Origin of the sequence: Halochromatium salexigens, assembly GCF_016653295.1 — a bacterium.
Lineage (GTDB): Bacteria > Pseudomonadota > Gammaproteobacteria > Chromatiales > Chromatiaceae > Lamprobacter > Lamprobacter salexigens.
On sequence record NZ_NHSF01000054.1, the window covers coordinates 1 to 55,743 of the forward strand.

A 55,743-nucleotide genomic window follows, 5' to 3' on the forward strand; every position below is an offset into this window, starting at 1 on the left:
CTCTATAATCATCACATTCCTCAGCGCAACCTCGGCCACATCAGCCCGGTGCAGGCGCTGATCAACTGGCATAAAACCCATCCGGAGTTGTTCGTGGTTGATCCTAACAATCTCCCGGGACTTGACATTGCGGGCTATCCATCACGCGATCCTGAGGACTTCCTCGAGTTCGTGATCGTCGGCCGTGAAGCGGAAGCGCTTGGCCAAGGCATCCCGATCCTTGGCCTGCCGACGCTGGAGCCACAAGCGAGCATGGCACGCAATCCAGCGGGCGAATGCGCGATGCAGTTGACCGCCAGCTACGACAACGTCCCCGTACCGAGTCTCTTCACCGGACTGGGCGGTGGCGCGGAGAGCTTCAATCCATTCTTCGAAGACAGCGGTGCTTGGGAGGTGGTCGAACCGGACGGCAGCGAGACCCTGGAGCTGGGTGAGGAGCCGATGCAAGCCTGGCTCAGCGCCGCCGAGGATCAAACTTATACCTTGCGCTTTGGCGGCCACAGCAAGCTCGGCAGCTTCGTGCGCCAGTATGAGGAGATCGAGGTCACCTTTGACCAGGATGACGAGGCATGCAGCTGCGAAGAGGAGCTGATCGCCGGGCGCTATCAGCAGATCGGCGAGGATTGCGGGATCATCCGTGATCTCGTCAATGGGCTGGATTGGCAACGCTGTGCGGTGGGTCAGACCTGGGATGCAGAGGATCAGCAATGTGAGGGAGAGGCAGAAAGGTTTTTCTGGGCGGAGGCGTCAACACTTACCGCCCCGGATGGTTTCCGGACGCCGTCGATCTGGGAGCTGCGAACGTTAGTCTACTGTTCTAACAAATGGCCTCCCTTCCAAGACCCTGCATGGTCTGATCCGCGGCCGATAGGACCCACGTGTGGATACGCTGACGTCCCGTTTGACAGGCCAGCGATCATTAGTGTTGCCTTTCCGAACCTGCCGAACACCTACCGGAACGACTTCAGCACACAGCATAATTTCTGGTCCTCCACGGCAGATCCCCAAGTGGCTCCAGTGAATATGACGGGCCATGCGTTTACCGTCAATTTCCATCTTGGCTGGGCGAGTCCCTACATTAAGCATGCGGCAGATTTGCCCGTTCGCCTCGTGCGCCCGGCACAGTAATTTCTCCCTTGCGCCAACCGATTGCGCAACATCGAGGAAGTTGGCGATAAAGCACCAGGACTAAGTCCCGCTCACTCGTATGGCGATAGCAGTAAGCTGTCGCCATCGAGATTCATCCTCCGTTTATGTGTCTGCAGGCGCAGATCTAAAATCCGGATGCTCGCCTCCCTGCACGGAAGCACTTGCAGAGCACTCTTCGTGTAGCAAGAGTGTTTGATCAGTCAACACCGCGCCGTCAAAAGCGCGGTGTCTCTTTGCTCGCAGTCTCCTTTGCAACGGTACGCGATCGATAGCTTTATGGTCTTCGGGCAGAGTCGAGAGCGGTAGGGACCACACTCACGCCACCATCCGCTTGATCTGCTGCTCGACATAAACACGACTGTTGGGTCTACCCCATGTTGAAGATCATGCATGCGCTCGGGCTTGAGGTTCAGCTGGCACCAGCTAGCAGTGGGCGTCAGAATAATCTGGATGTGGGCCTCGGTTGATCAGACCTTGTTCTGTTCTAGCTTGAGGGAGACCGACATCGCGACTCAAGATCAGCTTCGAGCCAATGAGTAATGGAGCGATACCTGTCGCCTAGCCCAAGCCTTTGTCCAACTTGGTACACGTATCCTGATCAGACCCGCGCTTAAGCAGATCACACGGGGATTTCTCGCCCTGTCTCGAGGAAAGATCAGCGCCATACGGGCACTCGCATCGAGTCGAAGTGGTGGTCATAGGTCCACACCGGCAGGCTTAAGCGTGACGCCAAGATGGCGAGGGTGGCGTCGAACAGGGTGATGGACTGATCGGGATAGCGAGCGACCAGCAGCGTGGCGTCGCGGTAGTCCTGTGGGCTTGGATTCACCCAGGCGCTGCCAGCGCGCATATCGTCGATCCAGTTGGACGCGCTAGCAAAACCCAGTCGATACAGGATGAGGGAGTAGGCCTCCGAGAGGATCGGATAGGCGATCACGACTGACATCCCCTGGTTCGCTAAGTCGTTCAGCTGCTCCTGCGAGCGCTTGTGGTGCTGGTCGTCCGGATCGACCGCAGCATAGAGCGGTCCCGTATCGGCGAGAACGCTTCGGCTCACCTTGATGTCAGGTACTGGTCGTGAGAGACGCTGACATCGTCCTTGCCGCTTCCACGCTCAGCGGGGCGGATGCGTAAAACGGCTGGACTGGGCAGATAGCCGCGCTCGCCGAGGTATTCGCGCACGGCTGATTGGACAACCGCCGTCAGTTGCACCGGCACCGCCTGCTCGGCCACGAAGTGCTCAAGTGCTTGCTCGAGGTCATCCGGAAGGGTGATGGTTGCGCGCTTCATCTTGCGATGATAGCACCAGTTGGTGCTCCTGGTGCACGGTGCGCTCAGTTTGACGTTCGGGTCCAAACCTCAGGGGTCTGACTCTGTCCAGGTCCGGGGGCCGAGCCGATTGCGCACAAGGCCCACTCAGTCAACTTCCAGATAGGCGCCACATCCGGTCACAGTGGGCCTGTTGTGAGATCGAGCGGGGTCGGATCGGTGCGGCCCCTGTCTTGAATCGATACCTCAGCGGTGGACAGAAAGGTCAGGGCGAAGGGCGTACAGATCGGTAAAGCGATGCTGACGATGCTCGCAGTGGTCGCGGAGCTGGACCGGGAGAACATGCGCGCTCGGCAAATGGCAGGTATCGAGCGCGCCAAGGCCGAGGGTAAGTCGCTTGGGCGTCCATCCAAGATCAATCCGGCTCTGGTGAAGGCGTGGCGGATCGAGCATCGCCGAAACCGCGAGCCACTTCGGCATCAACACCACCTCGGTGAAGCGGGCTTGCGCCTCTTGAAGCCGTTCCTCTCGAGCGTGGGAGCGATGCGTCAAATCCGGCAACAGACAGTCCTTGTGAGATCAGCGAAATGCTGGTCTATTGCTGGTCTCGAAGTAGTCGTTCAGACACCCACCATTGGAGCCGGCAACGCCGGAGCCGACCGGCCGGCGCGTCGCTCCGTGATGACAGCACTCAGATAGGGCTAAGGCGGATGCCCGCGTTGGCGGCAGGTTTCGATCACGCTGGCAAGCAAGGTGAAGGTGCGTGACCCGGCCTCGTTGCGCGTTCCCATCATGATGCGCCGGGCAATGACCCAGTGGCGCAGGGCCTGCTCGGCGGCATTGTTGGTGATCGGCCACTGAGGATGCTCCAAGACCCGGAAGATCGCCTCCCAGTCGTTCAACAGTTCCACCGCCAAGGCGTTGGTCTTGGCATGGCGGTGCCCAAGCCGACGCCGACAGGCGCTGCGCAGTTGGTCAAGCAACGGGGCATAGCGGGTTGGCAACTCGCCCGGCGGGCCGTCTCGAGCGGCCTGGATCGCCTCCGTCAGGGTGTTGAAGGTGTCTTGCACCTCTCGTCCAAAGGCCTGGGCCTCATGATCGAGGCTGTCTATCAACCCTTGCGCCTTGCGCGTGAGGTGCGCCCAGCAGCGCAGCCGCTGGGGAAGGTGGCGGTAGGCAAAGGGCTTGAAGTCGTTGGTCTTGGTCTGATCGGCCAGGATGTTGCGGTCGACCAGGAACAGGATGCGTTGCTTGGCGCCGGATCGCCACAGCCGCCAGATGATCTGAAAGGCGGTGTAGGTCTTGCCTGTCCCGGTGGCCATGACCAGCAGGATGCGGTTCAGGCCGCAGGCAACGGCCTCGACGGTGCGGTTGATGGCGATGCGCTGGTAATAGCGGGGCACCCTGCCGGAACCGTCGTCAAAGTAGTCCTGAACCGCGACCGCTTGCACCTCTGCCGCCAACCCCTTGGCCTTGCAGTAGCGTGCCCAGAGTTCGGCTGGGCTGGGGAATTGGTCGAGCGGGATCTCGCGGATCACGGCCCCGGCGGTCAGCGTGGCTCCGCTGGTCAGCGTGCGGTCGTGCTCCAGAAAGGCGTCGCCGTTGGTGCTGTAGACGAAGGGGATATCCAGCATTTCCGCGCAATCCAGCGCTTGCTGCATGCCGTCACCGACGGTGTGGTTGTTGTCCTTTGCCTCGATGAGCGCAAGCGGGATATTGGGCTTGTAGAAGAGGATGTAGTCGGCGCGTCGGGCAACGCCGCGCTTCACCGTCTTGCCGCGCACGATGACCCGCCCCTTGATGAAGTAGACCTCCTCGTGAATCTGCGTGAGGAGATCCCACTTGTCGCCGTTCACGCCGACCAGCGCGGGCGTGATGAACTTGGAGCGAATGTCTGCTTCGGTCAGCGCCTTCTTGTTCATGCCTGGATGAGCTTCCTTGGTCGATCGGTTCGCTCAGCCCGGCGGGATGCGAGTCGGCAATCGCTTGGTTGATCTAGAACTCGGCGACGACCTTGTCGTAGAAGGCGAGGAAGTCGTCCGGGGTCGGCCCCTCGCGCCACTCGATCGCCGCGCGTGGATGCTGATTGAGCTGACCGGTGAGGTTGTAGGGGATCATCGGCCCCCATTCGATCTCGCGGCGCAGCGGCAGGATGTGCTCTTGGATCACCTCGAGGATCGGGCGCACCTCGAACTTCGGATTGCGCAAAAAACCGAGCAGCATTTCGGTGTGGCAGTTCCCGGCGCCGCGCCCGAAGCCGAAGATGGTGGCATCGACGCGATTGCAGCCGAGGATGATCGCCTCGATGGTGTTGGCGAACGCGAGCTGCAGATTATTGTGCGCGTGGATGCCGATCTCCTTGCCGGTCCCGGCGAGCGCATCGGCGTACTTGTGATAGAGCCGGTCGATCTGCTCACGGTAGAGGTGGCCGAAGCTGTCGACGATGACCATAGTGCTGGCTGGCGTTGGCGCGATGGCCTCGAGGACGGTGTCGATCTCCTCCTCGGTGATGTTGGAGACCGCCATCAGGTTGGCGGTGGTCTCGTAGCCCAGCTCGGCGGCGTGGCGGATCATGTCCACCGCCTCCGAGACCTGGTGTGCGTAGAAGGCGACCCGGATCATGCTCAGCGGACTGTCGGCGGCGGGCACGAGCTGAGTCTCCCAGTCGCTCTTGCCGGCATCGGCCATGGCGGCCAGTTTCAGCCCAGTGGCCTCGGGGTCGTGGTCGCCGACCACGCGCTGTAGGTCGCCCTCGTCGCAATGGCGCCAGGGGCCGAACTGTTCGCGTGGAAAGGTCCGCGGGGAGTTCTTGTAGCCGATCTCCATGTAGTCGACACCGGCCGCGATACAGGCCCGGTAACAGGCACTGACGAAGGCGTCATCGAAGCGGTGGCCATTGACCAGGCCGCCATCGCGGACCGTGCAGTCCAAGACCTTGAGTGCTGGCCTGTAGGTGATCCACGGGGCCTTGTCTGTCATGGGTGTGTCTCCGGGCTGATCTCAGCCTTGGATGCCGCTGGCGTCCGGCGCGCGGCGATAGAGGGTGTCGACAATCAACGATCACCCGCATGCGAGGGGCAATCGGGTTCAGGGGGCTCAGCGCGCATCACCCTGCCCGAGCTGGGCCTTGAGCAGTTCGCCCAGGGTGCCGACGCCGGCATCCTCGTCCTTGGTCTTGTCGCGCGCGCGCTGGCGTCGTTCATCCGAAGGCGCTGACGCATCGGACTGTCCCGTGCTGGCTTCGGCCTCTTGCAGTCGCTCGGGCGCCAGCGAGAGACCGATGCGGCGGCGCTCGCTATCGACCTGCACGACCACGGCATCGACCTGCTGGTCGACCTGCACCACGTCCTTGGGATGCTCGACCCGTCTGCCCGCGCCGAGTTCGCTGACATGCACCAGGCCGGTGAGACCAGGCTCGAGTTCGACGAAGGCGCCGAAGGGCTCGAGGCGCTCGATGCGCCCGCGCACCTGGGTGCCGGGTCGGTAGCGCTGCGCGGCATCGGACCAGGGGCTCTTGGCCAGGGCGCGCATCGAGAGCGCGATCCGCTCCGGGCGCTTGGGGTTGTTGGTCTGCTCGATGCGCAGCACCGCGACCTCGATCTCCTGGCCGATGCTCAGCACCTCTTCGGGATGGCGCACGCGGCCGAGCGCCAGCTCGCTGATGTGGATCATGCCCTCGACGCCACCCAGATCGACGAAGGCGCCAAACTCTTGCAGGCCGACCACGGTGCCGGCGAGCACGGCGCCGGGCTCGAGCTTGGCGCGGACTTCGGCGGCGCGCTCGGCCTGCGCCTCTTCGAGGATGGCACGTCGCGAGACCACTAGGTTCAGCCGTCGCCCGCCCTCGAATTTGGTGATGCGAAACGACGCGCGCTCGCCGACCAGGGTGGAGAGATCCTCGATGAAACGCAGATCGGCCTGCGAGGCCGGGCAGAAGGCGCGCTGGCCGGCGATCTGCACCTCGAGCCCACCCTTGGTGGTGCCGGTGATCTGGCCCTCGACCGGGGTGCCGGCCTGGAACGCGGCCTGGAGCTGATCGGCACCATGGGCATGGCGCGCGTGGCGAGAGCCGAGCACCAGGGTGCCGGTGTCGGGATCGATGCCGGTGACCGCCGCCTCGATGGGGTCGCCGACGGCTTTGTTCAGCTGACCCTCGGCGTCGCGCAAGTTGCTGAGTTCCAGGGTGGCCTCGGCCTTGCTCCCGATATCGACGAACGCATGCTCCTCGCCGATCTCGATGATGGTGCCTTGAACCCGGTCACCCACCTTGGGGCGTGCGGCCAGCGCCTGCTCGGTCTTTTCCAGCTCCTTGAGCAGGGCCTCGAAATCGTTGTCGTCGGTCATCGATGGGGGGCCTGTCTTCGGGCCGGTCGAAAATGGTGGGGCGATAAACGGTTGCAGGCTGTGAGCCACTGGGCGCGGACAACACACTCGTTGGGGATTCTACTCGGCTGGCAACGTCGGGGGCCAGCGTGTGGCGACTTTTCTCCTGATCTGACGCATTTTTCGGGCGCACAACCCGACCTGGCGCAAGGGCCGGGCCAATGACTGGGCCCAATGGCTGGGCTCGATGGCCGTGGGCGCGTTAAGCTAATCGCCTCGGATGCAACAAGCGACGATGAATGATTCAGGAGACCGCCACCGATGACCCGCTACGATGTCTTCAACGGCGATGCCGACGGCCTCTGTGCGCTCCAGCAGCTCCATTTGAGCGAGCCGGACGCCGAGGGAGCGGTCTTGATCACCGGTGCCAAGCGCGACATCGCCCTCGTGCAGCAGGTGCCAGCGGTCGAAGGCGATCGGGTGACGGTGCTCGATGTCTCGCTGGACAAGAATCGCGATCACCTGCTCGCGCTGCTGGAGCGCGGGGTCCGTGTGCGCTACGTCGATCATCATTATCCCGGCGAGATCCCCTCGCATCCCAACCTGACCACCCACATCGATACCACCGCAGATCAGGGCACCAGCCTCCTGGTCGATGAATTGCTCGCCGGTCGGCAGCGCGCCTGGGCCGTGGTCGGTACCTTCGGTGACAATTTCGATGCATCCGCGCGGCACGCGGCGCAACCGCTCGGCCTGGCGCAGGAGGAACTCGAGCTGCTGCGCGAACTCGGCATCCTGCTCAACTACAACGGCTACGGGACCACGCTGGCCGATCTGCATTTCCCGCCCGCGACCCTGTTCGCGCGCTTGCGCCCTTACGCCGATCCGCTCGAGTTCGCGCGCCGTGACGAGGCCTTTGCCGCTCTGCGCGCCGGCTACACCGACGATATGGCGCGCGCCCGCGCGCTGACCCCGGAGCATCGCAGCGCGACCCATCTGCTGCTGTTACTGCCGGCGGCGGCCTGGGCGCGTCGGGTCAGCGGCGTCTATGCCAATGCCTTGGCGCAGCAGGCCCCGGAGAGAGCACATGCGTTGCTGACGCGGCGCGAGCAGGGTGGTTTCCTGGTCAGCGTGCGCGCGCCGATCGCCCATCCGCAAGGCGCCGATGCGCTCTGCCGTCAGTTCGAGACCGGCGGCGGGCGTCAGGCGGCGGCGGGTATCAACCAGTTGCCGGATAGCGACTACCCGCGCTTCGTCGAGGCCTTTCTCGCGGCCTTTCGCGCGCCCTGAGTGCGTTGGAGGCTGGCGTCGGTCGAGCATTGGTATGCGGCATCTGGTCTTCGTCTATGGCACCTTGTTACGCGGCGAGGTCAATCACGGACTGCTCGAGCACGCCGACTTCGTCGGCGAGCATCGCACCGAGCCACGCTTCACGCTGGTGCGCCTCGGCGCTTATCCGGGATTGATCAGCGGTGGGCGCACAGCGGTTTCGGGCGAGCTGTACCGGGTCGATCATGCCGGGCTCAAGGCGCTCGATCGGCTCGAGGACTATCCGCGACTCTACGATCGGCGCCTGCTCGCGACCCGTTTCGGCCCGGCGTGGGCCTACCTGTATCGCGGCTCGGTGCGTGATCGGCGCCCGATCCCAAGTGGCGATTGGCGCTCGCTCTCGCAGGCCGCCACCCCGCTGCGCGCGGCTGCGGTGCGCGGCCAGCGCGATTCGAAGAACCCGGGCCGTCGACAGCAAATACGGTCCCGACTCATGGCGACGGAGACACCGATGACTACCGACACCCGTACTTCGCAGGCGAGCGAAGAAGGCCGCTTTACCCTCCAGCTCGAGCAACGCGAGGGGTATGCGATCAATGTCGCGTTCGATTGGCAACGCGCCGCCGATCTGCTGATGGACGAACCGCCGCCACTGGGCGAGACCAATGGCCCCAATGCCTCGCGTCTGCTCGCCGCCGCAGTGGGTAACTGCCTCTCGGCCAGCCTGCTCTACTGCATCGGCAAGGAGGAGCCGCCGGAGCGGAGCCTGCGCACCGAGGTGACCTGCGTGATGGTGCGCAACGAGAAGAAACGCTTGCGCATCGGGCGCATGGAGGTGCGGATGATCCTCGCGCCAATCCTGATCGAATCCAAGCGTTTCGAGCGCTGCAAGACGCTGTTCGAGGACTTCTGCGTGGTCTCGGCGAGCGTCCGCCAGGGGATTCCGATGGTGGTGTCGGTGCTCGACGAGGCGGGTCAGCTGCTGTATCGAAGCGACTGACCGCGTCGCCATCCAGCAGCATGATCGGGTTGCGCCGGCGGCGTCGGGTGCTGTTACTTGGCCAAGGGGTGCTTGCCGAGGCCTGTGAGCGGGCGTTGCAAGCGGGGCCGGAGCGGCTGCTGCGACTGGAGCCGAAGGCGGTCGATGCCCGGCAACTTCGCCAGGCCGATGTGCTGATCCTCGCCGACGCGGCTGATCCGCATGCACTCCTGGCTGGGGTGTCGCCGCGCCTCGCGCAGATCGACCGCCGGCATCCCTTGCGGGTGCTGCTGCTCGAGGATGAGGCGCGTTTGGATACCCAAGCCCTGGCCGAGGCGGCGGCCCAGCAACCGCCCTGGGTTCGACTCGAGCGAGTGCCCATCCCGCAGCAGGCGGCGCGCCGCCTGCTCGCGCGCTGGCCGTTGCACTGGGGTGCCGATGCGCGTTTTGGTCAGCGCGTTCATCTGCTGATTCAGGGCGAGAGTCGGTTCTCCGACGCGCTGCTGGTGCATGCGTTACGGGTCAGCGGTTATGGCGATCCGCGCACCCGCCTGACACTGCTCAGCGACAGGCCAGCAGCCTGGCAACAGCGGTTCGCTCGGGCCTATCCGCAGGCGCACCAGATTGCCGAGCTGCATTTCCAGTCGCTGCAAGCACCTGATCTGACGGCAGCGCCAGCGGTCACCATGGCGGTGGTCTGCGGTGCGCCGCCGGCACAGACCCTGAGCCAAGTACGCGCGCTGATCCTGCACCTGGCCGAGGCGCAACAATGCTCGCCGCCGGTCCTGGTCGAGATCGGCGATCTGCCCACCGATGGCGCGCTGGAGGACTGGGATGGTCAGTTGATCCCGCTCGAGCTGCGGCAACTGGCATTGGATCGCGCCGTGCTCCTCGAGGGGCGCGGTGATGAGCTGGCGCGGGTGATCCATGATCACTACCGCGATACCACCGAGGCGCAAGGGCGCGATCCCTCGCTCGAGCCAGCGGGCCAGCCGTGGCCACTGCTGGCCGCTTCCTATCGGGATGCGAATCGCCATCAAGCCGACCATCTCTGGGCCAAGCTGGCGGTCACCGATTGCCGCGCCGTGCCCGAGGAGCAGGTGGAGTCGTTCGCGTTCGCGCCGATGGAGGTCGAGCGACTCGCGGTCATCGAACATGCGCGTTGGGCCGCCGACCGTTGGCTCGATGGCTGGTCTTATGCGCCGACGCGCGATAATGCGCGCAAGCAGCATCCGCAACTGATCCCTTATCCGCAGCTTTCAGGGCCGATGAAGGATCTGGATCGTTTTGCCGTGCGCCTGGTGCCGACCTTGCTGGCGCGCTCCGGGCTCGGGGTGCTGAGGATGTTGGTGATCGGGCTGGTGTCGTCGCCGGTGGGGCGGTCGCGGACGCGCCGAATGGAGCGTCCGTCTCCAGGCTGGGATCGCTTGTTCCGCCAGGCGCTGAGGCGACTGGCTGCGCGCTATCCGGATCGCGCGCTGGTGGTCGGCGCCACCCTCGATGATCCAGCCGCGCGGCGATTTACCGAGCTTGCGACCGATGAGTTCGGCGCGCGCGTCTTCATCTTGCTGCGGCAACCCTTGCCGGTGCTGCTGGGCGATCTTGAGGCGCGGGCACGCCGACAGGCGCTGGCCTTGCTGACCAAGGCCGAGCGGCGCATCACCCTCTCAGCGCCGAACGCCCTCGAACACTGGCTGGAAGCGCGCGCCGAGATCCTGGTCGACCTCGGTGCCGAAGCCGACGCGCGACCGAGCGAGGCGGCGCTGCCGGAGCGAAAATGGCTACGGATCGACCCGGCGCATGGGCTGCGCTGGACTTTCGAGTATTAGCGTTTGCCGCCAGCGTGGCAGCCGGCTAGGGACTGGTAAGCAGCTCGCGTCGTCCGTCAGCGGCGGTCAGGCTGGCGCTGGCGGGAAAACCGTGCCCCTCGCGCAGGCAGTAGCCGAGCCACTTGGAGACGAACAGATTGACGCGCCACTTGGCCGCCAGCGCGGGACGCTCGTAGTGGCTCAGGACCGGCAGCACGGTTTGCCGCAGGCTCAGCACCTCGACCTGCTCGGCGTCGTGATAGGCGCGCAAGAGTGCATCCGGCTCCGAGGGCTGCTGCCCAGTGGCACCATCGGCGTGGAGCAGGTGGGTCAGGCGCAGCGTGCTGGTGTAGCGCGACTGATCGACCACCGCCAGCAACAGCTCGGCATGCCCATGCGGCTTCGAGCGCAGAGGGCCGCGCAGCCGGGGCAGCGCCGGCGCGAGCCGCAGCAGGGCGGCATAGTTTTCCTCGCACAGCGCCATCAGGCCACCGACGTTGGGCGCTGCCGCCAGCAGATCGAGGCGAGAGAAGACCAACGAGGGAGCCTGCATCGCGTGTGGGTTCTTGAGGTGGACCTAGGCCTTGCGCCGCGGCGTCCGGTGGATCGCCGCGCCTGGACGGAACGCGCCTGGTGTTAGGCGGCGCCGCCTTGTTGCTTGGCGATATCGGCGCGCACCTGGTCCATGTCCAGTTCCTTGGCCTTGGTGATCAGCTCGCGGAACGACCCCTCGGGCAGTGCGCCGGGCTGCGAGAAGATGATCACCTGATCGCGGAAGATCATCAGCGTCGGGATCGAGCGGATCTGGAAATGGGCCGCGATGCCCTGCGCCTCCTCGGTGTTGACCTTGGCGAAGACGATGTCTTCGTGGTCGTTGGACACCTTCTCGTACACCGGGGCGAACGAGCGGCAGGGACCGCACCAGGTCGCCCAGAAGTCGACGATGACGAAGGGGTTGTCGGTGATGGTTTGCTCGAAGGTCTGCTCGTTGAGTTCGACGACGGCCATGAGCGGCTCCTTTTTCGCTGGATAAATGTGGCAGGCAGTCTAACAGAATCCTTCCGCCGACCGCCGGTTCCCATCCTCGGTGCCTGGACTTTCGTGGCGTGGGTGCGTCATGGCGACGCTGAAATCCCCCGACAGATAGCCGTCGACGATGCGCAGGCCCAGGTTCCTCTCGGCGGCCCAGGCCTCGATGGTCTCGGGCATCAGATAGTTGAAGGTCATCGAATCATGATGGCCCTTGAGCAGGTTGAAGACTAGGCCCGAGCGGGCGGCGCCGAGACAGCGCTCGATGAACGCGCCGGTCTCCTCGTGCGTGAGCAGGGCCATGGCGCCGCTCGCCAGGTACCAGTCGGCGGCGGGCAGCGGGTCGCTGAGCACATCGCAGTGCAGGATCGCGCAACCGGTGCGGGCGCGGGCGCGCTCGACCATCACCTGCACCGCATCGAGGCCGATGTACTGGCGCGGCAGATCGTCGCGCTCGGCCAGGAAGGCGTGCAGATCGCCGAGCCCGCAGCCGACGTCCACCAGCGAGAGCCGGGAGAGATCGGGCGGCAGCAGATCGCGCAGCACGGCAAAGCGGATCTGCTGGCTCTCGGTGGAGCGCCAATGCACGCCTTCGGCGTTCTCGCCGTAGCGCGCCAAGGCGTGACGATAGAAGCTCTCGGTATCAACGCGGGGCATCTGAGCGTTCTCGGGTGGGTCGGGGCGCCGAGGATAAAAAATTGTTCGACGATTTTCCTTGACAATCGACCTCCCAAAAACCAAGTAAGGAGCTGGGAATTGGCCGCGATAACCTAAGGCATCAACACCATGAGACTCTCCACCAAAGGCCGCTATGCTGTCACTGCCATGCTCGATCTTGCCCTGAACTCGGGCAGGGGACCGGTGACGCTGGCCGACATCTCGGTTAACCAGGGCATTTCGTTATCCTATCTCGAGCAGTTGTTCGCCGCCCTGCGCGCCAAGCAGTTGGTGCGCGGGATCCGGGGTCCGGGCGGCGGCTACTACCTCGGCAAAGGGAGCGACGAGATCTCGATCGCCGACATCATCTGCGCGGTCGACGAATGGGTCGAATTCACCCGCTGCGGCGGGCGCGAGAACTGTCGCGGCGGCGAGCGCTGCCTCACGCACAGCCTCTGGGATCAGCTCAGCGACGAGATCTTCACCTTCCTCAGTGAGATCTCGCTCGCCGATCTGGTCGAGCGCGGGCAACGCACGACGCCGCGCCAGGACGAGCGTGTCGCGCCTCGTCGTCCCCTGCCGGAGGAGGGGAAACAGCGCGCGGCCTAGCGCTCTCGTGCCTTGGTGATGCTATCCTGTGCGATTCGGTCCACTTTGCGTCAAGTGGCCCAAGGCATCAGCGAGAGCCCCTGTCGCCATGCAGGTCGAAACCGACGAGCTTCTGACGATTCAAGACTTGATCCGCTGGGGCGCCTGTCGCTTCATCGAGGCGGGGCTGCACTTCGGCCATGGCACCGATAATGCCTTCGACGAGGCGGCCTGGCTGGTGGCGCATGCGCTCGGGATGCCACCGGCACTGACCGCCGACTACCACCAGTGCCGGGTCACGCGGGCCGAGCGCGCGGCGGTCGCCGCTTTGCTCGCGCGGCGCATCGATGAGCGCCGGCCCGCCGCTTATCTCACCGGCCGCACCTGGTTCGCCGGGCTCGAGATGAGCGTCTCCGACCAGGTCATGATTCCCCGCTCGCCGCTGGCCGAGCTGATCAGCGAGGGCTTCGCGCCCTGGACCGAGCCCGCCCAGGTCAGCCGGGTGCTCGATCTGTGTACCGGCAGCGGCTGTATCGGCATCGCGGCGGCCATGCACCTGCCCGATGCCGATGTCGATCTCGCCGACATCTCGCCGGCCGCGCTGCGCGTGGCGATGCGCAATCGCTCGCGGCATGGGCTGGAGGAGCGGGTTCGCATCATCGAATCGGACCTGTTCGCGGCGATCGACGACGAGGCGGTCTACGATGTCATCGTGTCCAACCCGCCCTATGTCGCCGCCGCCGAGCTGGAATCCCTGCCCGCTGAATACCGCCACGAGCCACAGCTCGCCTTCGCCGCTGGCGAATCGGGGCTCGATCTGGTCTTGCGTATCCTGCGCGATGCGCCAGACTTCCTCAGTGATGAGGGCCTGTTGATCGTCGAGGTTGGCAGCGCCGCCGAAACCCTGCAGGATCGCTTCCCGGAGCTGCACTGGACCTGGCTCGAGTTCGAGCACGGCGGTGATGGCGTGTTCTTGATGCACCGCCAAGAACTCGTCGATGCGCACCCGGCCTTCGCCAAGTCCGTGGCCGGCACCTGAGCGCCACGCAGGGCCGCGACAGCGCGCGGATGAGGGCAACCAGGGCGCGCAGGCCAGGCAAAGACCGAGACCACCTGATCACACAACGCAACGAGGCCCGCCGCCGGCGCCTCGAGGTAGACGATAACGATGCTTGACAAGACCCGTACCACCCCCTCCGAGGCCGGAGCCCAGGACGAAGACACCGCGCGCCCGCTGGCCAGCGAAGGCGCCGCCGATCAGCGCACGGTGTTCGATCTGGAGCTGATCCAGCGCTACGACCAGAGCGGCCCGCGCTACACCTCCTATCCGACCGCGGTCGAGTTCGACCCGGCCTTCGATGAGACGCGCTACAAGCAGGTCTGCCAAGAGACCAATGCCAGCGGCCGACCGCTCTCGCTCTACTTCCACATCCCGTTCTGCGACACGGTCTGCTTCTACTGCGCCTGCAACAAGATCGCGACCAAGGACCGCACACTAGTGCAGCCCTATCTGGAGCGCGTCTACAAAGAGCTGGCGATGCAATCGGCGCTGTTCGATGACGAGCGCGTGGTCGAGCAACTGCACTGGGGTGGCGGCACGCCGACCTTCATCAGCGGGGCGCAGATGCGCGAGCTGATGGCCGAGACGCGCAGGCATTTCAAGCTCGCCGATGATGAGGTCGGCGAATACTCGATCGAGATCGATCCGCGCGAGGCCAAGGGCGATACCATCGCGCTGCTGCGCGAGATCGGCTTCAACCGCATGAGTCTCGGCGTGCAGGATTTCGACCCGCGCGTGCAACAGGCGGTGAACCGGGTGCAGAGTCAGGACGAAACCTTCGCCGTGCTCGAGGCCGCGCGCCGCGAGGGCTTCCGCTCGATCAGCATCGATCTGATCTATGGTCTGCCGCATCAGACCGCCGAGAGCTTCCTGGATACCCTCGACAAGATCATCGCCGTCGGCCCCGAGCGCCTGTCGGTGTTCAACTATGCGCATCTGCCGCGCCGCTTCATGCCGCAGCGGCGCATCGACGAGGCCGAACTGCCACCGCCGCAGGTCAAGCTCGAGATCCTGCAGGCGACCATCGAGCGTCTGACCGACGCCGGCTGGCTCTACATCGGCATGGACCACTTCGCCCGCCCCGACGACGAGCTGGCGCTGGCGCAGCGCAACGGCACCCTGTACCGCAATTTCCAGGGCTATTCGACCCATGCCGACTGCGATCTGCTCGGCATCGGCGTGACCTCGATCGGCAAGGTTGGCGCGACCTATAGCCAGAATCGGCGCGAACTGGATGAGTACTACGCCGATATCGACGCCGGCCGGCTACCGGTGTTCCGCGGCATCGAGCTGACCCGCGATGACGAGATCCGGCGCGACGTGATCACCCGCCTGATCTGTCTCTTCAAGCTCGATTTCAGCGAGGTCGAGCGCACCTGGGATCTCAACTTCCAAGACTACTTCGGCCGTGATCTGGCCAAGCTCCAGGGCATGCAGGCCGACGGGCTGCTCGAAATCGACAGCAGCGGTATCCGCGTGCTGCCCAAGGGCCGGCTGCTGATCCGCAACATCTGCATGGCCTTCGATGCCTATATGGAAGCCAAGCAGGGGCAGGGTGGGTTCTCGAAGGTGATCTGAGTCGCGATCCCTTGAGTAGCGAGGGCTCGCCGCGCGTGTGGTGAGCCCTTCGGTGTGACCACTGCTCGGTGCACATACGGAGCCTGGAATGCTCGATTTCTCCGTCTACCTGATCACGGATGCCGCGCTCTGCGCGCGCCTCGGGCTCGTCGAGACCGTTGCGGCGGCCTTGCGCGGTGGTGTGACCGCCGTGCAGTTGCGCGATAAGCAGGCCACCGATGCCGAACTCATCGAGCAGGGCAGGGCGCTGAAAGGCCTGTTGACCGGAACCAGCGTCCCGCTGATCGTCAATGACCGGCTGGAGGTGGCGGCGGCGATCGACGCCGACGGGCTGCATCTCGGGCAATCGGATACAAGCGTCGCCGAAGCGCGTGACTGCCTTGGCGCCGATGCGATCTTGGGGCTCTCGCTGCAGACCCGCGAGCAGCTGGAGGCGCCGGAGCTGAGCTTGGTCGACTACCTTGGCGTTGGGCCGGTGTTTGCGACGGTGACCAAGCCTGATCATTCAGCGCCGCTCGGTTTTGATGGGCTGGCGGCGATCTGCGCGATGAGCCCATTGCCGGTGGTCGCCATTGGCGGCCTGAGCGCGGAGCATGCGGCGCCGGTCTGGTCCGCTGGCTCGGTCGGGATGGCCGTGGTCTCGGCGATTTGCGCCGCATCGGACCCCGAACAAGCAACCCGCGAGATTGCCGAGGCTTTTACGATCGCGCGTCTCGGCAGCGCCGATGCTGATGCTAACTCACTTTAACGGCTGCGAAGCTCAAACGGCGGGCTGAGTCTCGTTGGTCTTTGTGGCGGAAGTCCAGAGAGAACCGCAGCTAGCAGCGAAAATACGGCTGATAAAGCGTTCGTCTTGCAGTACGCACCTAAAAGCGTACGCTTGGTGCAAGGTTGAACACGCGAGAGGTGCTTATGACCGGAATGACAGCAATCGAAGCGAGCAGCAACCTTTATCGGTTGATCGACGAAACCGCCGAGTCCCACCAGCCAATTGTCATCATGGGCAAGCGGAACAAAGCGGTCTTGGTATCCGAAGAAGACTGGTCGGCCATTCAGGAAACACTTTACCTGCTCTCTGTGCCAGGTATGCGGGAGTCTATTCGAGGGGGGATGGAGACCCCCGTGGATGAATGCGATGAGGAGCTGGACTGGTGACATGGACGTTGGTTTACACCAAGCAAGCACAGAAAGACGCAAAGAAACTGGCCTCAAGCGGCCTCAAGTCAAAAGCCCAAGAGTTGTTGGGACTGATTGCAGAAGACCCTTACCGCAAGCCGCCTCCGCTTGAGAAGCTCATTGGTGATCTTGCGGGGGCGTATTCACGCCGCATTAATATCCAGCATCGTCTGGTCTACCAAGTGCTTGAGGACGAGCGAGCGGTGAAAGTTCTCAGGCTCTGGAGCCACTACGAATAATGCATAACCAGCCGCTGTTGCCGGACAATTTTTCCGCCGCTTCGCGGCTCCAAAGCCAACCGATGAGTGCAATCAAGCATGTCCTCGCGATCGCTGGCTCCGACCCCTCCGGCGGCGCCGGTATCCAGGCCGACATCAAGGCGATCTCGGCCAATGGCGCCTATGCGATGGCGGCGATCACGGCACTGACCGCGCAGAACACCTGTGGGGTCCGTGGGGTGCAATTGGTCGCGCCCGCGTTCGTCACAGCGCAGATCGATGCGGTATTCGAGGATATTCGCGTCGATGCGGTGAAGATCGGCATGCTCGGCTCGCCCGAGATCACGCTGGCGGTGGCCGAGGCGCTCACGCGCCATCGCGCACGATGCATCGTGCTCGACCCGGTGATGGTCGCTAAGGGCGGCGATCGACTGCTCTCGGAGGCCGCCATCCGCACCCTGATCGAGCGCTTGCTGCCATTGGCGACCATCCTCACGCCAAACCTGCCGGAAGCGGCGGCGCTGCTCGATGAGCCGGAACCAACCGATCCCCAGGCGATGCCGGCACTCGCCGAGCGGCTGCTGGCACTCGGGCCGCGCGCCGTGCTGCTCAAAGGCGGCCACCTGAGCGGGGCGGCAAGTCCAGATTATCTGGCCACGGCTGACGGAGGCATTTGGCTGGAAGCCGCGCGCATCCCGACCAAGAACACCCACGGCACCGGTTGCACGCTCTCATCGGCACTCGCGGCGCAGCTTGCGATGGGCGCCGAACCGAGAGTCGCGGCGCGCACCGCCAAAGCCTATGTCGCCGGCGCGATCGCGCAGGCTGACGGTCTCGAGGTCGGACAAGGCCAGGGACCGACGCATCATTTCCATGCTCTCTGGAACGGCCTCCAGCGCAGCGGCTGATGGTCAGCGTCGCCAGCCAAGGGGCGCGCCGCGAGGTCGAGCTGGGCATGCTGCTGATGACCCTCGCGATGCTGCTGTTTCCGATCAGCGATGCCTTGGCCAAATTCCTGACCGCGACGCTGACGCCGGTGCAGATCACGGCTGCGCGCTTCCTGTTGCAGTCGCTGGTGTTGCTGCCGGTGCTGCTGATCTACAAAGGCGGTCGCCTGCCGGCGCCCGGTGTCCGCCATCTGGTACTTGGGGCGCTGATCGCGCTGGCGGTGATCTGCCTGTTCTCCGGGCTGCATCATCTGCCGCTCGCCAACAACACCGCGCTCTTCTTCATCGAACCCTTGTTGCTGACCTTGATCTCAGCGCTCGCGTTGCGCGAGTCGGTGAGCCTGCGGCAGTGGATAGCGGTGGTGATCGGTCTGGTGGGCGCGTTGATCGTGCTGCGTCCGAACTGGGCGGCCTATGGTCCGGCGGCGATCTTTCCGGTGGCCGCAGGCGCCTTCTTCGCCGGTTTCCTGGCGCTAACGCGCGTGGTCGGCGGACGCGATGACGCCCTGACGCTGGCGTTCTGGACCGGTGCGGCCGCCGCGTTGGTGCTGGTGCTGATCATGGGGCTCGGCCTGCTCGTCGAGGGGCGGCCGATCGGGCCGCCGAGCCCGCCGGCGCTCGGCCTCTGGCCGCTGTTGCTCGGCGTCGGCGCGATCGCGGCGGCGACCAATGTGCTCACCGCCCTGGCCCTCAGGCGCGCGGGTGCCGGCGTGCTGGCGCCCTTCCAGTATCTGGAGATCCTCAGCGCGACGCTCCTGGGCTGGCTGATCTTCAGCGAGATCCCGGATCGGCTCACCGGCCTCGGCGCCGCGATCATCGTCGGCTCCGGGCTCTATGTCTTCACCCAGCAGGGCCGGCGATCTGATCCGCGCTCCGAGCGGCACCGCAGTCAGAGCCCAGGCCGCTGAGAGCACAGGCGGCCAGCCCGCGGCGTGCCCTCGGCGCGCTTGTGGGCCGCTGAGGCCTCCAGTATCGTTCGCCGATGCGTCTGGAGAAGATCAAGCTCGCCGGTTTCAAATCCTTCGTCGACCCGACGACCGTTCCCTTTCCGAGCAATCGCGTCGGTGTGGTCGGCCCGAACGGCTGCGGCAAATCGAACGTCATCGATGCGGTGCGTTGGGTCATGGGCGAGAGTTCGGCGAAGATGCTGCGCGGGCAGTCGATGGCCGATGTCATCTTCAACGGCAGCAGCTCGCGCAAGCCGGTCGGCCTGGCCCATATCGAGCTGGTCTTCGACAACAGCGATGGTCGCGCCGGCGGCGAGTTCGCGCGTTTCGCGCAGATCGCGGTCAAGCGCCAGGTCTCGCGCGATGGTCAGTCGAGCTATTTTCTGAACGGCGCCCGCTGCCGGCGACGCGATATCCAAGACCTCTTTCTCGGCACTGGCCTCGGGCCGCGCAGCTACGCGATCATCGAGCAGGGCATGATCTCGCGCTTCATCGAGGCCAAGCCCGATGAGCTGCGGCTGTTCATCGAGGAGGCGGCCGGCATCTCCAAGTACAAGGAGCGCCGGCGCGAGACCGAGAACCGGATGCGCCACACGCGCGAGAATCTGGAGCGCCTCCAGGATCTGCGCGATGAAGTCAGCAAACAGTTGCAGCATCTGGAACGGCAAGCCAAGGCCGCCACCCACTATCGGGCGCTGAAAGAAGACGAGCGACGCCTGACCGATGAACGCGACGCCCTGCGCTGGCGCGAGCTGGACCAGGCGCTCGCGCATCAGGATCGGGAGATCGGCGCGGCCGAGACGCGACTGGAGGCCGATCAGGCCGCGCTGCGCCAGCTCGAGGCCGAGATCGAGTCAGCGCGCGCCGAGCACGCCGAGGCCTCCGAGGCCTTCAACGCGGTGCAAGGGCGCTGGTATGCGGTCGGCTCCGAGATCGCGCGTCTGGAACAAGCGCTGCAATTCGCCAGCGAGACCCGGCAGCGCCAGGAGCGCGAGCTAGGCGCGGTGCGGCGCGAGCTGGACGAGGCCAGTGATCAACTGCGGCGCGATCAGCAGCGGCAGACCGAACTCGACGCCGAACTCGAACGCGATACGCCAGTGCTCGAGGAGAGCCGCGAGCGTCTCGACGATCTGCGCGAGCAGCTCGCCGAAGCCGAGGATCAGCTCGACACCTGGCAACAGGCCTGGGATGAGGTCCAACTCGAACTCGCCGGACCTGCGGCCGAGGCCCAGCACGAGCGCTCGACGCTCAATCAGCTCGAACAGCGCTTGGCCCAGGATCGCCAGCGCAGCGCTCGCATCGATGACGAAGACGGGCGTCTTGATACCGCCGAGCTTGAGCAACGCCTCGCCGCGCTCGACGAGCGTTCCGAGGGGCTCGACGAGCGCCTGAGCCTCGCCGCCGATGCCCAGGCACGAGCGGCTGCCGACTTGCGCGAGGCGGAGAGCGCGCGGCGCGAACTGGCGGGGCGCTTGGATGCGGCGCGCACCGAATTGCAGACCACGCGCGGCCGGCTGGCCTCGCTCGAAGCGCTGCAGGATGCGGCGCTGGAGAATCCGGATGCGGCGGTCGCGGCCTGGATCGATCGTTACGATCTCACCCGGGCACCACGCCTGCTGGATCTGATCGAGGTCACGCCCGGCTGGGAGTCGGCGGTCGAGGTGGTCTTGAATCGCGCGCTCGCCGCTGTCTGCGTCGATGAACTGGACGCTCTGGCCGATGCGCTCGACAGCGAAGCGCTGATGTTGGTCGAGCACGCGGCCACTCAAACTGACGGGATCGATGCCGCGCCGGCCGGTTTGGTGGGGCTCGGCGCCCTGGTGCGCGGCCCTGCGGTCTTGACCCACTGGCTGGATCGGGTCGCGGTCGCCGAGAGCCGCGAGCAGGCGCTGGCCAGCCGCTCGCGGCTCGACACCGGTGAGTGCATCGTCACCCGCGATGGCTTCCTGGTCGGCCCGGGCTGGGTGCGCGCGCCGGGCCAAAGCCTGAAGGACGGCGCCGATGTCGGCGGCAGCATCGCGCGCGCCGAGGAGATGCGGGCGCTGCAGGCCGCCGCCGAGGAACTCGACGAGGTGATCGCGGCGTTGGCCGAGGAGCAGGAGGCCCTGGCCGCGCGCCGGGGCGAGCTTGAGCAGGCGCGCGATGAGGCGCACGCGGATCTTGCTCGTTTGAGTCGCGATCGAGCCGCGCTGGATGCCGAGCAAGGCGCCGCGCGCGCGCGCCTGAACCATCTGCGCGAGCGCCGCGCGGCGCTCGCCGAGGAGCAGGCCGAGCTGCAGGCGCGCCACGCCGAAATCGAGGACGCCATGGCGCAGGGGCGCGAGTGCCTGCATGCGGCCTTGGAGCAGACGGAACAGCTCACCGATCGCCGCGACGCCCTGGCCGCCGAGCGTGAGTCGCGACGCTCGGCGGTGACCGAGCTGCGTGGCGAGGAGACGCACTGGCGCGACCAGGTGCAGCGCCTGGAGGTTGCGACCGAGCGTCAACACGCCTCGCGAGCCGCGCTGCTGGCGAACCTGGAGCGCGCGGGCGAGCGCCTGGCCAGTCTCGAGGCGCGCCGTGACGAGCTGGCCGAGGCCTTGCACGAGGCCGCCGAGCCGGCCCTCGAGCAGCAGGAACGTCTGGACGAGCAGCTCGAACAGCGCGTGCAGGTCGAGCAGGCGCTGAACCAGAGCCGCACGCGCATGGAGGCGATCGACACGCGCATCCGCGCCGCCGAGCAGCGCCGTCACGGACTCGAGCAGGCGCTGAACAACGCGCGCCAGGCGCTCGACGCGGCGCGCTTGCAGCGCCAGGAACTGCTGGTGCGGCGCCAGACCGTCGAGGAACAACTGCGCGCGCGTGAGACCTCGGCGCAGGCGGTGTTGGCGGCGATGGACGCAGGGGCGATGGACGCAGACGTGCTGGATCTAGACGCCATGAACCCGACCGCCCGCACAAATGCTGAGCCCGCCAGTGCCGAGTCCGCTGGCGCCGACCAACTGGCGCGCTGCGAGTCCGAGCTGGAAGCGGTCAAGGCGCGCATCGCGCGGCTCGGCAACATCAATCTGGCCGCGATCGACGAGTTCCAGGAGCAATCCGAGCGCATGCGCTATCTCGAGGCGCAGCATGCCGATATCAGCAGCGCGCTGGAGACGCTCGAAGCGGCGATCCGCAAGATCGATCGCGAGACCCGCAGCCGCTTCAAGGAGACCTTCGATCGCATCAACAGCGGTCTGCAGGAGCTGTTCCCACGCGTGTTCGGCGGCGGCCATGCCTCGCTCGAACTCACCGGCGAGGATCTGCTCGACACCGGCGTCTCGATCATGGCGCGCCCACCGGGTAAGCGTAACGCCACTATCCACATGCTCTCCGGCGGCGAGAAGGCGCTCACCGCCGTGGCGCTGGTGTTTGCGATCTTTCAGCTCAATCCGGCCCCGTTTTGCATGCTCGACGAGGTCGATGCGCCGCTCGATGACGCCAATGTCGGGCGTTTCTGCGAGCTGGTGCGCTCGATGTCGGATCAGATCCAGTTCATCTTCATCACCCATAATAAGGTGACCATGGAACTGGCCGATCAATTGCTCGGGATCACCATGCACGAGCCGGGCGTCTCGCGCCTGGTTTCGGTCGATGTCGAACAGGCCGCGCGCATGGTCGCGGCCTCCTGAGGCTTGGCTGGGGTCGCTGCATAATTGCATCCCAGGCGCTGATATACTGCAGCTAATCCTCCAGCGGATGCAGACCCATGGATGCTTCGACTCTAAGATTGATCCTGATCGTCCTCGGCGCCTTGCTGCTCGGCGCCCTCTATCTCTGGGAGCGGCGGCGCATCGCGCGCGGCGATGATCCGTACACGCCTCCCACCGAGCGCGCGCCGAGCACGCGGCACCGTCGCGAGCCGAACGTCGGCGGGCGCTTCGAGGCCGATGCGCAAGCCTCGGGCGCTGCGTTCGATGTCGACGCCGAACCCAATGCGCGCCGGCGTGGGCGTTTCGATCTGGCACGCGCCAAGATCGATGACGTCGATGTGGATGACGAGGACGACGCACCGCGTCGCAATCCCGATCGATCCGGCTCGGGCTCGAAGACGGCTGGGCGGCGGCAATCCGCCGCGCGTGAGCAAGACGCCTCGACGGCTGCCTCTGAGCCCGAGCAGACGCTGCTCGTGCAGTTGTTCGTCTTCGCACGCGAGCAGGCTTTCGATGGCTTGGCGATCCAGACCGCTGCCGAGCGCCAGCATCTGGTACCCGGCGAGATGGACATCTATCACCGGCGCAACCTCGATGGCAGCGGGGAGCGCGCGCACTTCAGCCTGGCGAATCTGGTCAAGCCCGGCACCTTTCCGTTCGACGCGATGGAAGACTTCAGCTCGCCGGGGCTTGCGCTGTTCACCCAATTCGAAGGCCTGCCGAGCGACCTGATGGTCTACGATGAGCTGGTGCGCACGGCCCGCGCGCTCGCCGACGAACTCGGCGGTGAGCTACGGTTGCAGGATCGGCGACCCTTCGATGACGCGGCCTGGGAGGCCCTGCGCAACGAGCTGCTCGAGCTGATCAACGCGCGCGCCGATGCCCTGGCGCGTGGTGCCGAGCCGAGCGACGCCAATGCGCCAGCGTCTCGCTCATGAGCGCGCCGGCGCCCGAGCGGGAGCAAGCCGAGCACCTGCGGCGCGCGCTGGAGCATCACAATCACCGCTATTACGTCCTCGATGACCCGGAGATCCCGGATGCCGAGTACGACCGCCTGCTGCGCGAGCTGCAGGCTTTGGAGGCACGCTACCCGGAGCTGGTGACGCCGGACTCGCCGACGCAACGGGTGGGGGCTGAGCCGCTGGCGAGCTTTGCCGAGGTCGAGCATCGATTGCCGATGCTGTCGCTCTCGAACGCGCTCGATGAGCACGAGCTGCGGGAGTTCGATCGTCGGGTGCGTGAGGGGCTCGGGACTGATCAGGTGCGCTACTCTGCCGAGCCCAAGCTCGATGGGCTCGCCATCAGTCTGTGCTACGAGGATGGTGTCTTGGTGCAGGCGGCGACGCGCGGCGATGGCCATCGCGGCGAGGAGGTCACCGCGCAGGTGCGAACCATTCAGTCGGTCCCGTTGCGCCTGCGCGAGTTGGAGCGGGAAGATCGCTGGCCAGCGCTGTTGGAGGTGCGCGGCGAGGTCTTCTTGACCTATGAGCGATTTGCGGCCATCAATGCGCGTGCCCAACGCGAGGGCGGCAAGGTCTTCGCCAATCCGCGCAATGCTGCCGCCGGCAGTCTGCGCCAGCTCGATCCGCGCGTGACCGCCGCGCGCGGCCTGAGCCTGTTCTGTTATGGCCTGGGCGCGATCGGGGGTGCGCCCTGGTCCGAGAGTCACAGCGACAGCCTCGCGCGCATCGCGCGTTGGGGGCTACCGGTTTCGCCCGAGCAGCGCAGCGTCGAGGGGATCGAGGGGTGCATCGCCTATCTCACGGCGATCGGCGAGCGCCGGGAACGACTCGCCTACGCGATCGATGGCGTGGTCTACAAGGTCGATGCGTTCGCACAGCAGCGCGTGCTGACCGAACAGGCCGAGAAACGCCGCAAGGGCGCGGAAAACCGCAATCCAGCCTGGGCGATCGCCTACAAATTCCCGGCCCAGGAAGAACTCACCACCGTCGAGGCGGTCGCCTTCCAGGTCGGGCGCACCGGGGCGCTGACACCGGTCGCGCGCTTGGCGCCGGTCTCGATCGCGGGGGCGATGGTCGCCAACGCAACCCTGCACAACATGGACGAGATCCAGCGCAAGGATGTGCGCGTGGGCGACACCGTCTATGTACGCCGCGCCGGGGATGTGATCCCGGAGGTGGTGCGAGTGCTGCCGGAGCGCCGGCCGAGCGACACGGTGCCGGTGCGGTTGCCGGCGCACTGTCCGGTCTGCGGCTCGGATGTGCTGCGTGTCGAGGGCGAGGCGGTCGCACGCTGCACCGGCGGGCTGTTCTGCGCCGCCCAACGCAAGGAGGCGATCAAGCATTTTGCCTCGCGCCGAGCGATGGATATCGAGGGGCTTGGCGACAAGTTGGTCGAGCAGTTGGTCGATCGCGGTCTGGTCGCCGACCCGGCCGACCTCTACGGCTTGACCCTGGAGCAGCTCAGTGGGCTCGAGCGCATGGGCGAGAAATCGGCCGCGAATCTGCTCGCCGTGCTCGATCAGAGCCGCCACACGACCCTGGCGCGCTTCATCCATGCGCTCGGGATTCGCGAGGTCGGCGAGACGACGGCGCGCGCCCTGGCCGAGCATTTCCGCGATCTCGATGCCTTGATCGAGGCGCCAGAGGCGGCGCTGCTGCTGATCGAAGGCATCGGCCCGGTGGTCGCGGCGCAGATCCAGGCTTTCTTCGCGCAGCCGCATAATCGCGAGGTCATCGCCAAGCTGCGCGCGCCGGCGCTCGGTGCCATCACCTGGGAGCGGCCGGTAGAGCCCGAGGATGCGCGCGAAGGCGGCGCGGCGGGCGCGGTGACCAGCCACCCACTCGCGGGCAAGACGGTGGTGATCACCGGCACCCTGGATCGCCCGCGCGACGCGATCAAGGCACAGCTCGAGGCGCTGGGCGCCAAGGTCACCACAAGCCTGTCGAAGAAGACCGACTGGCTGATCGCGGGCGCCGAACCGGGCGATAAAAAGCTCATCAAGGCCAAAGAATTGGGAGTGGAGATCATCGGCGGTGAGCGGCTCGCCGACTTGATGGGGGCATGAGGCGCAAGCACTCGACAGCGGGTGGCTGAATTCGGCTCGATGCGTCCCGATCTCTGCACGATCACTGAAACGACGATGGGATGATTGATGATGTCTGAATTGAGCAAAGAGCAGCAGATCCTGGTCGCGATGCGCAAGACGCTGGCCGCCGTGGTCAAGGATGTGACACCGCCACCGGGTATGAAACATCCGCTCTCCGAGAGCACGATCGGCGATGTGCGCGCCTGTTTGTCGTTGATCGCGGCGCGCGAAAAGGAGCTGGCGGATAGCGAGGGCCGTGGTGGCGACCGTCCCTACTATGCCGATCAGCCGCAATCCGCGCAGGTGGTCCCGATTGCCGGCATTCGGCGTACCGATAAGCCGGGCGGTGCCTGAGGCGCCTGGGCTCCAAGCGGCTTAAGTCCAGCGTTGAAGGAGGTTGAAATGCAGCTCTATGGGTTCAGTCAAGCCTTAGTGATGATGCTGCTGCTGTCCACGAATGCCCACGCCTGGCAGCCCCGATTGTCCGATATGAAGACAGCGGCGCCTGATTGGTCTTATACCGGCGAGCGGGGACCGAGCCACTGGGGCGAGTTGCACGCTTCCTACGAACGTTGCCGTGCCGGGCGCTTGCAGTCACCGGTACCGATCGAAAGCGCGGCAGCGCTGTTTCAGCCCTGTATGCCACTTCGGTTTCGCTACCGGAGTACAGCCTTACACTTGGTCAATGACGGTAATGCGCTGCGGCTTGGTTATGACCGTGGCAGTCATCTTGTGATCGATGGCCTCAGCTACGAACTGGTGGAGCTGCGTTTTCATATCCCCGGCGAGCACACGCTCGATGGGCACACCCCTGATGGGGAGATTGAGTTCATCCACGGCAATAACCGTGGCGATATCGCCATCATGTCAGTGCTGATCGAGGCCGGCAATCGGGTCAACCAAACCTTGCGGCGCATCCTGGAGCATGCACCCACGGCGGCCGGCCAGCAGGCTTACGGTCGTCACATCGGCGTCAACGCCATGTTGCTGCTTCCGCCACGGCGCTCGTATTTTCGCTACCAAGGCTCACTGACACGGCCACCCTGCGAGGAGGGCGTTCACCGCTACGTATTGGATACGCCGCTCAAGATCGCAAGCGCCGATCTGGCTAGGTTGGCCCAGATCGTTGGTGCGAACGCACGCCCATTACAGCCGCTCGGAGAACGCCGGGTGGAGCGGTTTTGTTCAACGCCAGTCGATTAGCGTAACGCTGGTCGAGCAGCGTTACGCCAATCCAATCTCCCGCGCGCTCCGTGCTTACTCGGCGTTGGCGTCTTCCTTGACCTTGACCACGTCTTCGTTCAATTCGACCTCGGCATCATTGCGCAGCTTGGTGAGCGCCTCGGCGACCTTCTGCTGTCGCAGCGCTGCTTCGAGTCGAGGTTTGGCTTGCTCGAACGACGGCGGCTCGGCGATCCGGGTCTCTTCGAGCTTGATCACATGCCAGCCGAACTGGGTCTGCACCGGTTGCTGGGAGTAGGTGCCCGGCTCCATCTCGGCGACAGCGTCGGCAAACGGCTTGACCATGCGCCGCGCATCGAACCAGCCGAGATCGCCACCTTTCTCGGCGGTTGGGCCGAGTGAATGTTCCTCGGCCAGCTCCGCGAAGCCCTCGCCATCTGCGGCGTTGAGCTGTTCGATCAGCGCCTGCGCCTTGTCCTTGTCATCAAGCAGGATGTGGCGTGCGTTGTACTCGGTCTGTTGCGATTGTTCGACGAGTTGATCATAGGCTTGCTTGAGTTCGGCCTCGTTCGGATCAATCTCCGCGCCGATATTTTGCAAGGCCGCCGCAGAGAGCACCATCATACGCTGGAGAGCCAACGCCGTCTGTACCTCCTCGTTCTCGCTCAGGTTGCGCTTCTCTCCCTCCTGGGAGGCCACCACCATATTCATGAATTCGTTGAACGCTTGCTCTTGCAATTGCGGGCTGTTCTGGCTGTCGCGTTGCTGTAGCAGCTCACCGTAGTAGGCGCGGAACAGCTCGAGTTCATAGGGCTGACCATTGACGGTGGCGATCAGCGTGTCGTCGCTGTCCTGGGCCTCTTGGGCACAGGCGGGCGAGACCAGGGCCACGGCTAGTAGCGGCGCGGTGATAAAGCGATGTCTCATACGAGTTTTCCTTCTTGACGGTTTGATGATGGTGCATGCCTGGCTCAAGCAGGCAGAACCTTGATAAAGGGTTTGACCTGGACCTCGGCATAGACGCCCGCGAGGACATAGGGATCGGCATCGGCCCACGCCTGGGCGGCTTGCAGGTCGCTGAACTCGGCCACCACCAGCGAGCCGGTGAAGCCGGCCTCGCCGGGCTCCGAGGTATCGATCGCCGGATGTGGGCCGGCGAGGATCAACCGACCCGCGTCTTGGAGCTGGCGCAGGCGCTCGAGATGTGCCGGGCGCGTCGCACGGCGTTGCGACAGGCTCTCGGGCCGATCGCGGCTGATGATGGCATAGAGCATCAGCGGATGTCTCCAGTGGTTGCAGGTGAGGGCGGCGAGTGAGGTAGAACACCTGCCCGATCAAGAGCAGGATCGTCGGCCCCATCATACCGAACGAAAACATCGATGAGTCGTTCATCGGTTAGAATGGGCCGATGATCAAGACGCCCGACCTGCACACGCATTCCACCGCCTCCGATGGCACCCTGACGCCACGCGCACTGATGGCCCGCGCTGCCGCGCAGGGCGTCGAGGTGCTGGCCCTGACCGACCACGATACCTTGGCCGGGATCGACGAGGCCGCCGAGGCCGCGCAGGCGCTGGGGTTGACCCTGGTGCCTGGGGTCGAGATCTCGGTGACCTGGAACGCGCGCACCATCCATGTCGTCGGGTTGGATGTCGACCCGCATTGCGCGAGCCTGCGCGCCGGGCTGAGCGGCTTGCGGGCGTACCGCGAAGAGCGGGCGGTCGAGATCGCGCAGCGTTTGGCGCAGGCCGGCTGGCCTGGGGCACTCGAGGGCGCGCGCGCTTACGCCGCGGGCGAACTCGTTGGTCGCACCCATTTCGCCCGCTTCCTGGTGCAGCGCGGCGCGGCTCGGGATGTGCGCGCCGTGTTCAAACACTTTCTCGTCAAAGGCAAGCCGGGCTATGTGGCTGGACGCTGGACAACGCTGGAGGAGGCGGTCGACTGGATTCGCGCCGCCGGCGGTCAGGCGGTGATGGCGCACCCGGCCCGCTATGGGCTCACGCGCTCGAAGATGAAACGCCTGCTCGATGACTTTCGCGCCTGTGGTGGGCGCGGCATCGAAGTGGTCTCCGGGAGTCACAGTCGGGATGACGCGTTCACCTTCGCCCGCTGGGCGCGCGAGTTGGGACTGCTGGCCTCGGCCGGCTCCGACTATCATGGCCCCGAGAGCCCCTGGGTCGAACTCGGCCAGTTGCCGTCCCTGCCCGAGGGCAGTCGAGCGATCTGGAGTCAGCCGGGCTTCGCCGGCATCCGGCCATCGCCGCTCGAGCCGAGCGCGCGGCCGGGCTTGCGCCTTGCTACGGCCTGAGTCGCCGCTGTTCGCCGATGGCCCGCTCACATCAATTCCTCGCGATCCACCCGCAAGACCCGCAGGCGCGGCTGATTCAGCGCGCGGCGGCGGTGTTCGCCTCCGGCGGCGTGGTGGTCTATCCGACCGATTCCTCCTATGCGCTCGGCTGTCAGCTCGGCGACAAAGCGGCGCTGGATCGCATTCGGCTGATCCGGCGCGTCGACGACAAGCACCATTTCACCCTGGTCTGTCGGGATCTGTCGGAGATCGCCACCTATGCGCGCCTCGACAATCAGGGCTATCGTCAGCTCAAGTCGTTGACGCCCGGACCCTATACCTTCATCTTCCAGGCCACCAAGCAGGTGCCGCGTCGGTTGCTGCACCCCAAGCGCCGCGCCATCGGCATCCGCGTGCCGGGCACGCCGATCACTCGGGCCTTGCTCGCGGAGCTGGATCAGCCGATCCTGAGCACCACCCTGATCCTGCCCGGCGACGAGGAGCCGATGGATGATGTGCTCGAGATGCGCGAGACCATCGGCCATTGTGTCGAACTGATTATCGATGGCGGTCCCTGCGGCAACCAACCGACCACGGTCGTCGATATGACCCAGGACCCGCCCGTCGTCGTGCGCGAAGGCAAGGGCGACACCACGGTCTTTCAGCAATAGCCTCCCAACCTTGATCCCGGCCGCCTTCGGCCTTCGCCTGCATTCGCTGCCCATCTCATGGAATCTGTCTCTCAAACCCTGTTGCTGATCTTGCTGATCGCGGTGCCGGTGCTGTTCGCGATCACCGTGCACGAGGCCGCGCATGGGTGGGTCGCCCATCGTCGCGGCGATCCGACCGCCGCCCTGCTAGGGCGCGTCACCTTCAACCCGATCAAGCACATCGACCCGGTCGGCACCCTCATCGTGCCGCTGGTCATCTTTTTCAGCTCCAAGACCCTGCTCGGGGTGCCATTCCTGTTCGGCTGGGCCAAGCCGGTGCCGGTGAACTGGCGTCTGCTGCACAATCCACGCTGGGATATGGCGCTGGTCGCCGTCGCCGGGCCTGGCGTCAATCTGCTGATGGCGATCGGCTGGGGCCTGGCCTTGCAAGGGATGGCTTGGCTGCTGATCGGGTTGGACGGTCGCATCGACATTCCGAGCGCCTTGCTGTATTTCTACGTCGAACTCTGCGTGATCGGCGTGCTGATCAATCTGTTCCTGATGGCGCTGAACCTGATCCCGGTGCTGCCACTCGATGGCGGGCGCGTGCTCAGCGCATTTTTGCCGCGCACGCTGGCACGTGGCTTTGCGCGCTTGGAGCCCTATGGGCTGTTGATCCTGGTCGCGCTCCTGTTGCTGCCGAATGGACAGCCGCCCGGCATGCTCGGCGCGATCCTGCGCCCGGCGGTCGATGGTGCTTTGTTTATGATCCCCGGTTCCGACCTGGTCCGTGATCGTTTTCCGCAACCGTGATCGCTCACTCTCTGATTAACGAAGGCCCGAAGCCGTTGACTTCCGTTCCGAACCAAACCCATCGCGTCCTCTCCGGCATGCGCCCGACGGGCAAGCTCCATCTCGGCCACTATCATGGTGTGCTGAAGAACTGGATCGCGCTCCAGCATGAGTACGAGTGCTTCTTCTTCGTCGCCGATTGGCATGCGCTGACCACCGACTACGAAGATCCGTCCCAGATCCCACAGGCCAGCTTCGACATGGTGGTCGACTGGCTCGCCTCGGGCATCAGCGCCGGCGCGGCGACCCTGTTCATCCAGTCGCGGGTGCCGGAGCATGCCGAGTTGCATCTGCTGCTGTCGATGATCACGCCGCTGGGCTGGCTCGAGCGCGTGCCGAGCTACAAGGATCAGCAGGAGAAGCTCAAGGAAAAGGATCTCGCCACCTACGGCTTCCTCGGTTATCCGCTGCTGCAGAGCGCCGATATCCTCATCTACAAGGCCGGCGCGGTGCCGGTCGGCGAGGATCAGGTCGCGCATGTCGAGATGACCCGCGAGATTGCGCGCCGCTTCAATCACATCTATGGCCGCGAGCCGGACTTCGAGGCCCAGGCCGAGCAGGCCAAGCGCAAGATGGGCAAGAAGAACGCGAAGATGTTCGATCAGCTCAAGCGCCGCTATCAGGAGCAGGGCGATCAGGAGGCACTCGATGTCGCCCGCGCGCTGCTCGAGAGCCAGGCCAACATCACCATCGGCGATCGCGAGCGGCTGCTCGGCTACCTCGAGGGCGGTGGCCGGGTGATCCTGCCCGAGCCCGCGCCGTTGCTGACCAAGGCCGCCAAGATGCCGGGGCTCGATGGGCAGAAGATGTCCAAGTCCTACGGCAACACCATCGCGCTGCGCGATGATCCGAGCGCGGTCGAGCAAAAGTTGCGCACCATGCCGACTGATCCAGCGCGCGTGCGCCGCACCGATCCGGGCAATCCCGAGGTCTGCCCGGTCTGGCAATTCCACCAAGTCTACTCGGAGACCGAGGTCAAGGACTGGGTGCAGCAAGGCTGTCGCAGCGCCGGCATCGGTTGTGTCGAGTGCAAGCAGCCCGTCATCGACGCCGTGCGCAAGGAGCTGGAGCCGATCCAGGCCGAGGCGAAACGGCTCGAGGCCGAGCCGGATCTGGTGCGCTCGTTCATCAACGAAGGCTGCGAACGCGCCCGCGACACGGCGCGCGAGACCATGGAGGATGTCCGCCACGTGATGTCGCTGCGCCAGGGCTGAGCGGCGCCACGCCCGCGCGCGAATCAGACCATGGCACTGCCAGCCCCCGAGACCGAGCCCTCAGCCGCGTCTTCGGCCTCGGAGGCTGGAGTCGGCGTCCAAGCACATCTCGCCCTGGTGCGTGGCGAGCCGCTGCTGAAGCTGCCGGAAGACCTCTATATCCCCCCAGATGCGCTCGAGATCTTCCTCGACACCTTCGAGGGGCCGCTGGATCTGCTGCTCTACCTGATCCGACGCCAGAATCTCGACATCCTCGATATCCCGATCATCGAGATCACCAATCAGTACATGGAGTACGTGGAGCTGATGAAGGAGGTGCGGCTCGAACTGGCCGCCGAGTATCTGGTGATGGCCGCGATGCTGTGCGAGATCAAGTCGCGCATGCTGTTGCCGCGAACCGACGACGATAACGAGGATGACGAGGACCCGCGCGCCGAGCTGGTGCGCCGCCTGGCCGAATACGAGCAGTTCAAACAAGCCGCGCAAGACCTCGAGGCCTTGCCACGGCTGGAACGCGATCGTTTCGCGGTCCAGGCAACGGTGCCGCCGGGGGCGATTCGGCGCCTTCCGCCCGCAGTCGAACTCGATGAGTTGCTGGCGGCCTTGCAGGGCGTCTTGGCGCGCGCCGATCTGTTCACCAGCCATCAGATCGAGCGCGAATCGCTGTCGTTGCGCGAGCGCATGTCAGCGGTGTTGGAGCGCATCAGTGGCGCCGAGCTGGTGCCCTTCAGCGAGCTGTTCGATATTACTGAGGGCCGCGCGGGTGTCGTGGTCAGCTTCCTGGCGGTGCTGGAACTGTTGAAGGCGGCGACGCTGGAGCTGATCCAGGTCGAACCCTTCGCGCCGATTCGGTTGCGCCGGCGCGGCCTTGGCGAGGCGACATGAGTGATTCGCAAGCGCGGGTGCCCGAGGTCACACAGGTGGTCGAAGGGGCGTTGTTGGCCTACGGCGAGCCGCTGTCGATCGAGCGCATCCAGGGCCTCTACGAAGATCACGAGCGCCCGAGCCGCGAGGCGGTGCTGACCGCGCTGGAGGCACTGCGCGAGGCGTATCAGGGGCGCGGGATCGAGGTGGTCGAGGTCGCCAGCGGGTGGCGGGTGCAAGTGCGCGCCGAGGTCGCTCCCTGGGTCGGGCGGCTGTGGCAAGAGAGGCCGACGCGCTATTCGCGCGCGCTGCTCGAAACCCTGGCTCTGATCGCCTACCGCCAGCCGATCACTCGTGGCGAGATCGAGCAGATCCGTGGCGTCGCGGTGAGCACGCCGATCATCAAGACCCTGACCGAGCGCGACTGGGTGCGGGTGGTTGGTCATCGCGATGTGCCTGGTCGTCCCGCGCTCTATGCCACGACCCGGCGCTTTCTCGACTATTTCGGGCTGCGCTCGCTCAACCAGTTGCCGCCCTTGACCGAGATCCGCGATGCCCGCTTTTTCGAGCAGGCGCTGGAAACACCACCAGAACCGTCCCACCACCACGGAGACCAGCAAGATGAAGGACGCTAATCGGCGCCGCCCCTCACCGAGTGGCCCACCAGCGGAGCCCGAGGAGCCGGTGCGGCTGCAGAAGGTGCTCGCCGAGGCGGGGCTTGGCTCGCGGCGCGAGATCGAGGGCTGGATTCGCGAGGGCCGGGTGCGCGTGAATGGTCAACCGGCCAAGCTCGGCGATCGCGTGCAGCCGAGCGATCGCATCCAGGTCGATGGCAACGAGGTGCGCCGGCGCGCAGCGAGCCGCCACCGGCTGCGCGTGCTCGCCTATCACAAGCCCGAGGGCGAGGTGGTCACGCGGCGCGATCCCGACGGGCGGCCGACCATCTTTCGTCGTCTGCCGGGAATCCGCGAGGGACGCTGGATCGCGGTCGGCCGGCTCGATCTCAATACCGCCGGCCTGTTGCTGGTGACCAATCATGGCGAGCTGGCCAATCGGCTGATGCATCCATCGCGGGCGCTCGAGCGCGAATACGCGGTGCGGGTGCGTGGCGAGGTCTCGGATCAGTTGCTGGCGCAGTTGGTCAATGGGGTGGAGTTGGAGGATGGTCCAGCTCGGTTCGAGGAGATCGTGCCGTCCGGCGGCTCGGAGAGCCATCAGTGGTTCCATGTGCTCATCGTCGAGGGCCGCAATCGCGAGGTGCGAAGGCTCTGGGAGGCGGTGGGCTGCACGGTCAGCCGGCTCAAGCGGGTGCGTTATGGCAATGTGATCCTCGGCGCGCGGCCGACGCCGGGGCAGTGGCGGGAAGTCGTCGGCGAAGAACTCGAAGGCTTGCTCAGGCTGGCTGACCTCGCTCCAACCGCGTCCGGCGGCCCGGCACGCACCGAACGGGCCCGAAGCGAACGCCATCGGCCTGGATTCAAGCCGGCTGAGGCATCCACGGGCCGCCGTGCCGGGCCAAGAACATCGCATGGGCGCGGTAAATCGCGATGAAGGCGGTCGTGCTATGGGCTCATAGCCGCAGCAGCCGAATCCGCGTCCCTACAGGAGCCTACCTTCTTGACCAGGGCGTCATCAGCGCCGCATTCTACGCGGTTATCGTCGCGGCTTTGCTGATCGGGTTTGCCGGTCTGCGGCCTCGCTCCTGATTCTCATTCCTGCCGCCCGAGAGGACCATGACTGCGTCTGCCCAATCCCTGAGTTTCGAACTCGCGCCCGGTGGGGCCTTGCGTGGCGAGCTGCGTGTGCCCGGTGATAAATCCATCTCCCATCGCGCGGTGATGCTCGCGGCCCTGGCCGAAGGCACGACCGAAATCGACGGTTTCCTCGAGGGCGCCGATAGCCTGGCGACCCTGGCGGCCTTTCGCGCCATGGGCGTCGCCGCCGAGGGGCCGAGCGCGGGCCGGCTGCAGGTTCATGGTGTCGGTCTGCACGGATTGAACGACCCAGGGCGGGCGCTGGATCTCGGCAACTCAGGCACCTCGATGCGTTTGTTGTCCGGGCTGCTCGCCGGGCAGCGCTTCGCGACCACGCTGATCGGCGATGCCTCGCTCTCGCGGCGGCCGATGGGGCGGGTGATCGAGCCGCTGCGACAGATGGGCGCGCACATCGAGGCGACACCGGAAGGGCGCGCGCCGCTCGGCCTGCTGCCGGTCGAGCGATTGCAGGGCATCGACTACCCGCTACCGGTCGCCAGTGCGCAGGTCAAATCGAGCCTGCTGCTGGCCGGGCTCTATGCCCAGGGCGAGACCTGCGTGAGCGAGCCGGCGCCGACGCGGGATCATACCGAGCGCATGCTCGGTGCTTTCGGCTATTCGGTGCGGCGCGCGGGCAACCGCGTCTGCCTGAGCGGCGGTGGGCGCCTGGTCGCGGCCCCGCTCAGCATTCCGGCCGATGTGTCCTCGGCGGCGTTCTTCCTGGTCGGTGCTAGCATCGCGCCGGGTTCGGATCTGACCCTGACCCAGGTCGGCATGAATCCGACCCGCCTCGGCGTGGTCAATATCCTGCGCCAGATGGGCGCCGATATCGCCATCGAGCGCCCACGCGAACTCGGTGGCGAGCCGGTCGCCGATCTGCGCGTGCGCGCCGCGCCCTTGCACGGCATCGCGATCCCGCAGGAACAGGTGCCCTTGGCGATCGATGAATTCCCCGCGTTGTTCATCGCCGCCGCCTGTGCCGATGGCGAGACACTGTTGAGCGGCGCGAGCGAGCTGCGAGTGAAGGAGAGCGATCGCATCCAGGTCATGGCCGATGGTCTCGCCGCCTTGGGCGTGGAGGCCGAGCCCCGCCCGGATGGGATGCGGATTCGCGGCCTGGGCGCGGCGGGGTTGCTCGGTGGCGGCGAGGTCGAGGCGCATGGCGATCATCGCATCGCGATGGCCTTCGCGATCAGCGCGCTGCGCGCGGCGGCGCCAATTCGGGTTGAGGATTGCGCCAATGTCGAGACCTCGTTTCCGGATTTCGTCGGTCTCGCCGCCGCGGTTGGCCTGCCGATCACCGAGCTGCGCGATGTGGAGCGCCAGGCATGAAGCAACCGACAACGCTAGAGACCGGGCGAGAGCCCGAGCAGGCGGCTCCATCGGGCGCCGCTCCAATTGCCGCTCCAGTGATCACCATCGATGGCCCCTCCGGGACCGGAAAAGGCACGATTGCCAGCCTGCTCGCCGAGCATCTCGGCTGGCACCTGCTCGACAGCGGTGCGCTCTATCGCACGCTGGCGTTGGCGGCACGTCGGCACGGGGTCGATCTCGACGATGGCGCTGGTCTGGGCCGCCTGGCGGCGAGGATCAGCGTGCGGCTCGAGGGCGAGCGGGTGCGGTTGGATGGAGAGGAGGTCTCGGCGCTGATCCGTACCGCCGAGGCCGGGGTCGATGCCTCACGGGTCGCCGTGCATCCCGAGGTCCGCCAAGCGTTGCTCGGCTGGCAGCGGGAGGCGGCGCTCGCGCCTGGCCTGGTCGCCGATGGGCGCGACATGGGCGCGCGGGTCTTTCCCGATGCGCGGCTCAAGCTCTATCTCGACGCGAGCCCGGAGGAGCGCGCTCGGCGCCGCTATAAACAGTTGAAGGACAAGGAGATGGATGCTAACCTCCCGAATCTTGTCCAAGAGCTTCGTGCGCGCGACGAGCGTGACCGCGAGCGAGCCGAGAGTCCGCTCCAGGTTCCGCCCGGTGCTGTCATCGTCGATTCAACCGAGTTATCGATCGAGCAAGTCTTCGCTCGAGTACTCCAGTTCGTCGACGCCGACCTCGGTGCGCGAGACGCTTAAAGGCAAGACCTCAATCCATTTTGTTTTTCACTCAACCCTCCTGCTGTTAGCTTGTCAGTGATGCGGCGGCAACGAACACCGGGAGATGGCGTGGGACGCCAGGAACATTCACAGCATGACCGAAAGCTTCGCCGAACTCTTTGAGCAGAGCCTAACCAATACCCAGCTCCAGCCGGGCACCATCGTCACCGGCCAGGTCGTTGATATCACCGCCGACTCCGTGATCGTTAATGCCGGACTCAAGTCGGAAGGGATCATTCCACGCAATCAGTTCCTCAGCCCCGAGGGCCAGTTGGAAGTCGCGATCGGCGATGACGTCGAGGTCGCGCTGGACGCGGTCGAGGACGGCTTCGGCGCCACCCGTCTGTCGCGCGAGAAGGCCAAGCGCTTCGCCGCCTGGGACAAGCTCGAACGGGCGTTCGACGATGGCGAGACGGTCACCGGCCAGATCAATGGCAAGGTCAAGGGTGGCTTCACCGTCGAGCTGGGCAGCGTGCGCGCCTTCCTGCCGGGCTCGTTGGTCGATATCCGCCCGGTGCGCGATACCACCTATCTCGAGGGCAAGGACCTCGAGTTCAAGGTGATCAAGCTCGATCGCCGCCGCAACAATGTCGTCGTCTCGCGCCGCGCGGTGGTCGAGGAAGAATACAGCGCCGAGCGCGAGCAACTGCTCGAGAAGCTTGAGGAAGGGCTGGAACTCAACGGCGTGGTCAAGAACCTCACCGACTATGGCGCGTTCCTGGATCTGGGCGGTATCGACGGTCTGCTGCACATCACCGACATGGCCTGGCGGCGGGTCAAGCACCCGTCCGAGGTGGTCGAGATCGGCCAGGAGATCATGGTCAAGGTGCTCAAGTTCGACCGCGAGCGCCAGCGCGTCTCGCTCGGGCTCAAGCAGATGGGCGAGGACCCCTGGGTCAATATCTCGCGCCGCTATCCGGAAAGCACCCGCGTGTTCGGCAAGGTCACCAACATCGCCGACTACGGCTGCTTCGTCGAGATCGAGGAGGGCGTCGAGGGGCTGGTCCACGTCTCCGAGATGGACTGGACCAACAAGAACGTCCATCCGAACAAGGTTGTCAGCGTCGGCGACGAGGTCGAGGTCATGGTGCTGGATATCGACGAGGAGCGTCGCCGCATCTCGCTCGGCATCAAGCAGTGCCAGTCCAACCCTTGGGACGAGTTCTCAGCCATCCACAAGAAGGGCGATCATGTCGCTGGTCAGATCAAATCGATCACCGACTTCGGCATCTTCATCGGCCTCGACGGTGGCATCGATGGCCTGGTCCACCTTTCGGATATCTCCTGGGACGAAACCGGCGAGGATGCGCTGCGCAGCTTCAAGAAGGGCGACGAGGTCGAGACCGTCGTGCTCTCGGTCGATCCGGAGCGCGAGCGTATCTCGCTCGGTATCAAGCAGCTCGACAAGGATCCGTTCTCGAGCTTCGTCGCGGTGCACGAGAAAGGCAGCATCGTCACTGGCACCATCACCGAGGTCGACCCCAAGGGCGCCAATATCGACCTCGGCGATGGCGTCGAGGGCTATCTGCGTGCCTCCGAGATCTCGCGTGATCGCATTGAGGATGCGCGCTCGGTGTTGAAGGTCGGCGAGGAGGTCGAGGCCAAGTTCCTCGGCGTCGATCGTAAGAATCGCAGTATCTCGCTCTCGATCAAGGCCAAGGACATGGCCGACGAGCAGGCCGCGCTCAAGGGCTACGCGCGCGAGGCGCAGGCTGGCACGGCTACGCTCGGGGATATCCTCAAGCAACAGATGGAAGAGGCCGCGAAGGACTGACATCGCTGCTGCACTCTCGCAGACGTCATTCCCTGTGAGCAGACGCCCGACACAGCGTGTCGGGCTTGCATCGCTATTGCAGGCTATCAGCTATGATGAAATCCGAGCTCATCGAAATTCTCGCGAGGGAACAAAACCACCTCGCCTACAAAGACGTCGAGCTCGCGGTGCGCTGTATCCTGGAGCAGATGAGCAGTGCGTTGGCCTCCGGCGAGCGCATTGAGATCCGGGGCTTCGGCAGCTTCTCGCTCCATTTCCGGCCACCGCGTGTCGGCCGCAATCCCAAGACCGGTGAGTCCGTCGCCCTCTCGGGCAAGCATGTGCCGCACTTCAAACCAGGTAAGGAGCTTCGCGACCGAGTCAATCAGGCCTATCAAGACGAGCTGGCCCGCATTGGGCAGAACACGGACGACGAAGACAACGAAGACGTTCAGGCATCGCGCGCTGCGGCGAGCGTTAGCTGATCCGCCCACCTCAATGAACAGAGGGAGGCGCTGTTGATCAGCGTCTCCCTCTGACTTGACTGTCTACTCGGAATATCCGCGACCCTGCCGGCCGACAACGGCGCGGGCGAAGATATTCGGTTGTCCGGACGGCACGACCGTGACGCCGCCGCTCGAGACCTTGTAGCGCTTGGCATCGGCCTCGCGGTCGTAACCGATCATCGCGCCCGGCTCGATGGCGTTATGGCGGTCGACGATCACCTTCTTCAGACGCGCGCCCTTGCCGACATGCACATAGTCCATGATGATGCAGTCCTCGAGTTCGGCGCCCTCGTCGATGACCGCCTCGCGGCGGATGATCGAGTTCTTGATCCGGGTGCCCTCATGGATCATGGTGGCAGCACCGAGCAGGGTGTTGTCGATCTGCCCGCCGAGCACCCGCGCGACCGGCCCCTGGTAGTTACTGGAGTAGATCGGCCAGTCCGGATTGAAGGCATCGAACACCGGCTCGGCACCCAGCACATCCTTGTGGGCGTTGAAGTAGGCATCGATACTGCCGACATCGCGCCAGTAGACCCGGTCCTCATAGGCATTGATGCCGGGGATTATGTTGGTCGCGAAATCATAGGCGAAGAGGCGGTGTTTGCTCGCCAGCAAGCGCGGTAGCACGTGCTGGCCGAAATCCGTCTCGCCGGCTTGCTGCGCATCCTGCAGGGCGCGCAGCAGCACCTCGGTGGTGAAGATGTAATTGCCCATCGAGGCATAGGCCTTCTCAGGGTCCTCGGGCATCGGCGAAGGATTGGCCGGTTTCTCCTGGAAGGCCTCGACCCGGCCATCGGCATCGGCGGCGATGACGCCAAAGCCTTTGGCATCCTCCAGTGGGACGGGAAGGGCGGCGATGGTGACATCCGCCTCACGCTCCTTGTGGAACGCGACCATCTGCGAGATGTCCATGCGGTAGATGTGATCGGCGCCGAACACTACGACCAGATCCGGGCCGTGTTCCTCGATCAGGTTGAGGTTTTGATTGACCGCGTCGGCGGTGCCCTGGAACCAAGACTCGCCGAGCAGCATCTGCGGCGGCACCACGGTCACGAATTGATCCTTGAGCAAGGGCGAGATGGTCCAGGCCTTGCGCACGTGCTCGATCAACGCTTGCGACTTGTACTGCACCAGCAGATAGATGGTCCGGATCTGCGAGTTGATCAGGTTACTGAGCACGAAATCGACGATGCGGTAGCGCGAGCCGAAGGGCACCGAGGGCTTGGAGCGGGCGGCGGTCAGCGGTTGTAGGCGTGAGCCTTGGCCGCCGGCCATGACGAAGGCAATAATTCGATCGGGCATGTTTCCTCCGGGCGCTATGGATCGGTCACTAAGGCGCTAGCAACGCGGATACGGTATCGACGCTGCGCTTTCGACGAGCGAGTCCGGCGACGGGGCCGCGCGCCGCGTTACAATGTGCGCTTCAGTTCGGTTGTGTTCGATGCCGTCTGCGCGTCGGTCGCCCCAAGGCTCGCGTAGACCGGCATCGGCCCATGATAAACCGGGACCGGCTCTTATTGTTGTAATCCGAACCCTGATCGAGACCGGCAGCGGTCCGATTTCATCCAAGGAGAGACTATGGGCAACAGTTTCGAGTTACCGCGGCGTCCAGTGGTATTGGTCATTCTCGATGGTTTTGGAACCAATCCGAGCAAGGCGAACAATGCGGTGGTGCTCGCGCACACGCCGAATTTCGATCGCCTGTTCGCGCACAACGCGCATACGGTGCTGCAGGCCTCGGCACGCGCCGTCGGCCTGCCGGAAGGCCAAATGGGCAACTCCGAGGTCGGCCACATGACACTGGGCTCGGGCTGCACGGTGCGCCAGGACCTGGTGTTGATCGATGACGCGATCGCCGATCGCAGTTTCTTCGACAACAAGGCGCTGCAGGCCGCCGCGCGGCGTGCGCTCGAGCGTGGTCGTCCGCTGCATCTGATCGGGCTGGTCTCCGACGGTGGCGTGCACAGCCATGTGCGCCACCTCAATGCGCTGATCAAGCTCGCCAAGTACCAGGGCGCGCGTCCAGCCGTGCACATGATCACTGACGGTCGCGATACCGCTCCGCGCTCGGCGCTCAGCTTTCTGGGTGCGCTCGATGAGGCGCTCGCGGCTGCGGGCGGTGCCATCGCCACGGTCAGCGGGCGCTACTATGCGATGGATCGCGACAAGCGCTGGGATCGCACCCAGCTCGCCTTCGAGGCGCTGGTCCACGGCCAGGGGCGTGAGGCCGAGTCGGCGCGCGCGGCGATCGAGCAGGCCTATGCCGCCGATGAGGATGATGAGTTCATCCGCCCGACCCTGATCACCGGTGGCGAGCGTATCCAGGACGGCGACCCGGTGATCTTCTTCAACTTCCGCAAGGATCGTCCACGGCAGATCGTCTCGGCCCTCTCTAAACGCGATTTCGACGACTTCGAGCGCGGTGATTTCAGCGCCGCCGAGCTAACCTGCATGATGGAGTACGACCCCTGGTACGGACTGCCGAGCGCCTTCGGTCACGAGATGCCACCGGTGGTGCTCGGCGAGGTGCTCAGCGACGCCGGCCTGCCGCAGTTCCACTGCGCCGAGACCGAGAAGTACGCCCATGTCACCTTCTTCTTCAACGGTGGCCGAAGCGACCCCTTCCCGGGCGAGGAGCGCAGCCTGATCCCCTCTCCGCAGGTCGCGACCTATGATTTGCAACCAGAGATGTCCGCGCGCGAGGTTGCCGATGCCGTGATCGCCGCCCTCGAGAGCAAGGCCTACGCCTTTATCGTGGTCAACTTCGCCAACGGCGACATGGTGGGGCACACGGCCGTGCGCGAGGCGGTGCTGAAGGCTGTCGAGACGCTCGATCAGGAGGTGGGTCGCGTCATCGACACCGCCAACGAGCAAGGCTACTCGGTCCTGATGACCGCCGATCACGGCAACTGCGATGAGATGATTGACCCCCTGACCAGCGAGCCACATACCCGCCACACGATCTATCCGGTCCCCTGCTTGGTGATCGATGAAGTGGGTTGGAAGCTACGCATCGGCGCTGGCATCGAGGATGTCGCCCCGACCGTGCTGCAGTTGATGGGCCTGCCTCAGCCCGAGGCCATGCAGGGGAAATCCATCTTGCTGAAACCGGCCCAGAAATAGACGCGGTTCGCGGGCGGCGTTGCCGTCGCTAGCCGTGCTCCGAGCATGCAACAGTATCTAGACCTACTCCGCGACGTGGTCGAGAACGGCCACGATAAGGCCGATCGCACTGGGGTGGGCACGCGCTCGGTGTTCGGCCGGCAGGTGCGTTTCGATCTCAATGCCGGCTTTCCGCTGGTCACCACCAAGCGCATCCACACCAAGAGCGTCTTCGCCGAGCTACTCTGGTTCCTCTCCGGCTCCACCAACAACCGCGCCCTCAATGCGCAAGGGGTACGCATCTGGGATGAGTGGGCCGCCGACGACGGCGAACTCGGCCCGATCTATGGCGCGCAATGGCGCCGCTGGCCGACGCCGAGCGGTGACCGCCTCGATCAGATCAGCCAGGTGCTCGCGCAGATCAAGCAGGATCCGGATTCGCGCCGGCTGCTGGTTACGGCCTGGAATCCGGCTGTGTTGCCGGAGCCCGGTCGCTCGCCGCGCGAGAACGCCGCGCACGGGCGCATGGCGCTGGCACCCTGCCACTGTCTGTTCCAGTTCTATGTGCAGGATGGGATCTTGTCCTGCCAGCTCTATCAACGCAGCGCCGATCTCTTCCTAGGCGTGCCCTTCAATATCGCCAGCTACGCATTGCTCACGCAGCTGATGGCGCAACAGGCCGATCTTCGGGTCGGCGAGCTGGTGCAAACCTTCGGCGATCTGCATCTCTATCGCAATCACCTCACCGAGGCGATCGTCTTCGAGCAGCTGCGCCGCGCGCCGCGTCCGCTGCCGCATCTTCATATCCAACGCCGGCCGCCGAGCCTATTTGACTATCGGCTCGAGGATTTCAGCCTCGAGGGCTATGATCCGCATCCGCCCATTCGCGCCCCGATCGCGGTCTAAGGCGCCGCGCCCCACCTGAGCAACCGCCCCACAGCATGACCCTGATTGACGCATTGATCCAATACGGCCTGTTTACGGCCAAGACGCTCACCCTGGTATTAGCTCTCGGGCTGCTCCTAGTCCTCGTGTTCCGCGCTCGGCCCAGCAGCTCTGGCGATGATGATGACGATGGCAGCCGCCTTGAGGTGGTTGATCTGAATGGACGTTACGCAGCCATGGCCGACACTATCAAGGCCGCGACCCTGCCGCCAAAGGTGTTCAAAAAGGACTTCAAGGCCGAGCGCAAGGCCGAGAAGGCGCGCGCGAAGGCCGAAGAGGCGGACGATAAGCGGCGACTGTTCGTGATCGATTTCCACGGTGACCTGATGGCGACCGAGGTTTCCGCCTTGCGCGAGGTCATTTCGGCGCTGTTGATCACCGCGACGCCGAAGGACGAGGTCTTGCTGCGTCTCGACAATGCCGGCGGCGCCGTGCACGAACATGGATTGGCCGCCTCGCAGCTGCTGCGGCTGCGCAACGCTGGCATCCCACTGACCATTGCTGTCGACAAGGTCGCGGCCAGTGGAGGCTACCTGATGGCCTGTGTCGCCAATCGCCTCCTTGCCGCGCCCTTCGCCGTGGTCGGCTCGATCGGCGTGTTGGCCGAGATGCCGAATTTTCATCGCCTATTACAGGAGAAAGGCGTCGACTTCGAACTCCATACCGCCGGCGAGCACAAGCGCACCCTAACGCTGTTCGGCGAGAACACCGACGAAGGCCGCATTAAACTGCGTGAGCAGCTCGAAGAGACCCATGGCCAGTTCAAGGCCTTCATCGCCGCCTATCGGCCCGCCCTCGATCTGAGCAAGGTCGCGACCGGCGAGTATTGGCATGGCGAGCAGGCATTGAGCCTGGGGTTGGTCGATGATGTCCAAACCAGCGACGACTATCTGCTGGCGGCGCGCGCTGACGCCGACCTCTACAAGGTCCGTTATCGGGCGCGCAAACGGCCGTTGCAGCGCTTGCTCGGAGCGGTCGAGCTGAATGAGACGCCGCGGGCCATCATGCGCGCGCTTGCCGGGGCGATTGGACCCGTCGCACGCTGGTTACGACACTTGGGGAGTTGAGAGATGCTGCCCGTGGCCGCGTCACCCTCCTCCTAGAGAGAGGAGCTGCCCCAGGAGCTGCGGCGCCGGCGCAGTCGCAGATTGGGCAGCACGAGTCCAATCAGGATGCCGCCACCAACGACACCGGCACCGATCAGGAACCATTGCTGTCGGCTCTGATTGCTCAGTTCCAGATTGCGGTGCTCGAGCTGATCGACCTTGAGCAGGAGATTCGAGACCTGTTCCTGGAGCTGGCGACGCTCGCGGTCGATTTGGATCGCGTTGGTCGCGGCATTGCGGATCTCAGCAAGCTCGGCCTCGAGGTCTTGTTTGTCGCGTTTCAGGGCCTCGGCCTGGTCCTTGAGGCTGCTGTGCTCGCGCTGCAAGGTACCCAGCCGCGCGGCGAGCTTATCGGGCTCCTGTTGCAATTCCGCGAGCTTGGCCTCCATGGCCTCCAGCCTGCTGCGGGCGGCGGGTTCCTCCTGCAGATAGCTCAGCATAATGTAACCGGTCAAGCCATCTTCGGTGCGCACCCGGGCATAGCCGCTATCTCTGTTGATGCCGAGGATGCTGAGTGGAGTGCCGCTCGGTAGCTGGCGTAGGATCTTATAGCGGGTGCTCTCGCCACTGCGCAGATTGAACTCGTACTGGTCGGTGACATAGCGCGTCTCCGCTCCTGAGATGGGGGACGTGGCGACCAGGGCGGCGGCCAACCAAAGGGCGGCGTGTAAATGGCGCGTGCGCAGCATGAGGTGTGATCGCAGGTAGATCGGTTGCGAGGTCAGCGGCGGCTGCCATCGCTGGATGGAGGATCGAGCAGCAGCTCCAGCAAGGCCTTCTGGGCGTGCAGCCGATTCTCGGCCTCGTCCCAGACCACCGATTGGGGGCCGTCGATGACCTCGGCGCTGACCTCTTCGCCGCGATGGGCGGGCAAACAGTGCATGAACAGGGCATCGGCGCGCGCTTGGGCCATCAGCGCCGGCGTGACGCTGAAGGCGGCAAAGCGCGCCTGACGCTCGGTTTCCTCACTCTCTTGGCCCATGCTGGCCCAGACATCGGTCACCACCAGATCGGCCTGCTCGACGGCCACCGCCGGATCATGCGTGAGGCTGCACTGATCGGGCGCCGAGGCCAGGATCTCGGCGTCCGGCTCGAAACCTTGCGGACAGGCGATGCGCAGCTCGAAGCCGAACACGCGCGCGGCATTGATATAGGAATGACACATGTTGTTGCCATCGCCGATGAAGGCCACGCGCCGGCCCCGGATCGCGCCCCGATGCTCGCGATAGGTCTGCATGTCGGCGAGCAGTTGGCAGGGATGGAAGCGGTCGGTCAGCCCATTGATCACCGGTACCCGGGAATGGGCGGCGAAGCGCGTCACGGTCTCGTGCTCGAAGGTGCGGATCATCACCGCATCGACCATCCGCGACAAGACCCGCGCGCTGTCCTCGATCGGCTCGCCGCGCCCGAGCTGGGTGTCGCGCGGCGAGAGGAAGATCGCGCTGCCGCCGAGCTGCGCCATGCCGGCCTCGAACGAGACGCGGGTGCGGGTCGAGGATTTCTCGAACACCATCGCCAGGCTGTAGCCGGCGAAGGGGCGAGAGTCCTCGCCGCGCTGGCGGCGTTGCTTCAACTCGCTCGCGCGTGCGATGAGGCGCTCGGCCTCGCTCGCGTCGAGATCGAGCAGGGTGAGGAAATGCTTGGGGGCGGTCGGCGTGGTATCGGTCGTCACGAGGGGCTTCCGTCAGCGGCAGGCGCATCGGCGCCTAGGAACGTCAGGATCAGCTCGGAGACGGCCTCGACGATCTGCGTCGCCTGCTCGTCATCGATGATCAGTGGCGGTAAGAGGCGCACCACCGATCCCGCCGTGACGTTGATGAGGAGTCCCTGCTCGAGGGCCAGCGGCACCAGCTCGGCGCAGGGGCGGTCGAGTTCGATGCCGATCATCAGCCCGCGACCGCGGATGTCGACCACGGCGGGGACACCGTTCAGGCGCGTGCGCAGGCCATCGATGAGGCGATCGCCGAGCACGGCGGCGCGCGCGGGCAGATGCTCGTTCTCGAGGGTGTCGAGCACGCTCAAGGCCGCGCGGCAGGCGAGCGGATTGCCGCCGAAGGTCGAGCCGTGGCTGCCCGGGCCGAGCACCTCGGCGGCCGCGCCACTGGCCAGACAGGCGCCGATCGGCACCCCGTTCGCGAGCCCCTTGGCCAGCGTCATCACATCCGGCTTCACGCCGCTCCACTGGTGCGCGAACAGGCGCCCGGTGCGGCCCATGCCGGTCTGGATCTCGTCGATCATCAGCAGCCAGTCGTGATGATCGCAGAGCAGGCGCAAGCGCTGCAGATAATCCTCATCCGGCACGATGACGCCGCCTTCGCCCTGGAGCGGCTCGACCAGCACGGCGACGATGGTCGGTCGGTTCTCGGCGGCGGTCTCGACGGCGTCGATAGCGTTGTAGGGCACGCGCACGAAGCCCTGCACCAGTGGCTCGAATCCGGCCTGGGCCTTGCGGTTGCCAGTCGCGGTGAGCGTCGCCAGGGTGCGCCCATGAAAGGCGTTCTCCATCACCAGGATGGCAGGATGCTGCACGCCGCGCTTGTGGGCATGCAGGCGGGCCAGTTTGATCGCCGCCTCGTTGGCCTCGGCGCCCGAGTTGCCGAAGAATACCCGCTCCATGCCAGCCGCACCGCACAGGCGAGCGCCCAGCTCGGCCTGATGTGGCACCTGATAGAGATTGGAGGTATGCAGCAGGGTGCCGGCCTGATCGCAGAGGGCGTCGCGCACGGCGGGATGCGCGTGCCCCAGCCCGCAGACGGCGATGCCGGCGAGCGCATCCAGGTAGCGCCGACCGGTTTGGTCCCAGAGCCAGGCGCCCTCGCCACGCTCGAAGGCCACCGGCAGGCGTTTGTAGGTGGCCATCAGCGGCGACTGCTTGCCGCTGTCTGGAGGTTCAGTCGCCAATGGATTGCCGGCGTCGTCAGGCCCGTTCACGATGGTCTCTCCGAGGCTTCGATCTCAAGGGTCACTTGAACATCATCGAGGTGGTCGAGTGGGGGAGGCGGGGATACCAAGCGGGACGCAAAGGGGTTGGACATTCATCCAATGCACGGCGCTCGAGTAAACAGGGAACGATATCAGGGTTTGGTCCGCCGCCGCAAATGCGTTTGCGCGGTGTTTGCCCAGTGCCAGGGCGCGGGTTGTGCTCGAAACCGACCGCGCGCGTGAGTGGTAAGCTCACGGCCTATCGTCCGTGGGACTTCCATCTTTGCTGAGCGAGTCGGTCCATCTGATGACATATCACTGCCGGTCTGCCTGTGCTCGCGCCCTTGCCTGGAACCTGCTCGCCCTGGTGGGCGTCCTCGGGGGCGGCTGGGAGGGCCTCTGGCAGGGCGCTCGAGCGGCGCAGGTCGAGATCGCGCCGGAACTGGATCGCCTGGCGGCGGCGCATGGGTTCTCGGTCTCCGGGCTCGAGGTGCTCGAGGACGAGCGCGGGCGAGCCGAGGAGGCCGGGCTGTATCGCCGGCTGCGGGTCCTGCTCGAGCGCTTCGACCACATCCTGGTGCATGCGGCCAACGGTGAGGTCGAGCGGGTGATCATCATCGGCCGCACCAACAGCCAGCCACCGGCGCCCAAGGTGCGGTTCGAGACCGCCGCCGACGAGCAGGCGGGCGAGGGCGCGGGGCGGATCGAACTCGAGACCCTGCGCAAGGGCTCGCAGCACTCGGTGCGGGTGACGCTCGAAGGCGCGAGCGGGCGCCGCGTCGATCGGGCGCTGCTGATCGACACCGGTGCCGATGCGGTGGTGCTGCCGGACTCGATGATCGCCGCCCTGGGGCTCGCGCGCGATGGCCTCGAGGCCCGCGAGGTGCAGACCGCGAATGGTCGTGTCCAGGCCTTGATGGGCACCCTGGAGGCGGTCTGGCTCGACGGCGAGCGCCTGCCCGGGGTCGCGGTCGCTTTCCTTGAGATGGAGAAGCTCGGCGCCCCGGGGTTACTCGGGATGAGTGTGCTCGGACGCTATCAGATGACTATCGATGATGAGCGCAATCGTCTCATCCTGACGCCGAAGCGCGGCGGGCGCTCAGCCGAGGAGGCGGCGCGTCCCGAGTAGGATGTGGCGTTGGCGGAGATCGTCGAGTAGCCCCATGCCGAAGCTGATCACCTGCTCCGGGTCTGGATGGCGCAGCTCCGTGGCGATGGTCTTAAGGGTCTCGCGCCCGGTCTGCGGATCCTGCTGATCCTGGCCTTTCAATAACTGCAGCAGGCGCTGGGTGACCAGGTTGATCTTCAGGAACGCGACCTCGTCGCTCCGATTGCGATAGACCACCAGATGGGTCGGCTCCGAATCGGGCGTTTGTGGCTGGAAGTCAGGCCCGATGCAGTGGACCGGAAAGCGGTAGCTCAGATTCCAGGCCAGCGGCGAGACCATGGGCACGCCGGTGAGTAGGTCGCCATTGGGATCAGCGAGATCCGGACTCGCCTCCTCGTCGCTGAACAGCAGCGCGGCCTCGACCCACTCGTAGTGCGCGAGTTCGAGCATGAAGGGCGGATCATCGGGCTGGGCCTCGCGTTCTTCGCCAAGATAGGCGACCAACTCCTGGCCGAGCGCTGGAAACAGCGGCGTCGTCGCCCGGTGCTCGCGCAGGAACTGCCGCATCAGTGCGTCCCAGCGCTCTTGGCCGAGGCAGCGATACAGGACCGGAAAACCCTGCTGCAACAGCGAGGAAACGTTGTTGAAGAACAGGTTGCGGTAGATCGCCATGCGCCGCGCTTCGATGTCGGCCGGCGCGGGCGTTCCCTCCGGATCACGGATATGGCCGGCAAAGGCGCGCTGGATCTCGGCGAAGCCCGCTGGGGCTGGCATTGGCGCTGGCGGTGACTTGGAATGCGCCGTGGTGGAGGTGTTGAACTCAGGCATAAGCCAGTCGCTCCAGCCGAGTGCGGGCGATCCGAGGGCGATGTTCGGCTTGCATCTGGCTGATCCGTTGCACCTCTTGCGTGAGTTGCTCGAGCGGCGGGATGTTGAAATCCCGCTCCAACAGGGTTGGGAACACGCCAAAGCGTTGGTAGGCGCGCGCCAGCAGACCCCATACGGGCTCGATCACATCGGCGCCATGGGTGTCGACGCGAAGATCGGGGGCCTCCTGGTAATGCCCGGCGATATGCCCATAGACCACGCGCTCGCCGGGGAGTCCGTCGAGAAAGGCGTTTGCGTCATAGGCGTGATTGATACTGTTGACGTGGATGTTGTTGACATCGAGCAGCAGGTCGCAGTCGGCCTCGCGCAGCACGGCGTTGATGAACTCAAGCTCACTTAGCTGTTGTCCGGGCGCGGCGTAATAAGAGACGTTCTCGAGTGCAATACGCCGCTCCAGGATGTCCTGAACCTGGCGAATGCGACTGACCACATGAGCCACTGCCTCCTCGGTGAAGGGGATCGGCATCAGATCGTAGAGATGGCCCTCGTCCGAGCAGAAGCTCAGATGTTCGGTGTAGGCACGAATCCGGTGTTCATCCAGAAAGACTTTGACCTTGCGCACGAAGTCGAGGTCCAGCGGCGCCGGGGAGCCGATCGACAGGGAGAGTCCGTGGCAGACGAACGCAAAGCGTTCGGTCAGGTCGCGCAAGACACGCCCCCAGCGCCCGCCGACGCCCATCCAGTTCTCGGGTGCGATCTCCCAGAAATCGACCTCGGCGGGGGGCTGCTCGGCCGCGACCGCCGCGAAGGCGCGCCGCAGGCCGAGACCGGCGCCATGAACGGGGTGGGTTGGTTCGCTCATGGCTTGCCTCTCAAGTCTGTTGCAGGCGGATTAACTCGCGCCGCCGCACTTGCCCTCGCCACATTTGCCCTCGCCCTCATCCTTGTTACCGCACTTGCCCTCGCCGCATTTGCCTTCGCCATCCTCTTTGGAACCGCACTTACCTTCGCCACAACTGCCTTCGGCCAACAGCAGGTAGCCGCCGTTGAGCTGCTCGGCAGCGAATGGGTTCTCGGCCGCATGGGCCAGATTAACCGCCGACAGACTGCCAACGAGGGCAGCACCGATCACGGCAGCAGCGGGGGTCATGGTGTTCTTCGACATGGGTTCCACTCCGAAAAAATATGTTTGAACATGAGTAGCGTCGGCGTGCCCGAGAGATCAGGCCTCACGAAGTGCCTACGGCACGTTACTAATAGCACAGTATGGCACTCAGGTAAAACCGATGGCCCAGCCAGTCTCCGCTATCGTCAGTAGAGACCGACTGGAGTGGTCAATTATTTCAGCGCCCCGGGGGTCAATCGCGCGGGCGCTGGCCAGCCCCACGGCGCTTGATGCATTTGAGATAAGCCTTGGAACGGAACGCGCGACCATCGCGTTGGACCTTCCAGATCGCCTCGGCCAGGCACTCGAGGATGCGGTGCTCGGCCGCGTGGACATCGCCCAGGCAGGATTCGATCATGCCTTGATACAGCCGTCGGATGCCGGGCGGGCGGTCGGTGCCGACCTGCTCCTGTAGAGCAATATGTAGCGCCATGTGCAGGAACGGATTGCCTTCGCCCCCCGCGGGCAGCCACTCGCGCCCGAGCGCGGTCTCGCCCTGTTCCAGCAGCCGGTGATACTCCGGGTGCTGCTCGGCGACCTCGACGATCTGCCGCTCGACGGGCTCCAACGGCTCGCCGGCGCGGGCCTTGCGCCAGGCGGTGAGATAGGTCTGGCGCAGCGCGTCACGGTCCTGACTGAACATCGCTCGTCTTCTGTGTGTACTCGCAGAGGTCGCAGATGATGCAGCGCGGGCAGTCCGGCGCGCGCGCCTTGCAGACGTAACGCCCGTGCAGGATCAACCAATGATGGGCCTGTTGCAGGAACGCGCTCGGCACCGCCCGCAGCAGCCGGTGCTCGACGGCGAGCGGCGTCTTGCCGGGCGCGAGCCCGGTGCGATTGGCGACCCGGAAGATATGGGTATCCACCGCGATGGTCGGCTCGCCGAAGGCGGTATTCAAGAGCACGTTCGCGGTCTTGCGCCCGACGCCGGGCAGCGCCTCGAGCGCGGCGCGCTCGGACGGCACCTCGCCGCCATGCTGTTCGACCAGATGCCGACAGGTCGCGAGGATGTGCTTGGCCTTGCTATTGAACAGACCGATGGTGCGGATGTGCGCCTTGAGCCCCTCCTCGCCCAAGGCCAGGATTGCCGCCGGCGTGTTGGCGCGCGCGAACAACCGCTCGGTGGCCTTGTTGACGCCCTTGTCGGTGGCCTGGGCCGAGAGGATCACGGCGATCAGCAGCTCGAAAGGCGAACGGTAATGGAGTTCGGTGGTGGGGCTGGGGTTGGCCGCGCGTAATCGCTCGAAGATCGCCCGGCGCTGGTCTTGATTCACTCTGGCTCTTGATGTGCTCTGGGGCGCTGGATTCGCGAAGGTGGCTCGTCGCGCGCGGCTCACGTGGCTCAGACGATCGCCCGCTCGCGCAGCACCTTGACCTGGAACAGCGTGTTGCGCTCCTCCTCCTCGAGCGCGGACTGGATGAAATGGATGCTGCGCTGATAGAGCGGGATGATGTTGTACTTGAGCGCATTGACCCGTTTCTGCGCCTTGCGCTGCTCCTCCATCAGCCGATGGAGGGCGATCTCGACTTCGCCGAGCCGGGCCAAGAGCACGGCGGCCTCGGCTAGGTGCTCGCGGGTATTATCGAAGCTGGCATCGGTACCCAGCAGTCCGACCGGCTTGATCGGCAGGCGCTCGGCGGTTACCGCCGGATACTCCACCCCGAGCGAGCGCCGCGGCAGGATATCGACGCGCAGTCCCGGCCCGGCGCCCAGCGCGGCCTGATTCAAACCGCGACTGCCCATGCGCAGATGGGTGATGCCGAGGCAGCGATAGGCTTCGGCGAGCCCGCGCTCGGCCTCCTCGCGCAGGCGCCGGTATTCGCCGATGCGCTCATAGACCAGGCGCGTGAGCAGCTCGCGCTTGCGCTCGAGGAGATCGTGCCCCTGCTCGAGGAAGGTCGTCTGCTTCTTCAACGTGAGCAGGGTGTTCTTGGTCGGTGGAACCTTGAGGACTTGCTGGGCCATGGCGATGACAACCAATTCAAAGAAAGGGGCATTGTGCCAAATTATTCACGGCTGCCTATCGAGGCCGATCCAGCAGCGCGCCCCGGCGCTGGGTGTCACGGCAGCGTGACCGGTGCTGGCGCTCGCCAGTCCTTGGCCCGATGCTCGGCGACCACGGTGGTATAAATACCGCCACGGACATTGAAATCGGCGGTCAGGCGCATGAATCGCGGCTCCGTGGCGACCACCAGATCAGCGAGGATGCGGTTGGTCACCGCCTCGTGAAAGGCCCCTTCGTCGCGATACGACCAGACATAGAGCTTCAGCGATTTCAGCTCGACACAGGCCGCCTCGGGCACATATTCCAAGGTCAGCTCGGCGAAATCCGGCTGGCCGGTCTTGGGGCACAGGCAGCTGAATTCCGGCACGCGGATGCGAATCGTATAGTCGCGCTCGGGCTGGGGGTTGGGAAAGGTTTCCAGGGACTGACTAGGGGCACTCGCCATCGAGATCGGCCTCATCGATTGTGGATTGCGTTGGGCGACGCAGTATAGGGCGATTTCTCTGTTTCATCATTCGAGCACCGGGAGGGCCTGCGCACTATGAGCAGCCGACTACTGATTATCGAGGACGACGCGGCACTGGCCGAGATGCTGACGATGCATTTCGAGGACAACGGCCTCGCCGTGGCCAGGTCCGATGGCATTCAGACGGGGCTGAGCCAGGCGCGCGCCGCCCCGCCCGATCTGGTGCTGCTCGATCAGCAACTTCCGGATGGCCGCGGCTGCGACCTGATTGCCGCGTTGCTGGAACTCGACGCTGAACTGCCGATCCTGATGATGACGGGCAAGCACGATCTGGAACTCGCGATCGATGCAATCCAGCAAGGCGCGGCTGATTTCGTGCATAAGCCGATCGAGATCGATGACCTGCAAGCCCGAGTCGAGCACCTGTTGGCGCAGCGGCACGCGGCGAACGTGGCGAACACGGCGGCATCGAGCCAAGCCGCCGAGCCGCTCGAGGTCGCCGCCGGCCGCGATCTCATCGGCCGCAGCCAAGCCATGCTCACCGTCAGTAAGGCGATTGCGCTCAGCGCGCGCAGTGCCGCCAGTATGCTGATCAGCGGCGAGTCTGGCACCGGCAAGGAGGTGGTCGCGCACTTGATCCACCAGCATAGCGGCCGCACGGGGCCCTTTGTCGCGGTCAACTGCGCGGCCATCGTCGACACCCTGCTCGAGTCGGAGCTGTTCGGCCATGAGAAGGGCGCCTTCACCGGGGCCCAGGCGCGCAAGCAGGGCCGTTTCGAGCAGGCCGAAGATGGCACACTGTTCCTGGACGAGATCGGAGAGCTGGCGCCGCCCCTGCAAGCTAAGCTATTGCGCGCGCTGCAGGAGCGCGTGTTCGAACGGGTCGGCGGCACCGAGTCGATCACGACCAATGCGCGGGTGATCGCCGCAACCAACCGGGACCTGCTCGCCGAAGCCGAAGCCGAAGCCGGGCGCTTTCGGGAAGATCTAGTCTATCGCCTCAAGGTCATCGAGATTCGAGTGCCGCCCCTGCGCGAGCGGTGCGAAGACATCCCGCTGCTGGTCGAAGGACTCTTGAAACGGATCGCCGAGCGGCTAGGGCAGGCGCGCCCCAGGATCACCGATGCCGCTCTGCGCGAGCTGGCCACTTATGACTGGCCCGGTAATGTGCGCGAACTCGAGAATCTGCTGACCCAGGCGGTGCTGCACGCAAGGCATGCGCTGATCACGCCGGATCTGCTGCCGCTGGGCGCCGCCCGTCCGACTGAGGCGCACGCCACTGGGGCCAGCCCTGCCGAGACCGCCGGTGCGCACCTCGCCGCGAGCCCCTTGCAGACGCTGGCCGAGATTGAGGCCGCGCATATTCAGCGTGTGCTCGATCACACCCAGGGTCACAAGGGGCGAAGCTGTGAGGTGTTGGCGATTTCGCGCCCGGCCCTCGACCGCAAGATCACCAAATATGGTCTTCGTGTGCCGGCGCGGGCCAGCTAGAATCAGGCCCGGCTCGGGCTTCGAACGCGGTGCCAACGTAAGCGGATCCTGCACGGACACCAGCGCCGCATCGCCGACACGCAGGCTCAGCAGTCGGTTCAGCTGCTTGTTCTTTCCAGCATGACATATTAAACCATCAATGACAGTGGCAGCGATGCTGGCTGATCGGCTCTGCCGAGCCCTCTCTCGCCGACAGTGACAACATGTCTGGAGAGCCTTGATACGTCGAACTGCCAACGATCAATGCACGCCTGGCGCTTAGCGAAGTCTATGATAATTATCAAAGCAAACCGTTCGCAGGTTGTCAGAAAATAATACAGAGTCTGGCCTTCTAGTGAGGTTGAGCTTTATAAGGCTTTAATAAATAAGAAAATATATAAATGGCATGAGGTTTGCTTTAATAATCCTGTCTTCAGCTATCGTGTCAATTTCTATTAACCACTTTGAGTGGTATCACGCGTCTTCAAGGAGTAACACATGATCCGCATCAACACTAGCATCAAGAAAAAGACTCGTCAGGCCAGTACAACAGTAGGCGGCACGTCTATGCCAGCACTGGGCTCAACCGCGCTCGCACTGCTCTTGAGCGCAACGGGAGTCCTTGCCAACCCCGTGACAGTTGACAATTATATCGATAACTCCCAGCTTGGGGATGTTGATATCCAATTCCCTTCTATAAATGACGGTCTCTTCACAGAAGGCCATGACTCGGTCCAGGTCTCTTTTTTCATTAATAGTGACAAAGTTTACGATGCCAGGGTTTACGCGGGCGCTTTAGGGGGCGAGACACAAGCGATTGATAATAACCCGTTCGATCCCGCAACACTTTATCGCAGCTCGGACGATGTCATCTTCTACTGTGTCGATCTCTTCAACGATCTGCTGATGAATAAGGGATTCAAAAAATATGTCGTGCTTCCGGTTGATGATGATACCCAGGTAACCTCCAGTGAAGGCAATGATACAGTTACCCGGGATTTCGGTAAGGTTTTGGAGTTTCTTGGGGCACTCAATTCGGTGCTGCAAACCGACAAGTATCAACTCACGCATGGTGATCAGAATTGGCTTAACCCCACGAAAAGTTGGATGAGTGGCGCAATTCAGGTGGGTATCTGGGAGAGTCTCTACGATGAAACAATGGATATTTTCGACGGTAATTTCCAGGTTTCCGCAAGTGGAGGGGGTAATAAAAAATTAGATCCACGCGGGATCGATCTGCTTAATCTAACCTTTACGCAAATGGAGAATGAGAATAATAACTCGCTGAGCGGCAGTAAAGTTCTTTGGTTTCAATCAGAGAATGGCCAGGATTTATTAGCAGACCCGGTACCAGCGCCTGGATCTGTTGTGTTGCTCTTAGGTGGTCTCCTTTTGCTCGCGAGTGCCAGTCGACGTCGCAGCCCTATAAACTGATACGTCTGCTAGATCGTGCTGGAGGAGGCCACTAACCTGGAGATCAACCATGGCGCGGATTGTTGTTGATCAGTTGATCGGCGTGTCGACGCTGATCGAGCAGAAACCGAACCTGGAGGAAGGTCTACGCGACCTTGCCGGGCTGACGGCGCGCTCGATCGGGGCCGGGCGCTGCTCGGTGATGCTGTTGTCTGGCAGCAGCGACGAGGGTGAGCATGATCTCAAGGTGTACTCGCATTTCGGCGACCTGCCAGCGATCGCCTATCAGGTGCCGGCAAAGCCGCATTCGAGTATCGCCTGGCAGGTGGCCTCGACGCGCAAG

57 protein-coding genes and 1 pseudogene (1 of these 58 only partly in view) are annotated in these 55,743 nt (G+C 64.8%); 36 read left to right on the top strand and 22 right to left on the bottom strand.

The features are described from left to right. Positions 1–1,128, top strand: a 1,128-nt coding sequence (locus CCR82_RS19330) for an Lcl C-terminal domain-containing protein (protein ID WP_201244911.1), incomplete at its 5' end; no start/stop codon positions are given. Positions 1,129–1,804: 676 nt separating this feature from the next. Here CCR82_RS19330 and CCR82_RS08185 read toward each other — a convergent pair. Continuing rightward, a complete protein-coding gene (locus CCR82_RS08185) occupies positions 1,805–2,206 on the bottom strand; it encodes a type II toxin-antitoxin system VapC family toxin (protein ID WP_201244913.1) in 402 nt (133 codons plus the stop codon). Then, positions 2,203–2,439, bottom strand: a complete 237-nt coding sequence (locus CCR82_RS08190) for a hypothetical protein (protein ID WP_201244915.1) — start codon at positions 2,437–2,439, stop codon at positions 2,203–2,205. The genes CCR82_RS08185 and CCR82_RS08190 overlap by 4 nt, the downstream gene beginning before the upstream one ends. 231 nt (positions 2,440–2,670) lie before the next feature. Between CCR82_RS08190 and CCR82_RS08195 the strand changes: the two genes are divergently transcribed. Next, on the top strand, positions 2,671–3,117 hold the full coding sequence (locus CCR82_RS08195) for a recombinase family protein (protein ID WP_201244916.1): 447 nt from the start codon (positions 2,671–2,673) through the stop codon (positions 3,115–3,117). A 2-nt stretch (positions 3,118–3,119) separates the two neighbouring features. On the opposite strand, the gene CCR82_RS18645 is transcribed toward CCR82_RS08195, so the two are convergent. From CCR82_RS18645 to CCR82_RS08210, 4 genes and pseudogenes are all read right to left on the bottom strand, one after another. Then, the gene (locus CCR82_RS18645; protein ID WP_276570555.1) at positions 3,120–3,572 is read right to left on the bottom strand and encodes an IS66 family transposase; all 453 of its coding nucleotides are present in this window, start codon (positions 3,570–3,572) and stop codon (positions 3,120–3,122) included. 24 nt (positions 3,573–3,596) lie between these two features. After that, positions 3,597–4,340: pseudogene (locus CCR82_RS18650) on the bottom strand (DEAD/DEAH box helicase family protein); the annotation flags it as partial. Positions 4,341–4,413: 73 nt separating this feature from the next. Then, positions 4,414–5,397 (bottom strand): aldolase catalytic domain-containing protein, encoded by a 984-nt coding sequence (locus CCR82_RS08205; protein WP_201244920.1) that lies wholly within the window; start codon positions 5,395–5,397, stop codon positions 4,414–4,416. A gap of 117 nt (positions 5,398–5,514) precedes the next feature. Beyond that, positions 5,515–6,762: a S1 RNA-binding domain-containing protein gene (locus CCR82_RS08210; RefSeq protein ID WP_201244922.1), complete on the bottom strand. Its 1,248-nt coding sequence runs from the start codon at positions 6,760–6,762 to the stop codon at positions 5,515–5,517. A gap of 300 nt (positions 6,763–7,062) precedes the next feature. On the opposite strand from CCR82_RS08210, the gene CCR82_RS08215 reads away from it, so the two are divergent. Genes CCR82_RS08215 through CCR82_RS08230 form a run of 3 tightly spaced genes read left to right on the top strand, consistent with a single transcriptional unit; the run spans position 7,063 to position 10,818 of the window. Then, on the top strand, positions 7,063–8,031 hold the full coding sequence (locus CCR82_RS08215) for an acetyltransferase (protein WP_201244924.1): 969 nt from the start codon (positions 7,063–7,065) through the stop codon (positions 8,029–8,031). A 34-nt stretch (positions 8,032–8,065) separates the two neighbouring features. Then, entirely contained in the window at positions 8,066–9,010 is a 945-nt protein-coding gene (locus CCR82_RS18655) for a gamma-glutamylcyclotransferase (RefSeq protein ID WP_242513350.1), read from the top strand. Between the two features lie 20 nt (positions 9,011–9,030). Then, a complete protein-coding gene (locus CCR82_RS08230) occupies positions 9,031–10,818 on the top strand; it encodes a RyR domain-containing protein (protein WP_207190955.1) in 1,788 nt (595 codons plus the stop codon). Positions 10,819–10,843: 25 nt separating this feature from the next. On the opposite strand, the gene CCR82_RS08235 is transcribed toward CCR82_RS08230, so the two are convergent. The 3 genes from CCR82_RS08235 to CCR82_RS08245 form a co-directional block, all read right to left on the bottom strand. Beyond that, a complete protein-coding gene (locus CCR82_RS08235; protein WP_201244928.1) occupies positions 10,844–11,350 on the bottom strand; it encodes a DUF1249 domain-containing protein in 507 nt (168 codons plus the stop codon). Positions 11,351–11,433: 83 nt separating this feature from the next. Then, the gene (gene trxA, locus CCR82_RS08240; RefSeq protein WP_201244930.1) at positions 11,434–11,805 is read right to left on the bottom strand and encodes a thioredoxin; all 372 of its coding nucleotides are present in this window, start codon (positions 11,803–11,805) and stop codon (positions 11,434–11,436) included. 39 nt (positions 11,806–11,844) lie between these two features. Continuing rightward, a complete protein-coding gene (locus tag CCR82_RS08245) occupies positions 11,845–12,483 on the bottom strand; it encodes a class I SAM-dependent methyltransferase (protein WP_201244932.1) in 639 nt (212 codons plus the stop codon). 129 nt (positions 12,484–12,612) lie between these two features. Here CCR82_RS08245 and CCR82_RS08250 point away from each other — a divergent pair, with 129 nt between their 5' ends. The 13 genes from CCR82_RS08250 to CCR82_RS08310 all read left to right on the top strand — a co-directional run bounded on the left by CCR82_RS08250 (position 12,613) and on the right by CCR82_RS08310 (position 26,920). Next, a complete protein-coding gene (locus tag CCR82_RS08250; RefSeq protein ID WP_201244934.1) occupies positions 12,613–13,092 on the top strand; it encodes an Rrf2 family transcriptional regulator in 480 nt (159 codons plus the stop codon). A gap of 88 nt (positions 13,093–13,180) precedes the next feature. Then, positions 13,181–14,110: a 50S ribosomal protein L3 N(5)-glutamine methyltransferase gene (gene prmB / locus CCR82_RS08255; RefSeq protein ID WP_201244936.1), complete on the top strand. Its 930-nt coding sequence runs from the start codon at positions 13,181–13,183 to the stop codon at positions 14,108–14,110. 129 nt (positions 14,111–14,239) lie between these two features. Then, a complete protein-coding gene (gene hemN / locus CCR82_RS08260) occupies positions 14,240–15,709 on the top strand; it encodes an oxygen-independent coproporphyrinogen III oxidase (protein ID WP_201244938.1) in 1,470 nt (489 codons plus the stop codon). 88 nt (positions 15,710–15,797) lie between these two features. Beyond that, on the top strand, positions 15,798–16,457 hold the full coding sequence (gene thiE / locus CCR82_RS08265; RefSeq protein ID WP_201244940.1) for a thiamine phosphate synthase: 660 nt from the start codon (positions 15,798–15,800) through the stop codon (positions 16,455–16,457). Between the two features lie 164 nt (positions 16,458–16,621). After that, complete coding sequence (locus tag CCR82_RS08270) at positions 16,622–16,864, top strand: type II toxin-antitoxin system Phd/YefM family antitoxin (RefSeq protein WP_201244942.1); 243 nt, start codon at positions 16,622–16,624, stop codon at positions 16,862–16,864. Further along, entirely contained in the window at positions 16,861–17,124 is a 264-nt protein-coding gene (locus tag CCR82_RS08275; protein ID WP_201244944.1) for a Txe/YoeB family addiction module toxin, read from the top strand. The genes CCR82_RS08270 and CCR82_RS08275 overlap by 4 nt, the downstream gene beginning before the upstream one ends. A gap of 62 nt (positions 17,125–17,186) precedes the next feature. Further along, positions 17,187–18,011, top strand: coding sequence for a bifunctional hydroxymethylpyrimidine kinase/phosphomethylpyrimidine kinase (thiD, locus tag CCR82_RS08280; RefSeq protein ID WP_201244946.1), 825 nt, complete (start codon positions 17,187–17,189; stop codon positions 18,009–18,011). Continuing rightward, on the top strand, positions 18,011–18,958 hold the full coding sequence (locus tag CCR82_RS08285; protein WP_201244948.1) for a DMT family transporter: 948 nt from the start codon (positions 18,011–18,013) through the stop codon (positions 18,956–18,958). Before thiD ends, CCR82_RS08285 begins: the two co-directional genes overlap by 1 nt. Positions 18,959–19,032: 74 nt before the next feature. Further along, the gene (smc, locus tag CCR82_RS08290) at positions 19,033–22,647 is read left to right on the top strand and encodes a chromosome segregation protein SMC (RefSeq protein ID WP_201244956.1); all 3,615 of its coding nucleotides are present in this window, start codon (positions 19,033–19,035) and stop codon (positions 22,645–22,647) included. Positions 22,648–22,724: 77 nt separating this feature from the next. Next, positions 22,725–23,606, top strand: coding sequence for a cell division protein ZipA C-terminal FtsZ-binding domain-containing protein (locus CCR82_RS08295; RefSeq protein ID WP_201244958.1), 882 nt, complete (start codon positions 22,725–22,727; stop codon positions 23,604–23,606). After that, the gene (gene ligA / locus CCR82_RS08300) at positions 23,603–25,696 is read left to right on the top strand and encodes an NAD-dependent DNA ligase LigA (protein WP_201244960.1); all 2,094 of its coding nucleotides are present in this window, start codon (positions 23,603–23,605) and stop codon (positions 25,694–25,696) included. The genes CCR82_RS08295 and ligA overlap by 4 nt, the downstream gene beginning before the upstream one ends. A 90-nt stretch (positions 25,697–25,786) precedes the next feature. Continuing rightward, entirely contained in the window at positions 25,787–26,071 is a 285-nt protein-coding gene (locus CCR82_RS08305; RefSeq protein WP_201245264.1) for a segregation and condensation protein A, read from the top strand. Positions 26,072–26,119: 48 nt separating this feature from the next. Beyond that, positions 26,120–26,920, top strand: a complete 801-nt coding sequence (locus tag CCR82_RS08310; protein ID WP_201244962.1) for a carbonic anhydrase — start codon at positions 26,120–26,122, stop codon at positions 26,918–26,920. A gap of 54 nt (positions 26,921–26,974) precedes the next feature. On the opposite strand, the gene CCR82_RS08315 is transcribed toward CCR82_RS08310, so the two are convergent. Together CCR82_RS08315 and CCR82_RS08320 are read right to left on the bottom strand one after the other, a co-directional pair. After that, positions 26,975–27,826 carry a peptidylprolyl isomerase gene (locus tag CCR82_RS08315; protein WP_201244964.1) on the bottom strand — a complete coding sequence of 284 codons (852 nt, stop codon included), beginning with the start codon at positions 27,824–27,826 and terminating at the stop codon, positions 26,975–26,977. Between the two features lie 44 nt (positions 27,827–27,870). Further along, positions 27,871–28,173: a YciI family protein gene (locus CCR82_RS08320; protein ID WP_201244966.1), complete on the bottom strand. Its 303-nt coding sequence runs from the start codon at positions 28,171–28,173 to the stop codon at positions 27,871–27,873. Between the two features lie 134 nt (positions 28,174–28,307). On the opposite strand from CCR82_RS08320, the gene CCR82_RS08325 reads away from it, so the two are divergent. From CCR82_RS08325 to ihfB, 11 genes are all read left to right on the top strand, one after another. Beyond that, positions 28,308–29,207, top strand: coding sequence for a PHP domain-containing protein (locus tag CCR82_RS08325; RefSeq protein WP_201244968.1), 900 nt, complete (start codon positions 28,308–28,310; stop codon positions 29,205–29,207). 17 nt (positions 29,208–29,224) lie between these two features. Further along, positions 29,225–29,857: an L-threonylcarbamoyladenylate synthase gene (locus tag CCR82_RS08330; RefSeq protein WP_201244975.1), complete on the top strand. Its 633-nt coding sequence runs from the start codon at positions 29,225–29,227 to the stop codon at positions 29,855–29,857. A gap of 57 nt (positions 29,858–29,914) precedes the next feature. After that, positions 29,915–30,649, top strand: a complete 735-nt coding sequence (locus tag CCR82_RS08335; protein ID WP_201244976.1) for a site-2 protease family protein — start codon at positions 29,915–29,917, stop codon at positions 30,647–30,649. 35 nt (positions 30,650–30,684) lie between these two features. Next, positions 30,685–31,902, top strand: coding sequence for a tryptophan--tRNA ligase (locus CCR82_RS08340; RefSeq protein WP_201244978.1), 1,218 nt, complete (start codon positions 30,685–30,687; stop codon positions 31,900–31,902). A gap of 30 nt (positions 31,903–31,932) precedes the next feature. After that, positions 31,933–32,787, top strand: a complete 855-nt coding sequence (locus tag CCR82_RS08345; protein WP_201244980.1) for a segregation and condensation protein A — start codon at positions 31,933–31,935, stop codon at positions 32,785–32,787. Then, complete coding sequence (gene scpB, locus CCR82_RS08350) at positions 32,784–33,401, top strand: SMC-Scp complex subunit ScpB (protein ID WP_201244985.1); 618 nt, start codon at positions 32,784–32,786, stop codon at positions 33,399–33,401. The genes CCR82_RS08345 and scpB overlap by 4 nt, the downstream gene beginning before the upstream one ends. Further along, positions 33,388–34,317: a 23S rRNA pseudouridine(2605) synthase RluB gene (rluB, locus tag CCR82_RS08355; RefSeq protein WP_201244988.1), complete on the top strand. Its 930-nt coding sequence runs from the start codon at positions 33,388–33,390 to the stop codon at positions 34,315–34,317. Before scpB ends, rluB begins: the two co-directional genes overlap by 14 nt. 182 nt (positions 34,318–34,499) lie before the next feature. Next, positions 34,500–35,852, top strand: a complete 1,353-nt coding sequence (aroA, locus tag CCR82_RS08360; protein WP_201244991.1) for a 3-phosphoshikimate 1-carboxyvinyltransferase — start codon at positions 34,500–34,502, stop codon at positions 35,850–35,852. Then, entirely contained in the window at positions 35,849–36,589 is a 741-nt protein-coding gene (gene cmk / locus CCR82_RS08365) for a (d)CMP kinase (RefSeq protein WP_201244993.1), read from the top strand. Before aroA ends, cmk begins: the two co-directional genes overlap by 4 nt. 85 nt (positions 36,590–36,674) lie before the next feature. Beyond that, positions 36,675–38,384 (top strand): 30S ribosomal protein S1, encoded by a 1,710-nt coding sequence (rpsA, locus tag CCR82_RS08370; RefSeq protein WP_201244995.1) that lies wholly within the window; start codon positions 36,675–36,677, stop codon positions 38,382–38,384. Between the two features lie 92 nt (positions 38,385–38,476). Then, positions 38,477–38,848, top strand: a complete 372-nt coding sequence (gene ihfB, locus CCR82_RS08375) for an integration host factor subunit beta (protein WP_201244997.1) — start codon at positions 38,477–38,479, stop codon at positions 38,846–38,848. A 63-nt stretch (positions 38,849–38,911) separates the two neighbouring features. Here ihfB and CCR82_RS08380 read toward each other — a convergent pair whose 3' ends face one another. Continuing rightward, the gene (locus CCR82_RS08380; protein WP_201244999.1) at positions 38,912–40,171 is read right to left on the bottom strand and encodes a glucose-1-phosphate adenylyltransferase; all 1,260 of its coding nucleotides are present in this window, start codon (positions 40,169–40,171) and stop codon (positions 38,912–38,914) included. 276 nt (positions 40,172–40,447) lie between these two features. Between CCR82_RS08380 and gpmI the strand changes: the two genes are divergently transcribed. Genes gpmI through sohB form a run of 3 tightly spaced genes read left to right on the top strand, consistent with a single transcriptional unit; the run spans position 40,448 to position 43,983 of the window. Further along, positions 40,448–41,992 carry a 2,3-bisphosphoglycerate-independent phosphoglycerate mutase gene (gene gpmI, locus CCR82_RS08385; protein ID WP_201245001.1) on the top strand — a complete coding sequence of 515 codons (1,545 nt, stop codon included), beginning with the start codon at positions 40,448–40,450 and terminating at the stop codon, positions 41,990–41,992. 45 nt (positions 41,993–42,037) lie between these two features. Further along, a complete protein-coding gene (locus CCR82_RS08390) occupies positions 42,038–42,877 on the top strand; it encodes a thymidylate synthase (RefSeq protein WP_201245003.1) in 840 nt (279 codons plus the stop codon). A 35-nt stretch (positions 42,878–42,912) separates the two neighbouring features. Next, positions 42,913–43,983 carry a protease SohB gene (gene sohB / locus CCR82_RS08395; RefSeq protein WP_201245005.1) on the top strand — a complete coding sequence of 357 codons (1,071 nt, stop codon included), beginning with the start codon at positions 42,913–42,915 and terminating at the stop codon, positions 43,981–43,983. 32 nt (positions 43,984–44,015) lie between these two features. Here sohB and CCR82_RS08400 read toward each other — a convergent pair whose 3' ends face one another. Genes CCR82_RS08400 through CCR82_RS08410 form a run of 3 tightly spaced genes read right to left on the bottom strand, consistent with a single transcriptional unit; the run spans position 44,016 to position 46,881 of the window. Next, positions 44,016–44,711 carry a TIGR04211 family SH3 domain-containing protein gene (locus CCR82_RS08400; RefSeq protein ID WP_201245006.1) on the bottom strand — a complete coding sequence of 232 codons (696 nt, stop codon included), beginning with the start codon at positions 44,709–44,711 and terminating at the stop codon, positions 44,016–44,018. Positions 44,712–44,743: 32 nt separating this feature from the next. Beyond that, positions 44,744–45,694 carry an ornithine carbamoyltransferase gene (gene argF, locus CCR82_RS08405; protein ID WP_201245008.1) on the bottom strand — a complete coding sequence of 317 codons (951 nt, stop codon included), beginning with the start codon at positions 45,692–45,694 and terminating at the stop codon, positions 44,744–44,746. After that, positions 45,691–46,881, bottom strand: a complete 1,191-nt coding sequence (locus CCR82_RS08410) for an aspartate aminotransferase family protein (RefSeq protein ID WP_201245266.1) — start codon at positions 46,879–46,881, stop codon at positions 45,691–45,693. The genes argF and CCR82_RS08410 overlap by 4 nt, the downstream gene beginning before the upstream one ends. Positions 46,882–47,251: 370 nt before the next feature. Here CCR82_RS08410 and CCR82_RS08415 point away from each other — a divergent pair, with 370 nt between their 5' ends. Then, positions 47,252–48,073 (top strand): retropepsin-like aspartic protease family protein, encoded by an 822-nt coding sequence (locus CCR82_RS08415; protein ID WP_201245009.1) that lies wholly within the window; start codon positions 47,252–47,254, stop codon positions 48,071–48,073. On the opposite strand, the gene CCR82_RS08420 is transcribed toward CCR82_RS08415, so the two are convergent. The 7 genes from CCR82_RS08420 to queF all read right to left on the bottom strand — a co-directional run bounded on the left by CCR82_RS08420 (position 48,044) and on the right by queF (position 52,496). After that, positions 48,044–48,880, bottom strand: a complete 837-nt coding sequence (locus tag CCR82_RS08420) for an HvfC family RiPP maturation protein (protein ID WP_242513352.1) — start codon at positions 48,878–48,880, stop codon at positions 48,044–48,046. The genes CCR82_RS08415 and CCR82_RS08420 overlap by 30 nt on opposite strands. Continuing rightward, positions 48,873–49,742, bottom strand: a complete 870-nt coding sequence (locus CCR82_RS08425) for an HvfB family MNIO-type RiPP peptide maturase (protein ID WP_201245011.1) — start codon at positions 49,740–49,742, stop codon at positions 48,873–48,875. Before CCR82_RS08425 ends, CCR82_RS08420 begins: the two co-directional genes overlap by 8 nt. 30 nt (positions 49,743–49,772) lie before the next feature. After that, a complete protein-coding gene (locus tag CCR82_RS08430) occupies positions 49,773–50,045 on the bottom strand; it encodes an HvfA family oxazolone/thioamide-modified RiPP metallophore (RefSeq protein WP_201245013.1) in 273 nt (90 codons plus the stop codon). Between the two features lie 193 nt (positions 50,046–50,238). Then, positions 50,239–50,688, bottom strand: a complete 450-nt coding sequence (locus CCR82_RS08435) for a DUF1841 family protein (protein ID WP_201245015.1) — start codon at positions 50,686–50,688, stop codon at positions 50,239–50,241. Then, positions 50,669–51,319 (bottom strand): endonuclease III, encoded by a 651-nt coding sequence (nth, locus tag CCR82_RS08440; RefSeq protein ID WP_201245017.1) that lies wholly within the window; start codon positions 51,317–51,319, stop codon positions 50,669–50,671. The genes CCR82_RS08435 and nth overlap by 20 nt, the downstream gene beginning before the upstream one ends. 68 nt (positions 51,320–51,387) lie before the next feature. Beyond that, a complete protein-coding gene (locus CCR82_RS08445) occupies positions 51,388–52,011 on the bottom strand; it encodes a V-type ATP synthase subunit D (protein WP_201245019.1) in 624 nt (207 codons plus the stop codon). Between the two features lie 95 nt (positions 52,012–52,106). Beyond that, the gene (queF, locus tag CCR82_RS08450) at positions 52,107–52,496 is read right to left on the bottom strand and encodes a preQ(1) synthase (RefSeq protein WP_201245021.1); all 390 of its coding nucleotides are present in this window, start codon (positions 52,494–52,496) and stop codon (positions 52,107–52,109) included. Positions 52,497–52,592: 96 nt separating this feature from the next. On the opposite strand from queF, the gene CCR82_RS08455 reads away from it, so the two are divergent. The 3 genes from CCR82_RS08455 to CCR82_RS08465 all read left to right on the top strand — a co-directional run. After that, positions 52,593–54,008, top strand: a complete 1,416-nt coding sequence (locus CCR82_RS08455) for a sigma-54-dependent transcriptional regulator (protein WP_201245023.1) — start codon at positions 52,593–52,595, stop codon at positions 54,006–54,008. Positions 54,009–54,485: 477 nt separating this feature from the next. Next, positions 54,486–55,421, top strand: a complete 936-nt coding sequence (locus tag CCR82_RS08460; RefSeq protein ID WP_201245025.1) for a hypothetical protein — start codon at positions 54,486–54,488, stop codon at positions 55,419–55,421. Between the two features lie 49 nt (positions 55,422–55,470). Next, on the top strand, positions 55,471–55,743 hold the beginning of the coding sequence (locus CCR82_RS08465) for a GAF domain-containing protein (RefSeq protein WP_201245027.1). The gene runs 483 nt beyond the window's last position; only the first 273 of its 756 coding nucleotides appear in the window; its start codon is at positions 55,471–55,473; the stop codon falls past the right edge of the window.

Bases quoted from the DNA above. Each gene is read 5' to 3' on its own strand.
- prmB (WP_201244936.1), top strand. From the start codon at position 13,181: ATGCAGGTCGAAACCGACGAGCTTCTGACGATTCAAGACTTGATCCGC.
- CCR82_RS08235 (WP_201244928.1), bottom strand. From the start codon at position 11,350: ATGCAGGCTCCCTCGTTGGTCTTCTCTCGCCTCGATCTGCTGGCGGCA.
- CCR82_RS08415 (WP_201245009.1), top strand. From the start codon at position 47,252: ATGACATATCACTGCCGGTCTGCCTGTGCTCGCGCCCTTGCCTGGAAC.
- CCR82_RS08400 (WP_201245006.1), bottom strand. From the start codon at position 44,711: ATGCTGCGCACGCGCCATTTACACGCCGCCCTTTGGTTGGCCGCCGCC.
- cmk (WP_201244993.1), top strand. From the start codon at position 35,849: ATGAAGCAACCGACAACGCTAGAGACCGGGCGAGAGCCCGAGCAGGCG.
- CCR82_RS08435 (WP_201245015.1), bottom strand. From the start codon at position 50,688: ATGTTCAGTCAGGACCGTGACGCGCTGCGCCAGACCTATCTCACCGCC.
- CCR82_RS08315 (WP_201244964.1), bottom strand. From the start codon at position 27,826: ATGAGACATCGCTTTATCACCGCGCCGCTACTAGCCGTGGCCCTGGTC.
- CCR82_RS08245 (WP_201244932.1), bottom strand. From the start codon at position 12,483: ATGCCCCGCGTTGATACCGAGAGCTTCTATCGTCACGCCTTGGCGCGC.
- ligA (WP_201244960.1), top strand. From the start codon at position 23,603: ATGAGCGCGCCGGCGCCCGAGCGGGAGCAAGCCGAGCACCTGCGGCGC.
- CCR82_RS08380 (WP_201244999.1), bottom strand. From the start codon at position 40,171: ATGCCCGATCGAATTATTGCCTTCGTCATGGCCGGCGGCCAAGGCTCA.
- CCR82_RS08320 (WP_201244966.1), bottom strand. From the start codon at position 28,173: ATGCTCTATGCCATCATCAGCCGCGATCGGCCCGAGAGCCTGTCGCAA.
- trxA (WP_201244930.1), bottom strand. From the start codon at position 11,805: ATGGCCGTCGTCGAACTCAACGAGCAGACCTTCGAGCAAACCATCACC.
- CCR82_RS08430 (WP_201245013.1), bottom strand. From the start codon at position 50,045: ATGTCGAAGAACACCATGACCCCCGCTGCTGCCGTGATCGGTGCTGCC.
- CCR82_RS08335 (WP_201244976.1), top strand. From the start codon at position 29,915: ATGGAATCTGTCTCTCAAACCCTGTTGCTGATCTTGCTGATCGCGGTG.
- CCR82_RS08305 (WP_201245264.1), top strand. From the start codon at position 25,787: ATGTCTGAATTGAGCAAAGAGCAGCAGATCCTGGTCGCGATGCGCAAG.
- CCR82_RS08445 (WP_201245019.1), bottom strand. From the start codon at position 52,011: ATGGCCCAGCAAGTCCTCAAGGTTCCACCGACCAAGAACACCCTGCTC.
- gpmI (WP_201245001.1), top strand. From the start codon at position 40,448: ATGGGCAACAGTTTCGAGTTACCGCGGCGTCCAGTGGTATTGGTCATT.
- CCR82_RS08215 (WP_201244924.1), top strand. From the start codon at position 7,063: ATGACCCGCTACGATGTCTTCAACGGCGATGCCGACGGCCTCTGTGCG.
- CCR82_RS08210 (WP_201244922.1), bottom strand. From the start codon at position 6,762: ATGACCGACGACAACGATTTCGAGGCCCTGCTCAAGGAGCTGGAAAAG.
- CCR82_RS08230 (WP_207190955.1), top strand. From the start codon at position 9,031: ATGATCGGGTTGCGCCGGCGGCGTCGGGTGCTGTTACTTGGCCAAGGG.
- CCR82_RS08190 (WP_201244915.1), bottom strand. From the start codon at position 2,439: ATGAAGCGCGCAACCATCACCCTTCCGGATGACCTCGAGCAAGCACTT.
- CCR82_RS08205 (WP_201244920.1), bottom strand. From the start codon at position 5,397: ATGACAGACAAGGCCCCGTGGATCACCTACAGGCCAGCACTCAAGGTC.
- ihfB (WP_201244997.1), top strand. From the start codon at position 38,477: ATGATGAAATCCGAGCTCATCGAAATTCTCGCGAGGGAACAAAACCAC.
- CCR82_RS08250 (WP_201244934.1), top strand. From the start codon at position 12,613: ATGAGACTCTCCACCAAAGGCCGCTATGCTGTCACTGCCATGCTCGAT.
- CCR82_RS08425 (WP_201245011.1), bottom strand. From the start codon at position 49,742: ATGAGCGAACCAACCCACCCCGTTCATGGCGCCGGTCTCGGCCTGCGG.
- CCR82_RS18655 (WP_242513350.1), top strand. From the start codon at position 8,066: ATGCGGCATCTGGTCTTCGTCTATGGCACCTTGTTACGCGGCGAGGTC.
- aroA (WP_201244991.1), top strand. From the start codon at position 34,500: ATGACTGCGTCTGCCCAATCCCTGAGTTTCGAACTCGCGCCCGGTGGG.
- thiD (WP_201244946.1), top strand. From the start codon at position 17,187: ATGAGTGCAATCAAGCATGTCCTCGCGATCGCTGGCTCCGACCCCTCC.
- CCR82_RS08420 (WP_242513352.1), bottom strand. From the start codon at position 48,880: ATGCCTGAGTTCAACACCTCCACCACGGCGCATTCCAAGTCACCGCCA.
- CCR82_RS08455 (WP_201245023.1), top strand. From the start codon at position 52,593: ATGAGCAGCCGACTACTGATTATCGAGGACGACGCGGCACTGGCCGAG.
- CCR82_RS08330 (WP_201244975.1), top strand. From the start codon at position 29,225: ATGGCCCGCTCACATCAATTCCTCGCGATCCACCCGCAAGACCCGCAG.
- CCR82_RS08295 (WP_201244958.1), top strand. From the start codon at position 22,725: ATGGATGCTTCGACTCTAAGATTGATCCTGATCGTCCTCGGCGCCTTG.
- CCR82_RS08310 (WP_201244962.1), top strand. From the start codon at position 26,120: ATGCAGCTCTATGGGTTCAGTCAAGCCTTAGTGATGATGCTGCTGCTG.
- CCR82_RS08345 (WP_201244980.1), top strand. From the start codon at position 31,933: ATGGCACTGCCAGCCCCCGAGACCGAGCCCTCAGCCGCGTCTTCGGCC.
- CCR82_RS08460 (WP_201245025.1), top strand. From the start codon at position 54,486: ATGATCCGCATCAACACTAGCATCAAGAAAAAGACTCGTCAGGCCAGT.
- CCR82_RS08325 (WP_201244968.1), top strand. From the start codon at position 28,308: ATGATCAAGACGCCCGACCTGCACACGCATTCCACCGCCTCCGATGGC.
- CCR82_RS08270 (WP_201244942.1), top strand. From the start codon at position 16,622: ATGACCGGAATGACAGCAATCGAAGCGAGCAGCAACCTTTATCGGTTG.
- sohB (WP_201245005.1), top strand. From the start codon at position 42,913: ATGACCCTGATTGACGCATTGATCCAATACGGCCTGTTTACGGCCAAG.
- smc (WP_201244956.1), top strand. From the start codon at position 19,033: ATGCGTCTGGAGAAGATCAAGCTCGCCGGTTTCAAATCCTTCGTCGAC.
- CCR82_RS08410 (WP_201245266.1), bottom strand. From the start codon at position 46,881: ATGGCCACCTACAAACGCCTGCCGGTGGCCTTCGAGCGTGGCGAGGGC.
- CCR82_RS08285 (WP_201244948.1), top strand. From the start codon at position 18,011: ATGGTCAGCGTCGCCAGCCAAGGGGCGCGCCGCGAGGTCGAGCTGGGC.
- rpsA (WP_201244995.1), top strand. From the start codon at position 36,675: ATGGCGTGGGACGCCAGGAACATTCACAGCATGACCGAAAGCTTCGCC.
- CCR82_RS08390 (WP_201245003.1), top strand. From the start codon at position 42,038: ATGCAACAGTATCTAGACCTACTCCGCGACGTGGTCGAGAACGGCCAC.
- thiE (WP_201244940.1), top strand. From the start codon at position 15,798: ATGCTCGATTTCTCCGTCTACCTGATCACGGATGCCGCGCTCTGCGCG.
- hemN (WP_201244938.1), top strand. From the start codon at position 14,240: ATGCTTGACAAGACCCGTACCACCCCCTCCGAGGCCGGAGCCCAGGAC.
- queF (WP_201245021.1), bottom strand. From the start codon at position 52,496: ATGGCGAGTGCCCCTAGTCAGTCCCTGGAAACCTTTCCCAACCCCCAG.
- rluB (WP_201244988.1), top strand. From the start codon at position 33,388: ATGAAGGACGCTAATCGGCGCCGCCCCTCACCGAGTGGCCCACCAGCG.
- scpB (WP_201244985.1), top strand. From the start codon at position 32,784: ATGAGTGATTCGCAAGCGCGGGTGCCCGAGGTCACACAGGTGGTCGAA.